General features: G+C 71.1%; 48 protein-coding genes and 1 tRNA gene (2 of these 49 cut by a window edge). 22 read left to right on the forward strand and 27 right to left on the reverse strand.

Annotated features, from left to right (window positions below; genetic code table 11):
- The 3 genes from AB0F29_RS32320 to AB0F29_RS32330 form a co-directional block, all read left to right on the forward strand.
- Nucleotides 1-174, forward strand: partial view of a tetratricopeptide repeat protein gene (locus AB0F29_RS32320; protein ID WP_361879644.1) — the 3' end only. The gene continues 2238 nt to the left of window position 1, outside the view; the window shows 174 of its 2412 coding nt (coding positions 2239-2412); its start codon lies off the left edge, out of view; the stop codon is at nt 172-174.
- Nucleotides 175-183: 9 nt separating this feature from the next.
- Entirely contained in the window at nt 184-801 is a 618-nt protein-coding gene (locus tag AB0F29_RS32325; RefSeq protein ID WP_361879647.1) for a hypothetical protein, read from the forward strand.
- 162 nt (nt 802-963) lie between these two features.
- Entirely contained in the window at nt 964-2079 is a 1116-nt protein-coding gene (locus tag AB0F29_RS32330) for an ADP-ribosylglycohydrolase family protein (RefSeq protein WP_361879650.1), read from the forward strand.
- A gap of 55 nt (nt 2080-2134) precedes the next feature.
- Here AB0F29_RS32330 and AB0F29_RS32335 read toward each other — a convergent pair whose 3' ends face one another.
- Entirely contained in the window at nt 2135-3715 is a 1581-nt protein-coding gene (locus AB0F29_RS32335) for a sodium:solute symporter family protein (RefSeq protein ID WP_361879653.1), read from the reverse strand.
- A 433-nt stretch (nt 3716-4148) separates the two neighbouring features.
- The gene (locus AB0F29_RS32340; protein ID WP_361879813.1) at nt 4149-4931 is read right to left on the reverse strand and encodes an SDR family oxidoreductase; all 783 of its coding nucleotides are present in this window, start codon (nt 4929-4931) and stop codon (nt 4149-4151) included.
- Nucleotides 4932-5039: 108 nt separating this feature from the next.
- On the opposite strand from AB0F29_RS32340, the gene AB0F29_RS32345 reads away from it, so the two are divergent.
- The gene (locus AB0F29_RS32345; RefSeq protein WP_361879656.1) at nt 5040-5933 is read left to right on the forward strand and encodes a hypothetical protein; all 894 of its coding nucleotides are present in this window, start codon (nt 5040-5042) and stop codon (nt 5931-5933) included.
- 138 nt (nt 5934-6071) lie between these two features.
- On the opposite strand, the gene AB0F29_RS32350 is transcribed toward AB0F29_RS32345, so the two are convergent.
- The 3 genes from AB0F29_RS32350 to AB0F29_RS32360 all read right to left on the reverse strand — a co-directional run bounded on the left by AB0F29_RS32350 (nt 6072) and on the right by AB0F29_RS32360 (nt 8327).
- Complete coding sequence (locus tag AB0F29_RS32350; RefSeq protein ID WP_215106619.1) at nt 6072-6278, reverse strand: DUF397 domain-containing protein; 207 nt, start codon at nt 6276-6278, stop codon at nt 6072-6074.
- A 216-nt stretch (nt 6279-6494) separates the two neighbouring features.
- A complete protein-coding gene (locus AB0F29_RS32355; RefSeq protein ID WP_026291139.1) occupies nt 6495-7352 on the reverse strand; it encodes a Scr1 family TA system antitoxin-like transcriptional regulator in 858 nt (285 codons plus the stop codon).
- A gap of 255 nt (nt 7353-7607) precedes the next feature.
- Complete coding sequence (locus AB0F29_RS32360) at nt 7608-8327, reverse strand: GPP34 family phosphoprotein (RefSeq protein WP_018961516.1); 720 nt, start codon at nt 8325-8327, stop codon at nt 7608-7610.
- 192 nt (nt 8328-8519) lie between these two features.
- Here AB0F29_RS32360 and AB0F29_RS32365 point away from each other — a divergent pair, with 192 nt between their 5' ends.
- Nucleotides 8520-11018, forward strand: coding sequence for a serine hydrolase (locus AB0F29_RS32365; protein WP_361879816.1), 2499 nt, complete (start codon nt 8520-8522; stop codon nt 11016-11018).
- A 163-nt stretch (nt 11019-11181) separates the two neighbouring features.
- Nucleotides 11182-13161, forward strand: a complete 1980-nt coding sequence (locus AB0F29_RS32370; RefSeq protein ID WP_361879660.1) for an MFS transporter — start codon at nt 11182-11184, stop codon at nt 13159-13161.
- 102 nt (nt 13162-13263) lie between these two features.
- On the opposite strand, the gene AB0F29_RS32375 is transcribed toward AB0F29_RS32370, so the two are convergent.
- Complete coding sequence (locus AB0F29_RS32375) at nt 13264-14127, reverse strand: ATP-grasp domain-containing protein (RefSeq protein ID WP_361879663.1); 864 nt, start codon at nt 14125-14127, stop codon at nt 13264-13266.
- 103 nt (nt 14128-14230) lie between these two features.
- Here AB0F29_RS32375 and AB0F29_RS32380 point away from each other — a divergent pair, with 103 nt between their 5' ends.
- Nucleotides 14231-15124 carry an aminoglycoside phosphotransferase family protein gene (locus AB0F29_RS32380; protein WP_361879666.1) on the forward strand — a complete coding sequence of 298 codons (894 nt, stop codon included), beginning with the start codon at nt 14231-14233 and terminating at the stop codon, nt 15122-15124.
- Here AB0F29_RS32380 and AB0F29_RS32385 read toward each other — a convergent pair.
- Nucleotides 15102-17345 (reverse strand): MMPL family transporter, encoded by a 2244-nt coding sequence (locus tag AB0F29_RS32385; RefSeq protein ID WP_361879669.1) that lies wholly within the window; start codon nt 17343-17345, stop codon nt 15102-15104. The genes AB0F29_RS32380 and AB0F29_RS32385 overlap by 23 nt on opposite strands.
- A 351-nt stretch (nt 17346-17696) precedes the next feature.
- Between AB0F29_RS32385 and AB0F29_RS32390 the strand changes: the two genes are divergently transcribed.
- The gene (locus AB0F29_RS32390; protein ID WP_361879672.1) at nt 17697-18446 is read left to right on the forward strand and encodes a TetR/AcrR family transcriptional regulator; all 750 of its coding nucleotides are present in this window, start codon (nt 17697-17699) and stop codon (nt 18444-18446) included.
- 235 nt (nt 18447-18681) lie between these two features.
- Here AB0F29_RS32390 and AB0F29_RS32395 read toward each other — a convergent pair.
- The 10 genes from AB0F29_RS32395 to AB0F29_RS32440 form a co-directional block, all read right to left on the reverse strand.
- Nucleotides 18682-18754 (reverse strand) — tRNA-Arg (locus AB0F29_RS32395).
- A 390-nt stretch (nt 18755-19144) separates the two neighbouring features.
- Nucleotides 19145-22774 (reverse strand): amino acid adenylation domain-containing protein, encoded by a 3630-nt coding sequence (locus AB0F29_RS32400; protein WP_361879675.1) that lies wholly within the window; start codon nt 22772-22774, stop codon nt 19145-19147.
- Nucleotides 22775-23171: 397 nt separating this feature from the next.
- Entirely contained in the window at nt 23172-24320 is a 1149-nt protein-coding gene (locus AB0F29_RS32405) for a GNAT family N-acetyltransferase (protein ID WP_361879678.1), read from the reverse strand.
- The gene (locus AB0F29_RS32410) at nt 24317-24889 is read right to left on the reverse strand and encodes a non-canonical purine NTP pyrophosphatase (RefSeq protein WP_361879681.1); all 573 of its coding nucleotides are present in this window, start codon (nt 24887-24889) and stop codon (nt 24317-24319) included. The genes AB0F29_RS32405 and AB0F29_RS32410 overlap by 4 nt, the downstream gene beginning before the upstream one ends.
- Nucleotides 24886-25698, reverse strand: coding sequence for an SAM-dependent methyltransferase (locus AB0F29_RS32415; RefSeq protein ID WP_361879684.1), 813 nt, complete (start codon nt 25696-25698; stop codon nt 24886-24888). Before AB0F29_RS32415 ends, AB0F29_RS32410 begins: the two co-directional genes overlap by 4 nt.
- Nucleotides 25685-26920, reverse strand: coding sequence for a hypothetical protein (locus AB0F29_RS32420; protein ID WP_361879687.1), 1236 nt, complete (start codon nt 26918-26920; stop codon nt 25685-25687). Before AB0F29_RS32420 ends, AB0F29_RS32415 begins: the two co-directional genes overlap by 14 nt.
- Nucleotides 26917-27549: a YqcI/YcgG family protein gene (locus AB0F29_RS32425; RefSeq protein ID WP_361879690.1), complete on the reverse strand. Its 633-nt coding sequence runs from the start codon at nt 27547-27549 to the stop codon at nt 26917-26919. Before AB0F29_RS32425 ends, AB0F29_RS32420 begins: the two co-directional genes overlap by 4 nt.
- A gap of 8 nt (nt 27550-27557) precedes the next feature.
- Nucleotides 27558-28205, reverse strand: coding sequence for a class I SAM-dependent methyltransferase (locus tag AB0F29_RS32430; protein WP_361879692.1), 648 nt, complete (start codon nt 28203-28205; stop codon nt 27558-27560).
- Nucleotides 28202-29422: an MFS transporter gene (locus AB0F29_RS32435; RefSeq protein WP_361879695.1), complete on the reverse strand. Its 1221-nt coding sequence runs from the start codon at nt 29420-29422 to the stop codon at nt 28202-28204. Before AB0F29_RS32435 ends, AB0F29_RS32430 begins: the two co-directional genes overlap by 4 nt.
- The gene (locus AB0F29_RS32440) at nt 29419-30342 is read right to left on the reverse strand and encodes a pyridoxal-phosphate dependent enzyme (protein WP_361879698.1); all 924 of its coding nucleotides are present in this window, start codon (nt 30340-30342) and stop codon (nt 29419-29421) included. Before AB0F29_RS32440 ends, AB0F29_RS32435 begins: the two co-directional genes overlap by 4 nt.
- A 766-nt stretch (nt 30343-31108) precedes the next feature.
- Between AB0F29_RS32440 and AB0F29_RS32445 the strand changes: the two genes are divergently transcribed.
- The 3 genes from AB0F29_RS32445 to AB0F29_RS32455 all read left to right on the forward strand — a co-directional run bounded on the left by AB0F29_RS32445 (nt 31109) and on the right by AB0F29_RS32455 (nt 35654).
- The gene (locus AB0F29_RS32445; RefSeq protein WP_361879819.1) at nt 31109-32065 is read left to right on the forward strand and encodes a pyridoxal-phosphate dependent enzyme; all 957 of its coding nucleotides are present in this window, start codon (nt 31109-31111) and stop codon (nt 32063-32065) included.
- 325 nt (nt 32066-32390) lie between these two features.
- The gene (locus tag AB0F29_RS32450) at nt 32391-32957 is read left to right on the forward strand and encodes a TIGR00730 family Rossman fold protein (RefSeq protein ID WP_361879701.1); all 567 of its coding nucleotides are present in this window, start codon (nt 32391-32393) and stop codon (nt 32955-32957) included.
- 801 nt (nt 32958-33758) lie between these two features.
- Nucleotides 33759-35654 carry a class I adenylate-forming enzyme family protein gene (locus tag AB0F29_RS32455; RefSeq protein ID WP_361879703.1) on the forward strand — a complete coding sequence of 632 codons (1896 nt, stop codon included), beginning with the start codon at nt 33759-33761 and terminating at the stop codon, nt 35652-35654.
- On the opposite strand, the gene AB0F29_RS32460 is transcribed toward AB0F29_RS32455, so the two are convergent.
- The gene (locus AB0F29_RS32460) at nt 35641-36918 is read right to left on the reverse strand and encodes a M6 family metalloprotease domain-containing protein (RefSeq protein WP_361879706.1); all 1278 of its coding nucleotides are present in this window, start codon (nt 36916-36918) and stop codon (nt 35641-35643) included. The two genes, AB0F29_RS32455 and AB0F29_RS32460, sit on opposite strands and share 14 nt — an antisense overlap.
- A gap of 271 nt (nt 36919-37189) precedes the next feature.
- Here AB0F29_RS32460 and AB0F29_RS32465 point away from each other — a divergent pair, with 271 nt between their 5' ends.
- On the forward strand, nt 37190-37894 hold the full coding sequence (locus AB0F29_RS32465; RefSeq protein WP_361879708.1) for a TetR/AcrR family transcriptional regulator: 705 nt from the start codon (nt 37190-37192) through the stop codon (nt 37892-37894).
- 218 nt (nt 37895-38112) lie between these two features.
- Entirely contained in the window at nt 38113-39636 is a 1524-nt protein-coding gene (locus AB0F29_RS32470) for an MFS transporter (RefSeq protein WP_361879711.1), read from the forward strand.
- Between the two features lie 115 nt (nt 39637-39751).
- Here AB0F29_RS32470 and AB0F29_RS32475 read toward each other — a convergent pair whose 3' ends face one another.
- Nucleotides 39752-40264 (reverse strand): MarR family transcriptional regulator, encoded by a 513-nt coding sequence (locus AB0F29_RS32475; RefSeq protein ID WP_018961131.1) that lies wholly within the window; start codon nt 40262-40264, stop codon nt 39752-39754.
- A 252-nt stretch (nt 40265-40516) separates the two neighbouring features.
- On the opposite strand from AB0F29_RS32475, the gene AB0F29_RS32480 reads away from it, so the two are divergent.
- Complete coding sequence (locus tag AB0F29_RS32480) at nt 40517-41296, forward strand: class III extradiol ring-cleavage dioxygenase (protein ID WP_361879714.1); 780 nt, start codon at nt 40517-40519, stop codon at nt 41294-41296.
- A gap of 162 nt (nt 41297-41458) precedes the next feature.
- Here the strand turns inward: AB0F29_RS32480 and AB0F29_RS32485 are convergent, their stop codons facing one another.
- The gene (locus AB0F29_RS32485) at nt 41459-42601 is read right to left on the reverse strand and encodes a questin oxidase family protein (RefSeq protein WP_361879717.1); all 1143 of its coding nucleotides are present in this window, start codon (nt 42599-42601) and stop codon (nt 41459-41461) included.
- A gap of 558 nt (nt 42602-43159) precedes the next feature.
- On the opposite strand from AB0F29_RS32485, the gene AB0F29_RS32490 reads away from it, so the two are divergent.
- On the forward strand, nt 43160-44161 hold the full coding sequence (locus AB0F29_RS32490; protein WP_361879720.1) for a sigma-70 family RNA polymerase sigma factor: 1002 nt from the start codon (nt 43160-43162) through the stop codon (nt 44159-44161).
- A 131-nt stretch (nt 44162-44292) separates the two neighbouring features.
- Here AB0F29_RS32490 and AB0F29_RS32495 read toward each other — a convergent pair whose 3' ends face one another.
- Nucleotides 44293-45348: a transcriptional regulator gene (locus AB0F29_RS32495; protein ID WP_361879723.1), complete on the reverse strand. Its 1056-nt coding sequence runs from the start codon at nt 45346-45348 to the stop codon at nt 44293-44295.
- 61 nt (nt 45349-45409) lie between these two features.
- Here AB0F29_RS32495 and AB0F29_RS32500 point away from each other — a divergent pair, with 61 nt between their 5' ends.
- Nucleotides 45410-47050 carry an MFS transporter gene (locus tag AB0F29_RS32500; RefSeq protein WP_361879726.1) on the forward strand — a complete coding sequence of 547 codons (1641 nt, stop codon included), beginning with the start codon at nt 45410-45412 and terminating at the stop codon, nt 47048-47050.
- Between the two features lie 113 nt (nt 47051-47163).
- On the opposite strand, the gene AB0F29_RS32505 is transcribed toward AB0F29_RS32500, so the two are convergent.
- Together AB0F29_RS32505 and AB0F29_RS32510 are read right to left on the reverse strand one after the other, a co-directional pair.
- Nucleotides 47164-47919 (reverse strand): DUF6227 family protein, encoded by a 756-nt coding sequence (locus AB0F29_RS32505; RefSeq protein WP_361879729.1) that lies wholly within the window; start codon nt 47917-47919, stop codon nt 47164-47166.
- A 257-nt stretch (nt 47920-48176) separates the two neighbouring features.
- Nucleotides 48177-49283 carry a P1 family peptidase gene (locus AB0F29_RS32510; RefSeq protein WP_361879732.1) on the reverse strand — a complete coding sequence of 369 codons (1107 nt, stop codon included), beginning with the start codon at nt 49281-49283 and terminating at the stop codon, nt 48177-48179.
- A gap of 197 nt (nt 49284-49480) precedes the next feature.
- Here AB0F29_RS32510 and AB0F29_RS32515 point away from each other — a divergent pair, with 197 nt between their 5' ends.
- The 6 genes from AB0F29_RS32515 (at nt 49481) to AB0F29_RS32540 (ending at nt 54906) form a co-directional block, all read left to right on the forward strand.
- Nucleotides 49481-50590, forward strand: coding sequence for an MFS transporter (locus tag AB0F29_RS32515; RefSeq protein ID WP_361879735.1), 1110 nt, complete (start codon nt 49481-49483; stop codon nt 50588-50590).
- Nucleotides 50587-52914, forward strand: a complete 2328-nt coding sequence (locus AB0F29_RS32520) for a molybdopterin oxidoreductase family protein (RefSeq protein ID WP_361879738.1) — start codon at nt 50587-50589, stop codon at nt 52912-52914. The genes AB0F29_RS32515 and AB0F29_RS32520 overlap by 4 nt, the downstream gene beginning before the upstream one ends.
- Nucleotides 52915-52920: 6 nt before the next feature.
- Nucleotides 52921-53523, forward strand: a complete 603-nt coding sequence (locus AB0F29_RS32525) for a 4Fe-4S dicluster domain-containing protein (RefSeq protein ID WP_003968479.1) — start codon at nt 52921-52923, stop codon at nt 53521-53523.
- Complete coding sequence (locus AB0F29_RS32530; protein ID WP_361879742.1) at nt 53520-54227, forward strand: Rieske (2Fe-2S) protein; 708 nt, start codon at nt 53520-53522, stop codon at nt 54225-54227. Before AB0F29_RS32525 ends, AB0F29_RS32530 begins: the two co-directional genes overlap by 4 nt.
- Complete coding sequence (locus AB0F29_RS32535; protein ID WP_018961119.1) at nt 54224-54619, forward strand: hypothetical protein; 396 nt, start codon at nt 54224-54226, stop codon at nt 54617-54619. Before AB0F29_RS32530 ends, AB0F29_RS32535 begins: the two co-directional genes overlap by 4 nt.
- Nucleotides 54620-54681: 62 nt before the next feature.
- Complete coding sequence (locus AB0F29_RS32540; RefSeq protein WP_018961118.1) at nt 54682-54906, forward strand: hypothetical protein; 225 nt, start codon at nt 54682-54684, stop codon at nt 54904-54906.
- Between the two features lie 16 nt (nt 54907-54922).
- On the opposite strand, the gene AB0F29_RS32545 is transcribed toward AB0F29_RS32540, so the two are convergent.
- The 4 genes from AB0F29_RS32545 to AB0F29_RS32560 form a co-directional block, all read right to left on the reverse strand.
- Entirely contained in the window at nt 54923-55465 is a 543-nt protein-coding gene (locus AB0F29_RS32545) for an MscL family protein (RefSeq protein ID WP_361879746.1), read from the reverse strand.
- A gap of 113 nt (nt 55466-55578) precedes the next feature.
- Entirely contained in the window at nt 55579-56070 is a 492-nt protein-coding gene (locus tag AB0F29_RS32550) for a hypothetical protein (RefSeq protein WP_361879822.1), read from the reverse strand.
- Between the two features lie 445 nt (nt 56071-56515).
- A complete protein-coding gene (locus AB0F29_RS32555) occupies nt 56516-57400 on the reverse strand; it encodes an S-methyl-5'-thioadenosine phosphorylase (protein WP_361879749.1) in 885 nt (294 codons plus the stop codon).
- 102 nt (nt 57401-57502) lie between these two features.
- Nucleotides 57503-57671, reverse strand: partial view of an FmdB family zinc ribbon protein gene (locus tag AB0F29_RS32560; protein WP_361879750.1) — the end only. The gene runs 185 nt beyond the window's last position; the window shows 169 of its 354 coding nt (coding positions 186-354); its start codon lies beyond the right edge, outside the window; it ends in the stop codon at nt 57503-57505.

The raw sequence follows: 57671 nt of genomic DNA on the forward strand, positions 1-57671 counted from the left end.
CTGGCCCTGGACCCCGACTACGCCTGGGCGCACGGCAGCAGGGCCCTCGCGCTGGAGGCCCTCGGCCGGACCCCGGAGGCGCTCGCGGACCTCGACCGGGCGCTGGAGCTGGACCCGGAGTACGCGTGGGCGCGGGCCCAGCGGGAGCGGCTGGGGGCGGTGGCCGGGTCGTAGGGTCGGGGGATGCGCGATGTGCGGGTGGTGCTGATCGGCGGGACCTCGAACACCGGGAAGTCGACGGTCGCCGAGGCGGTGGCGGAGCGGCTCGGTTTCGAGCACCGCTCCACGGACGGCCTGGCCCGGCACCCGGGACGGCCCTGGCGGACCCCGGAGCACGAGGTGCCGCCGCATGTCGCCGAGCATTACGGCACGTTGACCACCGACGAGCTCCTCGCCTCCGTCCTCGAACACTACGAACGGCTCCGTCCGCGTATCGAGGAGCTGATCACCGACCGTGCGCGGCCCGGGTCTCCCGGCCTGGTCCTGGAGGGCTCGGCGCTCTGGCCCGCGTGGGTCGCCCGGCTGACGGTTCCCCGTACGGCCGCCGTATGGCTCACCGCCGATGACACGGTCGTACGCGACCGGGTGCGGGCGGCGGGGCGCTACGAGGAGGCGACGGACGCGGAACGGCACCTCATGGACCGGTTCCTGGCCCGTACCGTCCGCTATCAGGCGCGGATGCTGGACGCCGTGGAGGCGCTGGGGCTGTCCCGGATCGACAGCGGCGACGGCCGGAAGGCAGCGCAACTGGCCGACGCCGTGCTCACCGCCGCGACGGCCCAGGCACGCCCCGGCCGCTGACCTCCGCACCGGGTCAAAAACGACCTGCGGGACGTCCGTCGTCATACCCGTACGTACCCGGGTCGCCCCCCTCTACCGCCCGTTCCCGTTCGATTACAGTGCTTGCGCGGTCGCCCGCAGAGGCCCGCGCGGGCGGGTACGTGGTGACGGGGAGGGTGCGGGGTGAGCACAGGGACCACGGCGGTCTGGGGCCGGGCCGAGCAGCAGGACTTCCGCAGCCGGGTCCGCGGGGCGCTGCTCGGCGGGGCCGTCGGGGACGCGCTCGGGGCCGGGGTCAGCGGGCTGGTGCTGGAGGAGATCCGCGCCGCCCACGGCGTCGAGGGGGTCGTCGACTACGTTCCCGCGCACGGCAGACGCGGTGCCGTCACCGCCCTCACCCAGCTCACCCTGTTCACCGTCGACGGGCTGATCCGCGCCCAGGTCCGCCGCGACACCGGGGCCTGGCACCCGCCCACCGATGTGCACCGGGCCCACCTGCGCTGGGCCGCCACCCAGCACGACTGGGGGCCCGACGAGCGGCGCGAGGACAACGGCTGGCTGGCCGCCGAGGAGTGGCTCTACGCCCGCCGCGAGCCGGCCCGGGAATGCCTGGGCGGCTTCGGCGACCCCGTCATGGGCACCCTCGACCGGCCGAAGAACCCCACCGCCCGGGACGCGGGCGCCCTCACCCGGTCCGCGCCGTTCGGGCTCCTCGTGGGCTGGGAGCCGGGGCTCGTGCTCCAGCTGGCCGTCGAGTGCGCGGCCCAGTCCCACGGGCACCCCGCCGCCCAGCTGGCCGCCGGCGCCTTCGCTCTGCTGGTGCACGGTCTCGCGCGCGGCGAGAGCCTGGACGGGGCCGTGCAGAACGTGCTGGCCCTGCTCGCCGAGCGCCCCGGCCACGAGCCGGTGACCGAGGCTCTGCGGCAGGCCCTCGGCTCCGTGCGGCAGGGCATCCCGGGTCCGGCCCTGATCGAGGCGCTGGGCGCGAGCGACGCCGCCGAGGAGGTCCTCGCCGTCGCCGTGTACTGCGCGCTGGTCAGCGAGGACGTCCGGCACGGGCTGCGACTCGCGGTGAACCACAGTGGCCCCTCCCGTGCCACCGGGTCGGTCTGCGGGGCACTGCTCGGGGTGTTGCACGGCGAGACCGCGCTGCCGCCGGCCTGGCTCGCGGAGCTGGAGGGGCGGGCCACGCTCCTCGAACTGGCCGACGACTTCGCGATGGAGATGACCCAGGGCCCCGCCCTGCACAGCCCGGCCGCCGTCGCCCCGGGCTGGCTGGCCCGCTACCCGCGCGGCTGAGGAGGCGGGGCAGGCCGCCGAGTACGGCGCGCGGCTGAGGCGCGGGGCCGGCCGACTACCCGTGCGGCCGAGGGGCGGGGGCAGGGCCTCCGTCCTGGGCGGGGATCACGGCGGCCGTCGCCGTACCGTCCCCGTCGTCGTCCCCGTCCCCCTCGTTGATCCGGGTCAGCAGCGCGTCGCGCTCCGGGGTGTCCTCCGGCTTCAGGTAGCCGATCAGGATGTAGAGCACGAGCGAGACGGCGAGCGGCACGGACACCTGGTACTGGAGCGGCACCCCGCCCTCGACGGCCCAGTGGACCGGGTAGTTGACCAGCCAGAAGGCGAACAGGCCCGAGGCCCAGCTGACCAGCGCCGCGGTCGGCCCGGACTTCCGGAACGGGCGCAGCAGACCCAGCATGAACGGGATCGCGATCGGGCCCATCAGCCCGGCGACCCACTTGATCACGACGGTGATGATGTCCTTGAACGCGGGGGAGTTGATCTGCGTCGCGATGGCCATCGACAGCGCGAGGAAGGCCACGGTGGTCCAGCGGGCCGCGATCAGCCCGGCACGCTCGTTCCAGCCGCGTGCCGCCTTCGAGAGCGTCGGGGCGATGTCCCGGGTGAAGACGGCCGCGATGGCATTGGCGTCGGAGGAGCACATGGCCATGGTGTGGGAGAAGAAGCCGACGATGACCAGGCCCAACAGGCCGTGGGGCAGGAGCTGTTCGGTCATCAGGGCGTAGCTGTCGGAGGCGTCCGGCTTCTGCGCGTCGACCAGCAGTGGGGCGACCCACATCGGGAAGAAGAGCACCAGCGGCCAGACGAACCACAGGATCGCCGACAGCCGGGCGGACCGGGTGGCGGAGGCGGCCGAGTCGGTCGCCATGTACCGCTGGGCCTGGTTCCACATGCCGCCGTTGTACTCGAACGTCTTGATGAACAGGAACGCCATCAGGAACGTCACCGTGTACGGGCCGGCGGTCGGGTCCGCGTGCCCTTCCGGGAGATCGTCCCAGACCGTCCACAGGGTGGCGAAACCGTCGAGCTCGCTCATCACGGCGAACAGCATCGCCAGCCCGGCGAACAACTGGATGATGAACTGGCCCAGTTCGGTGAGGGCGTCGGCCCACAACCCGCCGACGGTGCAGTAGATCCCGGTGACGACCCCGGTGATCAGGATGCCCTGGGTGATGGAGAGCCCGGTGAAGACGGACAACAGGGTGGCGATGGCCGCCCACTTGGCGCCGACGTCCACGATCTTCAGCAGCAGCCCCGACCAGGCGAGCGCCTGCTGGGTCTGGATGTTGTAGCGGTTCTTGAGGTACTCCAGCGGCGAGGCGACGTGGAGCCGCGAGCGCAGCCGGTTCAGCCGGGGCGCGAAGAGCTTCGCGCCGATGAAGATGCCGATGGCGATGGGCAGTGACCAGGTCACGAAGGACGTGATCCCGTACTGGTAAGCGATGCCGGCGTAGCCGGTGAACATCACCGCGCTGTAGCCGGACATGTGGTGCGAGATGCCCGACAGCCACCACGGCATCTTGCCGCCTGCCGTGAAGAAGTCGCTGACGTTGTCCACGCGCTTGTGCGACCAGAGTCCGATCGCGACCATCACGCCGAAGTAGCCGATGAGTACAGCCCAGTCGAGACTGTTCATGTCCCCCTCCAGGGGTCCGCCTTATGAACGGGAACGCACTTCGTCGGTACGGCCGTTCAGCGGCGTCCCCTTGCGGGAGCGGGGACTTCGGGGATTGAACCCCCTGTGAGGGCACTCGGTCAAGGCCGACAGGTGGTCATAGATGTGAACGCAAGTCAGTGAGGCGAACAATTTTACTCGTTCTTGACCTTGCGGGGCGTTGTCGCGAACATGACCGCTACCACACGATGGGCGGGCACTTCGTCAGGCTGTGCAGAGAAGATGCAGAGAAGGTCAGGGAGTACGCGGCGACGCGCGAAGGCCGCACGGGATGCGGGTCCCGTGCGGCCGAGAAGTCGAGAGGGAGGGTGCCTCGGGTGCGAGTGGCGCAAGCGGCGCGAGGGGGCGAGGGCGGGCGGCCGGGGGCGCCGGCGCGAGCTGGGCGGCGCGTGCGTCAGCGCATCAGCTCGCCCGCGTTGACCAGCAGCGACTGGCCGGTGATCGCCCGGGCCCGGTCGGAGACCAGGAAGGTGACCGCCTCCGCCACGTCCCCGTCCGTGGCCGGCTCCGGCAGCGCCATCCGTTCGGTGAGCCGGGCCAGGACCTCGGACTCGGGTACGCCCTCGGAGCCCGCGGTGAACCGGACGTACGCCTGTACCGGCGGCCCCCACATCCAGCCCGGCAGCACCGCGTTGACCCGGATCCGGTCCGGGCCCAGCTCCCGGGAGAGCGAGTACATCGCCGAGGTGAGCGCCCCCTTGGACGCCGCGTACGCCGCCTGCCACACCTGGGAGGGCGCGGCCACCGCGGACTGCGTGCCGATCACCACCACCGAGCCGCCCCGCTCCTTGAGAGCGGGCAGGCAGGCCCGGGTCATCCGTAGCGTGCCCAGGAGGTTCACGTCGATGACCGACTGCCACGTGGCGAAGTCCGCGTCCTCAAGTCCGCCGAAGTAGCTGTCCCGGGCGGCGACGTGAACCACCGCGTCGATCCCCCCGAACCGCTCCACCGCCAGGGCCGCCAGCGCCTCGCACCGCGCCTCGTCCGTGATGTCGGTCGCCAGGTGCGCCGTGTGCCGGCCCTCCGGGTCGATCTCCGCCGCCGACCTGGCCAGATTCGCCGCCGTACGCGCCCCGAGCACCGCGCGCCCACCGTCCCGGACGACGTTCGCAGCGACCTGGTGCCCGAGTCCTGGCCCGACGCCCGACACGATGACGGTCTTCCCCGCGAGCAACATCGGCGCCTCCCGGCCCTGGAAGTTCATCTGACGGACCGTCAGAGTAGGGGGAGGCGGGAGCCGATGGAAGAGGACGGAAGAGGACGGAAGAGGAAGGCGGGCAGGGTGATGGCCGATGGCGCCTGTACGGGGAGCAGCGGCAGGGGGAGGGTGGGCACGGGCAGCGGCGGGGGTACGGGGAGCGAGCGGTACGCGGAGCTGGCGGGGGCGGGGCCGTACGGGGTGCGCCCGGGGCACGCCCTGATCACCATGGTCGAACCGCATCCGGGCCATGAGTACGCGTACAACCGCTGGTACGAGGACGACCACTACTACGCGGGTGCGACGGCGATGCCGTGGATGTTCGCCGGGCGGCGCTGGGTGGCCACCAAGGACCTCCAGGAGCTGCGGTATCCGGAGGAGTCGGCGGTGGCCCGGCCGGTCGGCGCGGGGTGCTACCTGTCGACGTACTGGGTGACCGAGGGGCGCTACGACGACCACATGAAGTGGACCGTCGCCATCAACAAGCGGCTGAACCGGGACGGCCGGGTCTACCAGGACCGCACCCACGTGTTCACGGCCTTCCAGGACCACGAGGCCACCGTCTACCGCGACGGGGCCGCCGGCCCCCGGGACTTCCACGCGCTCGACCACCCGTACGCGGGCCTCGTCCTCCAGGTCGTCGACGCGGAGGGGCCCGAACAGCGGGCGGAGCTGCTGGAATGGCTGCGCTCGCGCCATCTCCCGAAGCGGCTGAAGGGGTCGCCCGCGGCCATGGTCACGGTCTTCCGGCCGACGCCCCTGCCCGGTGACCGGATGACGTACGTGAAGCAGGTCGAGGGGGTCGACATCCGGCTGACGCTGCTGTGGTTCCTCCAGGAGGATCCGCGGAGCCGCTGGGAGGAGTGCTTCACCGGCCTGGACGCGGCGGTCGCGGAGACGGGTCTCGGGCGGGTCGAGCTGGTCGCGCCGTTCGTGCCGACCGTGCCGGGGACGGACCGGTACGTCGACCGGCTGCGGTGACGCCGCGGGACGGCCCCGGATCGTGCCGAGCCCCCTCGGCCAGGACGGCGAACCGGTCGAGAGGGCTCCATCAGGTGGTGCGGTGGCGCGGGGTGGTGCGTGTGGTGCGGGGTGGGGCGTCGTGCGTGTGGTGCGAGGTCAGGCGTTGACCGTGCCCGTGGCGACGTCGCGCACGAACGCGTTCCACGCACCGGGGACGAAGGCGAGCGAGGGGCCCTCGGGGGCCTTCGAGTCACGTACGGCGATGGACAGCGCGACCGGGGACTTGACCTCGACGCACGCGCCGTTGCCCCCGGAGTACGACGACTTCGTCCACTGGTCCGTAGCACCCTGAAGAATTGCCATGTTCACTCCGGTTCAGAGAGTTGGGTGGGTCGCACCAACCTGATTCCGATTGGCGTGATCGACGCTACTCGCCAAGCCCCGTCCATGAGATGGCCGTTCACTCGACCGGGTGGTCTTTCCTCGGTAGGCCTGCTGTGAAGAGTGGGCGGCGGTGTATCATCCCGCCGCCCACTCATTCCCGGAAGGGCTCGCACCCGACGCGCCGGCTCCGACGCGTCAACTGGTGTACGACTTCGCGATCTTGCTGATGAACTCCCGGGTCTGCTCCACGTTCAGCGCCTGCGCCCGCAGGTGTTCGTACATCACGCTGTAGCGCTGCACGTCGTTCGCCTTCTCCAGGTAGAGGTCGCTCGTGACGCCCTCGATGTAGACGACGCTGGAGTCCGCGGCGTCCGGGAACTCCAGGATCGCGTACTGGCCGTTGATGCCCGGGTGCGCGCCCATGTCGAACGGCAGGACCTGCACGGTGACGTGCGGCAGGTGGGACTGCTCGACGAGGTGCTCCAGCTGCTCGATCATCACCTGCTTGTCGCCGACCACCCGGCGCAGAGCCGACTCGTCGATCACGGCCCACAGCCGCAGCGGGTTCTCCGGCGCGTTGACCCGGTCCTGCCGTCGCGACCGTACGTTGACCCGCTTCTCGATGTCCGACGGAGGGGCCTCGGGAAGCGCTCCGCTGATCAGCGCCTCGGCGTACGCCCGGGTCTGGAGCAGGCCCGGGACCATCTGGGGCTCGTAGACCCGCAGCGACTCCGCGTCGGTCTCCAGACCGATGTAGACGCTGTACGGGATGTCGCCGAAGGCGTGCCACCAGCCCTGCTGGCGGGAGTCCTTCGCCATCTGCATCAGCGAGTCGACGATGCGGTGGTCCTCGACCTCGTACACCCCGCAGAGGTCGCGTACATCGCGCTGGCTGATGGACCGGCGGCCGTTCTCCAGGCGGCTGATCTTCGACTGCGAGACCAGCAGCCGCTCCGCCACTTCTTCGGCCGTCATGCCTTTGAGTTCGCGCAGGCGGCGCAATTCCTGGCCCAGCCTGCGACGCCTGACAGTGGGATTGACGTTGGACGGCACGGAAACGGCACCTCCGGCTATGTAGCTGTGCGTATCTACTGCTCAGCAGATTGCCACCCCTTGCCCCGGCCGCGCTGGGAAACGGCCACACGCGGGGCGCGGGGGCGCACGCACCGGTGTGCGGGAGGGCGCGCAAGCGCACGGGGCAGCCGGTGGTGGTGACTACCGGCTGCCCCGTGCGTGGTGCGGCTCCCGGACCGGGTCCTGTGACGACGGACGACGGTACGGCGTTGTGCTGTTCTCAGGTCCGTGCGGTCAGCCGGCGGCGGTGTGCGCCATGCTGCCACGACGGGCCTGTGCTTGCTGCTGCAACGGGAGGCCCGCTGCCTGCTGCGTACGGCGCGGCTGGACGGCCACACCGTTCTGGACGTCCATCACGGCGTGCGCCACGAGTCCGCCCATCGGGTCGTGCCTGATCAGGTCCCGGAGCCGGGAGCGCGAAGAGCGCCCCTCGTTCCCGGGGTACAGATGCTTGCCGAGTCCGACCGCGTGGGCCAGTGCGGCGAGCGCCGCGGTCCGTGGGTCCGGCGGTACGCCGGTACGGATCGCGCTGTCCAGCCGGTTCCTTATGTCCCGGCTGATCGCCGTCTCCGTCGCTTGGTAGCGAGTCGTCGGCAGCACTCCGCACATCTGGCCCGCCACGGCATGAACCATGCCGCACCGCTCCAGATGAGCGAGATAGATCTGGCGCAGCCCCAGGCGGGGCCCGCCGATCCAGTGGACCGCCCGAACCGGGCTGCCACGACGGCGCAGCAGCTCCAGTGCGGAGTCCAGAGTCGGATCTCCGGTCGGCCGTGGCATCACCACGGCGATACGATCCCCGTCAGGGGCTATCCGTCCTGCCAGAGCCAGCTCCACTAGCTGTGCCCCGGCCAGGCCGAGGTCGAGCGACTGCGGCTGCGCTGTGGTACCCGTGGTCGGGTCCAGAGCGAGCAGCAAAAGCTCCTCCGGGATTGTTCTGCGGCTCCTGCCCATCCATGCCTCCCCGCGTGGATGTCTGACAGGGTGACCCCTCTCACATTGGTCTGTCGAGAGCGCCTGCCTGCTTTGCAAGGGAACCAGTAGGTATGTCGTTCTCGTCTAGCAGCTCGGCCAGGGGTTCACACAGGACACTGGTAGATGGTTCGGACAGCGCGGGGTGACCCCGCAGCGCACGAGGAGGCATCGGTGGCGGGCGAGTTCCCCGACAAAACGGAGCAGCAGAAGTCGTCGGGGACGGCTGCGGAGGAACGCGACCCGCGCTTCGCCGTGTTCCGTGACCCCGGCGCGGACCCGGACCCGGACGCGGATGCGGGCGGGAACGCGGATACGGGCGTGGGTTCGGGCGCCACGTCCGACACGGCTACCGCTGTCTTCCGTCCCCGGCTTCCGGAGGACGCCGCCCGGCGCGAGCCCGGGGAGGAGTCCCCTGCCGCGGTGCGTGAGCCGGAGACCGCGTCCGAGCCGGAGACCGCGTCCGAGCCGGACGTCGATTCCGAGGCCGGTTCGGGGGCCGCGTCCGACGCGGAGGCCGCCGCCGAGCCGGAGAGCGCGCCTGTGACGGCCTCCACGGCGCCTGGGGAGGCCGACGCGCCTTCGGAGGGCACGGGAGCCGCCGAGGGCGGCACGAGCCCGGACACGGGCGCGGAGGCGTCCGGCACGGAGGTGCCCGACGCGGAGGTGCCCGACGCGGAGGCGCCCGGCACAGAGGCGGTGGCCGATGCCGATGCCGGGGACGGTCGGCTGCGTGCCGCGGTGGCCGCGTGGGTCGATGCCGATGCCGAGGGCAAGCCCGCGGCGGACCCCGAGGACGACGCGGACTCCGGTGCCGCGTCCGCGTCCGTGTCCGACGCCGAGGACGCACCCTCCGCGAAAGACGAGCCGAAGGCGGAGCCCGAGGCGGACGGGGACGCGGCGGACGCGGAGCCGGAGCCGAAGGGCGAGCCCGACGACGAGCCGAAGGCCGGCCCCACGCCCGCCGGCCCGCCCGCATCCACGCCCACCGCCACGACCGAATCCGCGACCGACTCCACGCCCGTACCGAAGGCCGACGCCGAGCCGGACAGCGCGTCCGACGCCTCCGACCTGCGAGGAATCGATCAGCCCACCGCCATCTTCAAGGCGGTCAAGCCGGTCGGCGCGACCGACCGGGTCGACCAGGCGACGACCGCGCTGAAGCTCCCGCCGAGCGAGGCCCGCCCCGGGGGCAAGCCGGAGAGCAAGCCCGAGAGCGAGGCGGAGCGCACGAGCACGTTCGTGCCGCTGCGCTCCGACGACGTACGGTCCGCCCCCGCCCCCCGCGACCCGGAGTCGGGAGCCGGCCCCGAGGCAGGGTCCGGGGCGCCCGCCGCACCGTCCTGGGCGGCGGCCGAGCGGACCCGGCAGCAGCCGCTGCCGCCGAGACCGCCGCTCGACCTGCTCGCCGAGCTGACGAACACCCCGCCGCCGCCGGAGACGCCGGTCCGGACCGCCGTCCGGCGGGTCAAGATCTGGACCCCGCTGGTACTCCTCCTGCTGATCGTCTTTGCGATCGTGCAGGTGATGCGCCCGCTGCCGGAGCCCACGCTGGAGCTCACGGCGAAGCCGACGTACACCTTCGAAGGCGGTGAGACGAAGCTGTCCTGGCCGGGCCAGGGGCAGTCGGCCGTGATGATCGACGGCGTCGGATCGCTCGGTTCCGAGGGCGCGCAGAAGCCGGCCCCGATCGCCAGCGTCGCGAAGGTCATGACCGCCCACGTGATCCTCCAGGAACACCCCCTCAAGGGTGACGAGGAGGGCGAGACGATCACCGTCGACCAGAAGGCCGAGGACGAGTCCAAGCGGCCCGACGAGTCGACGGCCCCGCTGACCAAGGGGCAGAAGCTCAGTCAGCGGCAGATGCTCCAGCTGCTGATGATCCCCTCGGGGAACAACGCGGCGCGGCTGCTCGCCCGCTGGGACGCGGGTTCCGAGGACGCGTTCATCGACAAGATGAACGACGCGGCCAAGGAGCTCGGCATGACCGGGTCGACGTACACGGACCCGAGCGGGCTGGAGAAGACCACGGTCTCCACCGCCACCGACCAGCTGAAGCTGGCGCAGGCGGTCATGCGCAACGAGGTCTTCAGGAAGATCGTGGACATGCCCGAGATCGAGATCGAGGGCATAGACGGCAAGATCTACAACAACAACAACCTCCTGTTGCAGCCGGGCGTGAGCGGCATCAAGACCGGGTCCTCCACCCCGGCGGGCGGCAACCTGCTCTGGTCCGCGAACACCAAGGTCGACGGCAAGCTGCTGTGGATCTACGGAGCGGTCATGGGCCAGCAGGCCGGCACCGGCAGGGTCTACGACAGTCTGGAGCTGTCCCTCCAGAACAGCCTGAAGCTGATCAAGGACGCACAGGAGGCCCCGACCTCGGCGACGGTGGTGAAGAAGGGCGATGTCGTCGGGTACGTGGACAACGGATTCGGCGGACAGACCCCGGTGATCGCCACCAAGAACCTCAAGGCGGTCGGCTGGTCGGGCCTGGAGGTCGAGCTGAAGGTCACGGACAACGGCAAGGGCATCGACCACGCCGCGAAGGCCGGGAGCGAGGTCGGCATGGTGACCGTGGGCACCGGCACCGGAAAGGTCACGGCCCCGGTGGTGCTGCAGAGCGATCTGACCGAGCCGGCCTTCGGCGACAAGCTGGCCAGGATCGGCTGAGACACCGGAGCGGGGGAGGGGCGGGCGACGCTGTGGGCCGCCCCTCCCCGTATATGACAGAGATACGTGCAGGGGGTACGTGTTAGCGTCCCCGGACAACTCAGGGACGCTGGGACGCGTCCTTGAAGAGGTACGGGGCCGGCGGAGGACGGGGAGAGCCGTAATGACCACCGCGGAGCCGAAGCCCGGCCGCGAGACGGACGAGACCACGGGGGCCGGGGGCGACGCCCTGCACGTTCGCGTGCCGTCCCCCCGCGTCCCGGAGTTTCCGGCGTCGGAGTCCCCAAAGACTCCGACTCCCCTTGAGTCCTCCGGTTCCTCCGGTTCCTCCGACCCCTCCACGGTCGCAGGTGATTCCTCCACGGCCGCAGGGGCTCCCGGGCCCGCGGGCCCCGCAGAGGGCCCCGCGGGCCCTGAGCCGTCGTCAGCCAGGGCCCGTCGCCTGCTGCGGCACCCCGTCACCGTCGCGACGGCCGCCGCCGCCGTCGCCCACCTCCTCTGGTTCTTCTTCTTCGCCAACACGGGCGGCGACATCGCCGCGCAGGACGCCTGGGCCGAGTTCGTGGGCCGGCACCCCGGCACGGCGTACAACCTGGCCTGGTACGGGGGCATGCACCCCGTCTCGTACAGCGTGGTCTCGCCCTACCTGATGTCGCTGCTCGGCGTCCGTACGACGATGATGATCGTCGGCACGGTCTCCTCCACGCTGACCGCGCTGATCCTCGTGCGGGTCCCGGCCGTCCGCAATCCGCTGGCCTGCTCGCTCGCCGGGGTCTTCGCGTTCCTGTGCAACGCGCTGTCGGGCCGGGTGACCTTCGGGCTCGGCATGATGTTCGCCGTCGGCGCGGTGGCCGCTGTGTTCTGCTGGCCCTACCGCTGGCGGTACAAGCGGTGGGCCAAGGCAGGCGTCGCCGCCCCGCTCGCCGCGCTCGCCACCGCGTCCAGCCCCGTCGCCGGACTCTTCCTCGGCGTCGTCGCGGCGGCGCTGTTCCTCCACAAACGACGCCCCGGCGCGTACGCGATCGGGCTCGCACCGGTGGCCGTGGTGGGGCTGTCATCCTGGCTGTTCCCGTTCTCCGGTACGCAGCCGATGTCGCTCGGGACGCTGTCGCTGCCGTTCATCTTCGCGGTCCTCGTGTACGTCCTCGTACCGCGCGACTGGAGCACGGTCCGCACCGCCGCCGCCGTCTACGGGATCGGCACGCTGCTCACGTACGTCATCGACTCGCAGATCGGGTCGAACATCACGCGCATGGCGATGCTGTTCGCCGGGGTGGCGCTGCTCGCGGCCCTGCCGTACGCGGTGCCGCGCAGCCGCCGCTGGTACGCCCTGGTCCTGGCCTTCGTGGGCCTCAACTTCTGGATCGGGTTCAAGGGCGTCGACGACATCGTCCGGACCGCGCCCGCCGCGTCCTGGAACCGGGAACTGGCCCCGCTGCTCAACCAGCTCCAGCAGGTGGAGGCGGAGCGCGGCCGGGTCGAGGTGGTGCCCGCGAGCAGTCACCGCGAGTCATCGGCGCTCGCCCCGTACGTCAACCTGGCGCGCGGCTGGAACCGCCAGGCGGACATGAAGCGCAACCCCCTCTTCTACGACGACACGCTCGACCCGGTGAACTACCGGGAGTGGCTGGACCGCTGGGCCGTGCACTACGTGGTGCTGCCCAAGGACCGGCCGGACAACGGGGCGATCCAGGAGGCGGAGCTGGTCGAGCAGGGGCAGCCGTACCTGCGCCAGATCTGGGGCGACGCCAACTGGAAGCTCTTCCGGGTCCTGGACCCGGTGCCGCTCGCCGACCCGCCCGCGACGGTGGAACGGGCGGGCGCGGATGAGCTGACGATCACCGTGAAGTCGGCGGGCCGGGTGCTGATCCGCATCCCGTACACGCGCTGGCTCGCCCTCGTCGACGAGGAGGGCAAGAGCGTGGAGCGCCCGTCGGAGACCGAGGAGTCGAAGGCGCGGTCGGAGGCGGACGAGACCGCGCCGAAGACCTATCTCAACACCAACGGCTGCCTGAACAAGGTCGAGGAGGGCCCGTACGGCGACGAGTGGACCGAACTCCTCGCGCCGCGACCGGGCGTGTACCGGCTGGCGGCCCCCTACCAGCTCCAGCCGGGCACGCCCTGCCCCGAGGAACTGAGCTGACCCCCTGGTGTTCCGTTCGGTGTCCCGCCCGGTGTCCTGCCATGACCAGCTGACACTGCGGCGGCGGACGCCGAGGCGCGCTGTCCGGAAGGGGCTGCCCGGCTACCGCACGAAGCCGCGGTCGCGCGGCGACAGGCCCGTGGCGGGTCCGGCGGCGCGGAGGACCGTGTCGAGGGCCCGGTCCGGGTCGGCCGAGTAACACCCGCTCGCCCAGGCGGCATTGGCTTCGATCACGGCCCATCGGCCCTCGTCGTCCCGGCCGGCGTCGACGACGATCGCGGACGGCAGGGTCTCCCCGGCGGCCGCGAGGACCTCCCGCCCGAAGGCGAGCGCGTCGCCGTCCGCCGGCCCGAGCCGGAGCCGGCCGGACTCGGCGTACTGCCCGGCCGCGTGGACGGCCCCGTCGAGCAGGTGGAGCCGGTACTCGACGGCGAACGTCATCACGTCGCTCACCAGCACGACGGTCGCCGGGTCCACGGCATCCGGTCCGGGCAGCCGGGACCCGTCCGCGTACACGAGCGCCGGAATGCTCTTGTCGTTGGGCGACTTGACGAAGGCGGGGCGTCGCAGCCGGTACGCCTCGTCGATCGGCATCGCCCGGATCTCCCGCCGGGTGAGCGCCCAAGGGAGCCGCGCGAGCCAGTCGGCGGGTGCCTCCAGGAGGGCGATCCCGAGCGCGGGCGCCACGACGTCGGCGAAGGAGGGCCCGGCGTGCAGATGCACGGCGGGCCCTCCTTCGCCCTCAGTGCCGACGGCGCCCCCAGTGCGGGCGGCGGACGCTGTCGGCCCCGCACCCTCCGGCCCCTCCGGCCACCCCGCCCACCCGGGGCCGCCCAGCCCCTCCGGTACGGCGGAGGCCGTCGCCTCCACGATGCGCAGCCCGCGCCGCAGCGCGGCGGCACGCAGCGTCCGGGCGGAGGCGGTGAGCCGGGGCGGGAGGACGAGGGTGCGCGGCGGGCGGGTCATGGCCGCAGATCCTCTCGTACGGGGACGCCGCGCCGCACCGGCTTTTCTCCGGTACGGCGGGGAACCCGTTGTGTGCGCCGGGGCCACCTGGTTCGATCAGCGCATGATCACTGAACCGTCGCTCGTACGCGGCCTGATCGCCGCCCAGTTCCCGCACTGGGCGGACCTGCCCGTGGAGGCGGCCGGCGCGAGCGGGACCGCGAACGCGATCTACCGCCTGGGCGCCGACAAGGCCGTACGGCTGCCCCGCACCGAGGGCAGTGCGGCGGATGTGGCGACGGAGCACCGGTGGCTGCCCCTGCTGGCATCGCGGCTGCCGTTCCCCGTACCGCTCCCGCTGGCCCAGGGGGTTCCGGACGAGGCCTTCCCCCGGCCCTGGTCGGTCTGCACCTGGCTGGACGGGACGAACCCGGGGCCCGGTGACGGCTCTTCGGCCTCCGAACTGCTCGCGGCCGATCTCGCGGAGTTCGTGCTGGCGCTGCGCGGGATCGACCCGGCGGACGCCCCGCCCGCCTGCCGCGGCGAACCTCTGGCCTCCCGCGATACGGAGACGACTGAGACGCTCGCGGCCCTGGGCGGGGTCCTGGACCGGGCGAGCGCCACCGCCGCCTGGAACGAGGCGCTGGCCGCGGAACCCTTCACGGACCGGCCCGTCTGGGTGCACGGGGACCTCCAGCCGGGCAACGTGCTGGTCGCGGAGGGCCGCCTCACCGCGGTCATCGACTTCGGCTGCACCGGTCTCGCCGATCCCGCCGTCGACCTGATCGCGGCCTGGTACCTGCTGACGGACGGGGCCAGGGAGACGTTCCGTACGGCGGTCGCGGCCGACGACGCCACCTGGTCACGGGGGCGGGGCTGGGCGCTGTCCATCGCCCTGATGGAGCTCGCGCACTACCGGGACACGAACCCGGTGATGGCGAGGATCGCGGCGCACGTGATCGCCGAGATCCTCACCGACCACTCCGGTGCGCGGGTCAGACCCCCGTCGAGTCCTTGACGCGCGGCGCGTTCACGGCGGGTGCGGGCGCGGGCGCCGGAACCGCCCCGGGCGCGCTCTCACTGAGCCCGAACCGGTCGTGGAACCTGCGCAGGGGGCCGGGCGCGTACCAGGCGGACCGGCCGAGCAGCCGCATCGCGGCGGGGACGAGCACACCGCGTACGGCTATGGCATCGATGAGGATGGCCAGCCCGCTGCCCAGGCCGAACATCTGCATGAAGCTGATCTCGGCCGTGCCGAAGGCGAAGAAGCTCACCGCGAGCAGGAGCGCCGCCGCGCTGACGATGCGCCCGGTGCGGCCGAGGCCGTGGGTCACGGCGGACTCGTTGTCCTCGCCGAGATCGTGGAGTTCCTTGATCCGGCTGGTGACGAACACCTCGTAGTCCATGGAGAGACCGAAGGCGATGCAGAACATCAGGACGGTCATCGACATCTCCATCGGCTGGGCCGTGAAGCCGAGCAGGGAGGAGAAGGCGCCGTCCTGGAAGATCCAGGTCATCACGCCGAGGGTCGCCGCGAGACTGACGACATTGAGGACCAGGGCCCGCAGGGGCTGCACGACGCTGCCGGTGAAGAGGAAGAGCAGGACGAAGGTGGTGACGACGATCAGGGCCACGGCGATGGGCAGCCGGTCGCCGATGGAGGTCCTGGAGTCGACCAGCTGGGCGTCGGTACCGCCCACCAGCGGACTCGCCCCGGCGGGCGGATCGGTCGCACGCACCTCCTTCACCAGGCTCTGCGCCGCGTCCGACTTCGGTTCCAGAGCGCTCACCACGGTGATCCGCTGCGCGTCGGGCCGGCCGAGGGCGGGGTTCCCGGGGCCGGTGGCGGTGGACTCTCCCCCGGCATAGCTTCCCGAACCGGTCTCGACGCGTACGACGCCGTCGAGCCCGGACAGTCCGGCCGCGTACGACGCCAACGGGGCCTCGGCCACCGGCTGGTCGATGACGACATGCAGGGCCGATTCCTCGCTGCCGTCGAAGTTCTCCCGCAGCGCCGTGGCGACCTGGCGGCTCTCGGCGCCCTCGGGCAGCACGCGCTCGTCCGGGGTGCCGAAGGCGATGCCGAGCAGCGGGCTCGCCGCCAGCAGCAGCACGGCGAGCACGGGCAGGGCGGTGATCGCGGGCCGGCGCATGACGGTGCGGGCCAGCCGCCCCCACAGGGGGGTCCGCTCATCGACGTGCCCCCGCTTCGCCCACGGCAGCCGGCCGCTGTTGACGCGGTGCCCCAGGACGACGAACAGGGCCGGCATCACGAACAGCGTGCTGACGGCGGCGACGGCGACGACACCGACTCCCGCGAAGCCGAACGAGCGGAGGAAGTACTGGGGGAACACCAGCAGTGACCCGAGGGCCGCCGCCACGGTCGCGGCGGAGAACGCGACGGTGCGGCCCGCGGTGCTCACCGTAGACCGGACGGCGTCGTCCACGCTCGCGCCGGCCGACAGCTGCTCCCGGAAGCGGCTGACCATCAACAGGGCGTAGTCGATGCCGAGTCCGAGGCCCAGGGCGGTGGTGAGGTTGGTCGCGGTGTTGGCGACATCGGTGACGCTGCCGAGCAGGGAGAGCTGGGCGAACGAGCCGAGGATGGCGATGACGGCGATGACCAGCGGCAGCAGGGCCGCGACCACGCTGCCGAAGACGAACAGGAGCAGGACGAGGGTGAGCGGTATGGCGATGGCCTCGGCCAGGATCAGATCGTCGACGACCTGAGTCGACAGATCGCTGCCCACGGCCGCACCGCCTCCGGCCCGGACCGTGAGGCCACCGTCCTGCGCGCCGGTGTAGACGTCGATGACCTGCTGGGCGTTCTCCTGCCGCGTCGTCTCGTCGCCCGTCACATGGGCGAGCACCATGGCTTCGCGGCCGTCCTCGGAACGGAGGTCCGGGCTGCCGGTGTCCCAGTACGAGACGACATTGGCCAGCCCCTTCTCCTCCTTGAGGCCGGCGACCAGGCGCTCCCCGCTCCGCCGTACGGCGGGGGAGTCGACGGAGCCGTCGTCGGCACTGACCAGCAGCACCAGGTTCGTCTCTCCCCCGAACTTCTCGTCGATGACCACCGCGGCCCGGGAGGACGGGGACGACGGGTCGTCGAAGCCCCCGCCGAGCAACTTGCCGAACGCGCCCGCGCCGACCGCGCCCATGAGCACCAAGGCCACAGCGGCCACGACGAGTACCGACCGGGAACGGCGAATCGCCAGTTCGGCCAAGCGTTCAAACACGCCACATCTCCTTTGCCTCCAACGGTGAGAACGACGTGTGTCTGCCCGGTGCACAGGGGAGCCGGGGCAGTGCCCCGCGGAGCCTTCTCCACCAGGGAGGGGTGCGGTGTCGCACGCTTCGTCGCCGTGAACGACGTTAGTGAGGACAGGAGTTGTTGAGCAGTGCGAGATTTACCTGACACTGTCAGTTTTTTCGGGCGGCCCGGAGGATTCCCGGCCGGTCGGCAGAATTCCCGCCGGTCGACAGGCTTCCCGGGCAGGCGGCAGGCTTCCCGGGCAGGCGGCAGGCTTCTCGGGCAGGCGGTCGCCGAGGCCTCCCGGTACGGCCGGGTCCGCCGTAGGCTCGGGCGCGTGCCCGCAGACGAACACCCGTCGGCTCCGCCCTCCCTGCGACAGCGACGCCGGGCCGTCGCCACCCAGGAGATCGTGAATGCCGCCGAGCTCCACATCACCGAACACGGCTCCGCCGCCCTGTCCCTGCGCGCGGTGGCCCGGAGCCTCGGCATGAGCGTGCAGGCGCTCTACCACTACTTCCCCGACCGGAACGCCCTGGTCACGGTGCTCATAGCCAAGGCGTACGAGGACCTGGCCACCGCCGTACAGACCGCCGCCGACGCCACCCCGCCCGACCCGTCCGTACCAGGCTTCGTGATCGCGGCCGAGGGCTACCGCCAGTGGGCCGTCTCCCACCCCGAGCGGTTCCAACTCCTGTACGGGACACCCTTGCGGAGCTATGCGGCACCCGTCGGCGGCCCGACCACCCGGGCGATGCAGCAGATGAGCGCGGCCTTTCAACGCGTCCTGTTCGGCGACTTCACCCCGGAGCAACTGGCCGCAGCGGACACGCTCACGCTGTCGCCCCCGTTCCGCGCCCATCTGGAACAGCTGTCACCGGACGGCCTGGCGGCCCTGCCACCGCAGGCGACCGCGCTCCTCCTCAGCGGATGGGGCCACATGCACGGCCTCGTCGTCCTGGAGGTGTTCGGGCACACCTCGTTCCTGGGCGACCACCAGGCCGAGATCTTCCACCTGGCGATGCGCGACCTGCTGACGGACATCCACCGCCGCATCCCGGCGGCAGACGCGAACGTCCCCGGATGAGGGTGCTGGGACGGGAGCCACTCACGGTGGCGGCCGGTGGAAGGGGCGGGCCGGAGTCAGCCGCCGCAGACGGGCGAGTACGCGAACCACTCGGCCGACCGGAGAGCCGTCCGTCATGTGGTGATCGGTGTCGCGTCGCCGGTCGCGGCGTGGTCCGATGAGCCTGGACCTGGTGGATGGGCCCGGTGTATGTCAAAGGCCACCTGGGAACGTTCCCAGGTGGCCTTTTCGCTTGTGCCCCCGGCAGGATTCGAACCTGCGACACCCGCTTTAGGAGAGCGGTGCTCTATCCCCTGAGCTACGAAGGCCGGGCTCTGTGGGAAAACGTGTGGGAAATTGCCGTGGTGTCCGCAAGGTCCCATACGATCTTCCGTCGGAGCTGTGGCAGCACGCTGCCCGTGGGAGGCTGCGCACCGCCGCCAGTGTAGCGGGTGAGCCCTGTCGGCGGGCTGAGGGTGCCGCAGGCTGAGGGTCGGCTCAGGGGCTGCCCGTCGTGGCCGGGGCGATCGAGTTGTTCACCCAGGCGTAGCCGAGGAGTGCTCTTCGCGGAAGCCCAGGAGTCGGTCACCGTGGTGCGTACCCGGGGGGACGCCGGCATCATGATCGACGCGGTGGTCTCGTCGCTCTCCGGTTTTCTCGTCGTCTGTGGCCCCTCCCACGCCGCGCGCCCCGAACCGGGTCAGCTCACACCTCGTTCCTCACGCGCCACTCGTCGAACTCTGCCAGTCGCTGAGTCGTCCGATGAGCCAGACGAACGGCTGTGTATGGCCGGTGAGCACGCAGGTGCCCGCGATCACGCTCTCCAGCAGACTCTCCACGTTCCGTGAGCACAGTGCGACTGCTGCCTCATCGTCGGTGAGGTGAAGCGAACAGGAAGACGTCGCGACGGTGCTGTCGGGTTCTCGGGTGACCCCGTGTTCGTTGATCCGGACTGCAAGATCCTCTTTGGCCCCTGGCAGTACGATCGTGACCACGAGATGTGGTGCCGGTGCGGGAAGCTCGACCAGGACTGATTCCAGGTAGGTCGTCAACGCGTCAGCCCAGTTCGCCACGTCGCATCGTATGGACTCCTCGTCCCTCTCCTCCCGCGGCTCCGTGTCACCGTGCCACGTGGGAACTGTCGCGGCTTCCGTCTCGGCGTCGTTCAGGGCCCGCAGCGTCTCGTCGACGTCCGCTCGGGTATGGGACGCCGAGCAGATGAACCTCAGGCGGCCCCGCCCGCGCTCGACAATCGGGTAGCTCACGGCAGCGGCATGGACGCCCCGACGGAACAGCCCTCGGGCTATCGCATGCAGCTTCGCGCCGTCGGAGAAGAAGGGGGTGACGATAAGCCCGTCCCCCGTGCCGAGTTCGTAGCCGGCGTCCGAGAAGCGCTTCCGCATGTAGTGCGCGGTATCCCATAGCCTCGCCCGCAGCGCGTCGCCCGTCGCGACCCTGCGCAGGGCGGCAAGAGCCGCCGCCACGTCGGCAGGTGAGATGTTCGCCTGGAAGACATACGACCTCGCCGACGCCCTGAGCAAGGCAATGTGCTGCTCCCGGGCGGCGACCACACCGCCGATGCTCCCGAGGGCCTTGCTCAGGGTCGTGAGGACGAAGTCAACCTGTTCGGTGACGCCTTCCGCAGCGCACAGTCCGGCCCCCCGCACTCCGTAAAGCCCGAACGAGTGCGCCTCGTCCACCAGAACGAGCGCGCCGGACTCCTTCGCGGCGGACACGAGCTCCCGCAGCGGCGCTACCCCCTCGCCCATGCTGTACACGCTCTCGAGCACCACCAGCGTCGTCCGGTAGGGCGAGGACTCCGCTGTGAGGACCGCCCGCAGGTCGGCCGCGTCGTTGTGCCGGAAGGTCCGCACCGTCGCGCCGCTCAGGCGGGCCCCGTCCACCAGGGAGGCGTGGCAGAGCTGGTCCATGACCACGACGTCCTGATCGCCCATGATTCCGGCGACGACGCCGAGGCTCGCGGTGAACCCGGTGGGGAACAGGCAGGCGGCCGGCTTGCCCACCATGGCGGCGAATTCCTGCTCGAAGTCCGTGTGGAGGCCGGTCTGCCCCGAGCCCGCCGCTGATATCCCCATCCCGGTACCGAACCGGCCCAGCGCACTGCGTGCCTCCTCGATGACCTCCTTGTCGCGGTTGAGTCCGAGGTAGAGGTTGGTGGTCCAGATGAGCGACTGGTGTTCCTCGCCCGTCACCGGGTCGGCGACGACGCCCCGCTCGGCACTTCCGGTGCGGACGACCTTTCCGTACGGGTCCAGTCCCGAGCGCGCCAGGAGGCCCCGGAGGTGCTGTACGAGAGCGCCCCGGTCGGTCGCCGACCAGGCCGGCACCTTGGCGGCGAAGGCCGGCGGGTACCCGGACCGGACCTGGTCCTGGAACACATCGAGCCGATCCGCGGCCCCGACACCCTGCGGGCGCCCGCGCGCCCCGCCGCCGCGGGAAGCACGGCCCAGCACCGCCAGCAGCCCGTCGACGGCCTCCTTGGGAGTCATCTGCTCCACCAGGGTGGATGAAGGCAGGTCAGTAACCAGCCTCCGCGACAGGCGCACCGTGAGCTCCGCGATGTCCAGCGAATCGACCCCCAGCGCGGCCAGTGGCTCGTCCGGCCGGACCGCATCGGGGCCGGGGGCGCCGAGGAGCAGCGCCGCCTCCTCCGTCACCATGGCGAGCAGTACCGAGGGCCGCTGCTCGTGGGGCGAGGGCAGCGGGCCGGGTCCGGTCCGCGAGGCGGCCGGGCCGCCGCCGCACGCCTTCTCTTCGGGAGCCGCCTCGTCGCCGTGGTGCGCGGGGGCGGGGGCGGGGAGCCGAAGCCGGTCGACCTTGCCGTTGGGCAGTTTCGGCAGCTCGGCCGAGAGCATGACGTGGTGCGGGATCATGTACTTCGGCAGGCGGTCGGCCAGCTGGGAGCGCACGGTCGATGCGGTCACCGACTCCTGCCGGCTCACCGCGTACGCCGTCAGAAGGCTCTTGCCTTCGCCTGTGGTGGCGACGACCGCGGCCTCGTCCACTCCGGGCATCGAGGCCAGCACGGCCTCGATCTCGTCGAGTTCGATGCGATGGCCCCGGATCTTGACCTGCCGGTCGGCGCGGCCGAGGAACTCGAGCTCCCCTGTCTCCGTCCACCGGCACAGGTCGCCGGTCCGATAGATCCGCTGCTCCGGGACCGGGCCGTCCGGCGCGAGGGCCGGGAAGCTCTGCCGGGTGCGCTCGTCGTCATGGAGGTACCCTCTGGCCAGCTGGTCGCCGGCGAGAGCCAGCTCTCCCGCCGTGCCGGCCGGCACCGGCCGCAGGGACTCGTCCAGCACGTACGCCCGCGCGTCCAGGACCGGGCCGCCGATGGTGATCGGCCCGCTTCCCGCTTCGACGGCGGTGATGAACACGGTGGCCTCGGTCGGGCCGTAGACGTTCACGACCCGCGGCGCACAAGGATCAGCGTGCACCCGCTCCACCAGAGAACGGGACAGGACCTCACCCCCCAGCACCACACACCGCAACCCGCCGGGCAGCGGCCCGGCCGCGAGCAGCGCCTTCATCGCGGACGGCACCATGATGGCCGTGCGTACGCGGTGCGCTGCGGGCAGCTCGCGCAGGGCGAGCACGTTCTCGGACAGGACGACCGTGCCGCCGAGGACGAGCGTCCCCAGAATCTCCATCACCGAGGGGTCGAAGCAGACCGAGGCCGCGGCCAGGACGCCCGTCAGGTCCTCGTCGTCCAGCAGCCGGCGCATCGACGCGGCCATCGCCACCACGCTGCGGTGCTCCACCGCCACGCCCTTGGGCTTCCCGGTCGACCCCGAGGTGTAGATGACGTACGCGAGATCACCGGCCGAGCAGGCCGCAGGCGATGCCGCCGGGCGGTCCGGCACCGCGTCGAGGTGCACGCGATCGGGGGCCGCCGAGCACAGCGCCGCCGTACCGGCGTCGACGACCACCGACGCCGCCCGGGAATGCTCGATCATGTAGCGCACCCGTTCGGCCGGGTAGGCGGGGTCCATGGGCACATAGGCGCAGCCTGCCCGCAGTACTCCCAGCAGGGTTGCGACCAGCTCCCACGTCCGGCCGAGGCACACGCCGACGAGCGCCCCCGGCGCCACGCCCCGAGCTGCCAGCTCCCCGGCGATCACCTCGGCCCGGGCCCGCAGCCGCGCGTAGTCGATGTCGACCGCCCCGTCCACGACGGCGATCCGACTCCCCTGGCGCGCCGCCCGGGCCTCGAACAGCCCCCAGACGGTCTCGTCCGGACCGCGGCCCGCAGCGGGTGCGCGCGCGTCACTGCGGCGGTCCGGGGCGCCCGCGCTCCCGCGAGCGGCCCCGTGTTCGGCGTGATGCATCTCCTGCTCCCAACAAATAGAGATGGTGATGCTTCGTCGAGCATCCTGGGGAAACGCTGAGACCTGTGAGCTCCTGCCGGGTGATGTGCAAGGTCGGTCAACGAGCCCCCCTCGCCTCCTCGCGCAGCGCGTTCCCGGTTTCCCGGGCACCGGCGTCGCGCACGCACACCAGCCGGTCCCGGTATCGCCGCCGCGGTCGCGCCACGGCGATACCGGGGTCGACTACCGTCCCTCGACGTACACCTCACCCACGGGTCGCTGACGAGCCACGGCCCAGAAGCCGATCGGGGCAGATTGCCGGTACTCGTGAAGGGAAAGGTTCGTCCTCTCCGACGCCCGCCAGGCCCGGCCCCCGCTGAGAGCCGGGACCGGCGGTCCTGAAAGCGTCTCCACGTCCCTACCCGGCCACCGCGCCCATCTCGCGCCGGTAGGCCGCGTCGAGCAGCGAAGCGAGACGGGCGACCGTGGCTCCCCAGCGGTCGGGGACCCGGACGTAGCTCGTCAGCGGCCGCACGGTACATCCACGCTGCCGCTTCGCCTGGTAGGTGCCCGGCCCGAAGTGGATCCGTGACAGCCCTGCCTCGACGGCCCGCCTGATCGGCTCGTAGTAGATGAGGTTGAAGTACCCGTAAGGCGTCTCAGGCGATATTCCGAGCATGCTGGCGAACAGCTCGCCGCCCCACTCGTAGGCCACGAGGAACCCGTCGACGGTGCCGTTGCGGACGATCTCGAGGACGAGCGGCCGGCCCGCGGGCCATTGCTGGATGGCCGAGATCAGCTGACGTGACGAGGCCCCGGTGGCGTCGTGCCCGTAGCGGCGCAGATGTGCCGCGTGGAGCTCCGCGTGCCGAGCCCCGAGCGCCGCGACATCTACCTCGCGGATCGTGGCTCCCGAGGCGCGAAACGCGTCGACTTCCCGCCGGACCCGCTTGCCCCGCCTCCTCTCGACTGCCGCGTAGTCCTGGAGACCTCCCCACGCCGGGTCGATTTCCAGCACGCTGTTCCCGGCCGCGGTCATGCCGACGTACCCGCGCTCCTGGAGGAGGGCGACTGTGCGGTCATCCCCTTCGTCGACGTGCATGACGGCGGTCGTGGGATCCCTGTCCTTCTCGAGATCGTCGAGCAGGAGAGGGACATCGTGTGCGGAGCCCACGACGAGACCGGGGCGGTACCCGCTGGGGAGGACGCTGATACGAGCCGGGTACAGCTCGTGCGCCGCTTGTTCCACCACGGCGGCCAGCTCGGCGACTTCGGCCGCCTCGGCCTTGTCGACATGGCCCTCCAGCTCCGCCGCGCCGAGGCGGAGAAGGGCGACCGGGTCGTTGTAGACCCACATCTCCCCGCCGCTTCGCCAGGTCACCTGCGCCGAACTGGGCCGGCCCTCCCGCTGGACGATGCTGTAGCGGGCCGGTGTGCCTCCGAGGACCTCTCCCGTACGTAACCAGTTCGTGGAGGAGAACAGGCTGTGCGGAAGCTCCTCCCAGTACGGGCCCGCCGCGTCCAGGCCGTCCGCCCGTACGACATGTGCGGTTTCGGGCATCGTCATGCGCCGACCGTGGTGGACACCTGGTCCAGCCATTCCCGCGCCTCCAGCAAGGGGGCACGCCTCATGGTGACGTGGTGACGCGTCTCCCGGGACATCTCCGCGAGCGTTTGGCCGGTCCCGGCCACCTCGAAAATCGACGTCCACCCCGCGGCCGGGCCGCGAGGCGCCACGAGGAGGCCCTCGGTGGAGTCGGACCAGGTGGCCTGCCGGCCGCGGTGGACGATCCCGACCGCGCTCACCGCGACAGCGCGGCGGTCCTGGGCCGCGGCGACGAGGTCCCAGATTCCCTCCGGCCCGAGCTTCTCGACGAACCAGGCGATGAGTGCGCCGGGCAGCCCGTTCCAGGAGTGGAAGCTCAGAGCCGTGTCCTCGACGATGACCGGATGGTCCAGTTCGAGCGCGGCGACCTGGTCCAGCTTGTGCTGGACGACGACGCGGGGATCGGTGTCCTGGATCTCCGTGAGGTCGAGGCTGAGCCGGACGACTTCAGGGAATACTCCCTGGGTCTCGTCGAACTTGATGGCGTTGCGGCTGGCGAGTCGCACAGCGGGGTGTTGGCTGGTGCTCATGTCACAGTCCAAAGTCGGCCGGAGTCGGCGGTGAACCGTTCTCCGGGAATGCACAGGACGGAAGTATCGGATACTTCGCCCCACACCGAGTTCAGGTCGAGGAGGGAGGTCGTCACCAGGCGCGGCCGTTCGTTGTCGAGATCCGAGACGATCACCGCAGGTGTGTCTCCGGGGCGGGCCGCGAGGAAGGCGTCGCGCACCATCGTGAAGCGGCGTAGGGCTATGCCGACCGCGGGCTCGTCAGTCGGGAAGAGCTCGGGGTGGGCCTCACCATTGTGTCGCAGCATGTACAGGCACGTTCCCAGTCCGCTGTCGGCCGCACTCCGTATCCGGCGCGCGACGTCGGCGTCGGACTCGCCGTGGAGGCAGAGAGGGAACGTGATGAGGCCGCCGTTGAACGGGGCCCCGAGTATCGCCGACGCGTACTGCCACGCCGACAGGCCGGGGACGATCTCCACGTCCTCGATGCCGACTTGGCCCCGCAGTGCCGACAGGGTGGGCCCCGCCATCCCGAGAAGGCCCGGGTCGCCTGCCGTCACGATGACGGCTCGCCGCCCTGAGTCGAGCGCCTCGGAGGCCAGACGGGCGCGCAGCGCGAAGACGTCCTGGCCCGGTTCCGCGTCGGCGACGACGTCCGTCGTCGTGGTATCGGGCTTCAGCAGATGGGCCACTTGCTCGATGAAGTCGGGATGGCCGACGACGAGGTCGGCGCGGCCCAGCAGATCCGCGGCGCGGGCCGTGACGTCTCCTCCGTAGCCGATGCCCACGATGGACAGGGCGTTGTCGCGTGTGATGTCAGTCCCGGTCATCGGTCATCCAGTCGTTAGCCGGAACGATGTGTCGTGCGGCCGCGTGTGCGTGGAGGAGTGCCGTCTCCGCGTCGTCCCCGACGGCCGATACCGTGCCGAAGGCGGCCCCTTGATGCGTAAGGTCCGACACGATGTAGTCGGGCAGCCGCACAGGGTGCCATCGCGGTTGGCCGGGGAAGCCCTCGAGGATGTCCTCGCCGAGGATGGAGCCGAGCGGGCCGGTACGCGACGCGTACTTGTCGACCTGGGCGTATCCGCCGACGGCAGGCGCTCCGCTCTCCTGTGTGAACACCTTCTCCGTCGAGTTCCCGAGGGCGTTGTGGATGAGGAGAGCGTAGACATCGACGCCGGTGGCCTCCACGATTCCGGCGCCGCCCAGGCCGCCTCCGAGCCGGGGGTTCACCTCGACGAGTTCGAAGCCGTGTCCGGTGTCGATGAATTCGACGTGTGACGGTCCGGGTCCTCGTCCGACGGCCTCCAGCACTCTCGAGACCCAGATGTGTACGTCCCGTTCCCAGTCACTGCCGGGGCGGATCGGGTAAGTCGAGTCCATTTCCTTCCAGTTCGGCATCGGCGAGATGGTCCGACTGCTCACACCCAGCAGGTGCGTTCGCTCGTCGGTGGTCCAGGTCTCGGCACTGAACATCGGCCCCGTCGCGTAGGTCTCGACGGTGCACCGGCTCGCGGGCACCCCGCGGGACTCCAACTCCTTGATCCGCCGCAGCACACCTCGGGGGGTGGTGGCGAAGAGGACGTCCTTGCTGCCGGAGCCACGCGAGTCCTTCACGATGACCGGCCGGGTGGCGACGTCGAGGACCTCTCCGCCGAGGCTCAGTGCCTCGGTGCCGGCCACGGCCCGGCTCTGCGCGAGCCCAGCCTCGTGGAGCCGTTGCCGCGTCGATGTCTTGTCGAGCAGCTCTCCGGTGTTCCGCTGCACTCCCGGGAGGCCGAACCGTTCGGCCAGCGCCTCCGCCGTCGGTGCCCAGCGGTCCGTGTTGCTGATGAGCGCCGTGATGTCGTGCTCGGAGAGGAAACGGGCGACGTCGTCGACGGAGGACGTGTCCATCGAGTGGCAGAGGATTCCGGGCGCCGCCCTGAGTTCCTGGGCGTAATACGGCTGGTCGAACGTGAGCAGGTGCAGCTGGACTCCGAGCCTGGCGGCCGCGGCGTCGAAGAACCGCAGACCATGGTTGAGAGCCTCCAGCATGGCTACACGCGTCATCGGTAGACCTCCTTCAAGCCGCACTCCCACCATGCCGCCGGGTCCTCGTCGCCACGTGGCGGGAGGAAGCGCTCGGCCTCGGGGCGAGTGGTGTCGTACGCTCGTCCGGCTCTGGCGAAGCGGCGCCGGATCGACCTCCGTACTCGGCTGGAGTCGTCGGGCAGCCGGTGATGGAACGAGGAGTCGGGCTGGAGCACGATGTACACCTTGCCGGTGTCCGGCGTGTACCTGGCGTGCCGCTTGTCGAAATCCGGTGTGAACACGGCCACGAAGACATCGCTGCCCGCCACTTTGAGACGCCAGCGCGTGTGAACCGTATCCGGTAAGTACGCCGAGTCCTCGTCGGCCATCTCCCTGATCCACGCGCCGAGGACCGGCGCGAGCTCATGGGGCCTTCTGCCGACGCGCTCGACGGGTAACTCGGTCACCACCGCATCGGTGCCGTCGGCTTCCGCATGGCCGACGCAGCGGCGGATCTCGGGAGCGATACGCCGGAAGTACGCGTCGACCGGCTCGTCACCGAGGGGCGGCAGAACCTGGACGACGGCCTTCCGCGCGTACGGACACAGTGTGGATTCGATGATCTCCTCGAATCCGGGCGGGTGTTGCTGGGACGAGTTGACATGCATGGCCGATCTCATTCGGACCGCCGCACCAGGAGGTGCCCCCACTGGTGGTAGTGATCGACCGGGAACTCGATGTGCGCTTTGTCGAGAACCGGCGGGAGAACGCGGTGGTGCAGTACCTGGAAGTCCGAGCGGCCGGCGAAGTGGTCCTTCCACCACTGGGCCTCCGGACAGTTCTCGCGACCTTTGTATTTCTTCTCCAGCGGCAGCATGTAGTCGAAGTAGACGAGGCCGCCCACCCGGACGAGGTCACAGACCGCGTCGACCATGCCGGCGAGTCGATGCCCGCTGTTGAACGAGTACTGCAGAGCCCCGCTCGTGAACACGGCGTCGAACTGTCCCGGCCGGGGGAAGTCCATGAAGTCACCGCAGGTGACCTCGACACGGTCCGAGAGGTTCTCCTGCTTGACCCGGCTCACCAGGCCCGGTACCGACACCTCACCCGAGGCGTCCTCTTTGACTCCGCCGTTGACAGCGATGTCGTCGACATCCACGGCCCAGACGTCAAAGCCCTTGCGGGCGGCCGGGAGCACGTATTTGCCGTCGGCGCATCCGATGACTGCCAGGGTGGGCGCCTTCGTCGCCTCCGCCGCCTCGATCCGTGCGAGGTAGGAGTAATAGCGCGACTGCGGCTGGCCCCAGAGGCTGCTTGTCTTCATTCCTTGTTCCTTTCGGTTGCTTGTTCGTGCCTGGCCTCGGCGCCGGGACCGGCCCGGTGGCGAGGCAGAACGGTGGCGAGTGCTCCGGCGGCCAGGAAGCCGGCCGCCAGCACCCAGAGCGAGTTGGCGAAGACGGCGCCCGTCCCCGTCGTTCTCGCGACGAGCCAGGACGAGACGGTGGCGCCGCACAGACCGCCGAGACCGTCGCCCAGGCTCAGGTATCCGTAGGCGGTCGCCGGGGACGGCAGATGCCGCACCTGGTCATCGAGCCACAGCACGACGAGGACCTCGGCTACGGCGATGGCCACAGCGCCGCCGACCCAGAGCGCGACGTGGGAGGTCGCCAGGCTGAAGGGCAGGACGCCCAGCGCCATGGCGGCGCCGGCCACGGGAAGGGCCATTTGTCCACCTCGGCCCACGACCCACAGCGCGAACGGCTGGAGCAGGATGACGGCAATGCTGTTGGCCAGGAAGACAAAGGTCAGCGCGGAGTTGCTGCCACCTCCGGCCACCACCTGCGGCAGCGAACTCTCCAGGAGAATCGCCGCCGTACCGTCGACCACCGCGATCACGAGAAGGGGTCGCAGCAGCCTCAGCGTCGGCCTCGCACCGTCTGGGGCAGGAGGAGCGATGGCCCGGGCTCCGCCCATCGTGAGCTGGGACAGCGTCAGGGCCAGGAACACCCCGGCCGCGGCGAAGAACATCAACCTCGGGTCGTAGTGGAGGGCCAGGAGGCCGGCGAGCGGCCCGAGCGCGGCACCCAGGTTGGCAGCCCCGTTGCGCACGGCCAAGGAGCGCAACTGCCGTTCCTCGGGCACTACACGGAGAAGAAGTTCCTTTGCCGCCGGGAAGTACAACCCCGCGCCCGCCCCCGTCAGCACCAGCGCCACGACGGTCGAAGGAGCGTCGTCGCGGAGCAGCAGGAGATAGCCGATGATCCGAAGCACGTTCCCCGAGTGCATGACAGTCAGCGCCGGGACACGTCGGCACAGCCATCCGGACGCCAGTCCCGCTGCCCGGGTGAAGCAGAAGCTGAGGCCGATGGCGAAGCCGGCGGCGGTGTTGCTCCACCCGAGGTCGCGGGTGAGGTAGACAGCGAGATACGGCGCGACGAGCAGGACACCGACACTCGAGAGGAAGGCGCCCGCGTGCAGCAGGACCTCCTCCCGGCCCATGCCACCCAGGCGGGGGGCCGAGTCCTGGGCCGTCCCGCTCACGGTGCGGTGAATCCCTGTCCGGTGCTCTGCCAGGGGGTCCAGCACCATGGCGGCACCAACTCGGAAGAGGACGAGACGGCCCGCGGCGCATCGGCCTGTCCGAGTTCGGGGACGGAGTCGGCTCCGGCGAAGACCGTCGACAGGTACCGGTGGCCGGGGTCCGGGCTGATGAAGACGACCGGCCGGTCGGTCGAGTGACGGTGCCAGTTCGCGACCGCGTAGGCCGCACCGCTCGACAGTCCCGCGAACAACCCGTGTCGCCGCAGAACGGTGATCGCTCCACGCCGTGCCGTGGCGTAGTCGATCCAGTGGATCTCGCGGTAGATCGAGTAGTCGATGTTGCCGAAGGCGATGCCGCTGCCGAGCCCGGATATGAGGAACTCGGGGTCCTCGACGTGCTGGCTTCCGAAAGAGACGCTGCCGAACGGCTGGACTCCGACGACAGTGGGGCTGATACCGCGATCGGCCAGGCCCTGCCCGATCCCCGCGGTCGACACACCGGTGCCCACTCCGCCGACGAGCACGGCCTCGTCGGACCCGAGTGAGGCGGCGATGGTCTGCGCCATGGACCGGTAGCCGTCGTAGTGCCGGGTGTCGTGGTATTGGCGCATCCAGTAGGCCCCGGGGAGGCCGGCCACGACCTCCTGGACACGCTGGACCCGTGCCCCTTGGTCGAACGTGGCGTCGCCCGTGCCGGAGGGCTGCTCCACGGTGGCGCCGAGGGACGTGAGCTGGACCATCAGAGCCGGGTCGACGGCAGGGCTGGCGACGATATGACATCGCAGGTCGTACTTCGAACACGCCAGCGCGAGCGCGAGTGCGTAGAGCCCACTTGAGCTGTCAACGAGGGTGTCGCCCTTCTCCACAACTCCGTCCTGAATCAGGGACTCGACGACGCCGAGGGCTGATGCGACCTTCATACATTCGAATCGGATGACGAACAGGCCGGGATCCAGTTGCACGAGTGCTGGCTGCGCGAGCATGTCTGCGATGTGCGTGTACACGAGAACAACTCTCCACGGATCGTGTAAAGGTCGATTCCAAGGTCGGCGATCAGGCCGGTGCCGGCTCTGCACGCGGCAGATCGACAGAAGTCCCCGGGATGCGGATCCCGGCCGGGTGGGCTCGTCCGTGTTCACGGAGAGGAACGCCGACGCCAACAGGATCGAGTGAGGAATCTCAAGCGCATCGAGTGAGGAAGCTCAAGCGAGGGGGCGCCGGAGGCGGCGGGCCGGCTCGGACGGGCTCGACGGCTCAGTCAGTAAGTGATCCACATCGTCGCGGGATCACTCGCATTCGGGGCGAGAAGGCCGACGCACGCGTCGGTCGCGAAGCTCCGGCGGAGAATCCGGCCACCGGACTTCATCTCTCGGCGGCCCCTTGAGTGGCGCACGCACATGCCGATCCATGAACTCCCCCGTCATAGATTGAGTTACGTCAAGACCACCGTGATACTGCTTGATGAACATACAAGATCACCATCGGATTTTGAAGGGAAGATTGATTTTGGCCAACCACAGTGACCTATGGGGCCTGAGATGCCCAAGTTGCCTGTGGGAGGGCGGGATATCCCACGAAGTGCGGGCTTGTCCGCGCTGTCGGGGTCGGGGTGTGCACATGGCCGTGGAGTTGCATCGTGAAGGCGGCAGACCGCAGCGGCCCGACCACGTGCAGGGCGACACCTCGATGTGGAAGTGGCGCGCATTCTTCCCTCCCCTGCCGAACCCGGTCTCTCTTGGGGAGGGCAATACTCCACTTGTCCCCCTGCGGCATATGACAGGAGTCTGGATCAAGGACGAACGGGCCAATCCGACCGGATCATTCAAGGACCGGATGGCGAGTCTGGCCGTGTCGTGGGCGCAGGCCCAGGGATTCAGGACGGTCGCGGTCGCCTCGACCGGAAACGCGGCGGTCTCCACGGCCGCCTATGCCGCTGCCGCGGGCCTGCGCTGCGTGATCCTCGCCAAGCAGGGCGGAATGGCGTCGTCCGACATGGAGTGTTCGCTGCGAGCCATGGGGGCCGAGATCCGTTTCACCGAAACCTGGCATGCCCGGTGGACCGAACTCGAACGCGGGGTCCGCGAGCAGGACTGGTACCCCATCAGCAACTACCGGATCCCGCCGGTGAGCAGTCAGCCCGTCGGAGTTCGCGCGTACCGCTCACTGGCCTACGAGATCGCTGAACAGCGATCCTGGTCGCCCCCCGACTGGATCGCCGTACCGGTCTCCCGCGCTGATGCCCTCTGCGCGATGGTGGCAGGGTTCGACGAACTCCGCAGGCTCGGCTGGATCTCCCGGGTCCCCCGAATGCTCGCGGTGGTGCGCTTCCCCAGCCTCCAGGAGGCGGTCCGGAGCGGTCGAGAGCAGCCGCTGCCAAGCGAGTACCCCGACCGGGTGGCAGCATTGTCGATCAGCGACCCCCAGGCAACGGCCGCTGCTGTACGGGCAGTTCGCCACAGCGGCGGCGATGTCCTGGTCCTCGACGACGACGACCTGGCCAGGGCGCAGGCTGAAGCTGCCTCCCATGGCTGGCTGGTCGAACTCTCCTCCGCCGCAGCAATGGCCGGCGCGGCCGAGCTCCTGCGGCAGGGGAGTGGGGGCGATATCGTCGCCCTGGTCACGGCGGCGGGTCAGCCTCGATGACCCACCGGCTCGTCGATCAGTGGTCGTCCACGGACTTCGATGGCACCGCCTCGGACGGCTCGACGGCCTCGGTCACGTTGTTGCTGGTCATCGATGCGTCGCATTGATGCGTCTTTCATGATCGGGATTTACACCGAACGTCTTGCGGTCCCCCTCCGTGCAGCCTTGTGGTGCCCTCCAGCGCCGACTGACTATCAACGAACTATGGCTGGTTCATGTCGCCGGAATGCCCCAATTCGGGCCCTCGCCCCGCTCGCGTCGCTACGCTCGAAACGGCGAGCGCAATTGGTTGATCTTGCGTCACCATGCTCCTTAGGATGCCAGGATGCGGATCACAGTCTTCTTGTCCTCGAACCCTGTCCCCGATCGCTATCAACGAGCGGCTGAGCTCCTCGGGCGCCTCCTCGGCGAAGCCGGTCATACCGTCGTCTGGGGCGGAACGGACCTGGGCCTCATGAAGGTTCTGGTCGATGCCGCCGAAGAGGCCGGCGGGAAGTCCGAAGGTATTTCCGTCGGCTTCTTGGAGCGATACATCAGACCCGGATCGACGATGATCATTGCTCGGAACCTCGCCGACCGGAAGGAGCAACTTCTTGCCGACACAGATGCAGTCGTGGTGGTCGCCGGTGGCACCGGCACGCTTGACGAAGCCACGGACGCAATCGAACTGCGACGCCACGGCATGACGTCGGCCCCACTGATCTTCCTGAGCACCGATGGATTCTATAGTCCGCTGCAGGAGCTTCTGAACCGAATGCACGAAGAGGACTTCCTGAACGTGTCACTCGCCGACGTGGCCACTTTTGTGGAAACGCCTGAGGAAGTCATGGCAGCCATCCACGCGATATCGGGATCGGGATCGACGAAAGCGCTCATGACTATGGAGCCGTAATCTGCCTGACCCGCACGAAACTCCCCGAGGAGGCTATTTCGCTCCCGTCGGGGCGCCACCTGCACCAGGTCCGGGCCCGAAGAACCGCTGCTACCTGCGGCGACGCGGAACCGAGCACACCATCCCCGAACGTCTCGACCAGCAGAGACACCGGAAGAACCGAGGTTACGAGGCGGACGGCCCACCGGTGTCCACAGCGAGCGCTGAACAAGAAACGGGACACTGTCGAACGCACCATCAACCGCCTCAAAGGCTTTCGCGCCGTCGCGGCCCGCGACCCGCGGCGAGAAGCGCGCCTACATCGCCCTCGGTACCGTCACGCTCGCAGCCCTCGCCAGCAGCCCTCGCCATCCGGCTCCGCACATGATCCGGCAAACATGCCCCAGCGGACAGGGATTGCAGAGGTCGCCCCCGTTGCCGCTGTGCGCAGCAATACCTTCGCGCCGCGGCTCGGCACGGTATTGGGGTGCGGGCCCGACCTCGAAACGCCCGAGGGCGGCACCCTTTCCGGGATGCCGCCCCTTCGGCGCGTACGGTCGCGCGGGGGCGCGTCCGTGTCGGAGCGAGCCGACCGGGCTCCGCTCCTGCGGTGTGGCGTCCTGGTCCGACGCGCCCCAGCATTCCACCTCGCCGCCGGGACCGGGAGCGGGACCTGGCGCGGGAGCGGGACCTGACCCTCCGCCCGTCCGCCCGTCCGCGTCCGTGCGCGCGCCCTGCTCGTCCGGCCTTGGCGCCGCGCCCCCGTCCGCATAGCGTCTCGCCTAGCAGCCAGCGTCAGCGTCAGCGCGAGAGAGGCCGTCCGTGCCGCACACCCACCCGTCCACGTCCACGTCCCCGGCCCCCGAAGACGCCGGGGCCCCCGCGGAACGCGCCCGGCGCGCCGCGCGCATTGAGGCATCCCTCACCGCGCCCGGCGCGCCCTTCGCCGTGGTCATCGGCGAGCAGGGGACGCCGGAGTACGCCGACGGGCCCCGTACGCTCCGGGAGTTCGTGGAGACCACCTGGGCCTACCGGGACGCGCCGTTCCTCGTCGCCGGCGAACAGCGTTACTCCTACGCCGAGTTCTTCGCCGCCGCCTCCGCCCTCGCCGTACGCCTGCGGGAGCGGTACGGGCTGCGCTCCGGCGACCGGGCCGTGATCGCGATGCGGAACCATCCCGAGTGGCAGATCGCCTTCTGGGCCGCCCAGTTGGCCGGTCTCGTCGCCGTACCGCTCAACGCCTGGTGGACCGAGGACGAGTTCGTGCACGCCCTGGAGGACTGCGAACCCGGGGTGCTCCTCGTGGACGGGGAGCGGCTGGGGAGGGTCTCCGGCTGGGCCCGAGGGACCGGGACGCGCGTCGTCCTCTTCCACGGGCCGGACGGCGAGGGGCAGGCGGCGGCCGGGCTGCGCGTCGAGCGGTACGAGGAGTTCCCCGCGCCCGACCCGCTGGCCGCGCCGCCCGACGTGGAGCCCCGGCCCGAGGACGACGCCACGATTCTCTACACCTCCGGCACCACCGGCCGCCCCAAGGGCGCGGTCGCCACCCATCTCGCCCAGGCCGGGGCCGCGCTCAACCCCCGCTACCACGCGGCGGTCTCCGCGCTGGCGCGCGGCGTCATCCCGGGGCAGGGGCCCGCCCCGGTCTCCCTGATGACGTTCCCGTTCTTCCACGTCGCCGCGTTCACCGGCTTCTACGGTGCGATGGCGGTCGGCGGCACCCTCGTCCTGATGCGCAAGTGGGACGCGGACGAGGCGCTGCGGCTGATCCGGGCGCACCGCGTCACGCACTTCGCCGGGGTGCCCACCACCGGGCTCCAGCTGCTGGAGGCCGCGGAGCGGACCGGGGACGGGCTGGAGAGCCTCACGCTGTTCAGCACCGGGGGAGCCCCCGCCCCGCCCGCCCTGGTCGCCCGCCTCACCGCCCGGTACGGGGAACGTGTCGAGCCCCGCAACGGCTACGGCCTCACCGAGACCAGCGGCGGGGTCCTCGCGCACTTCGGGGACGCGTACCGGGCGGAGCCGGGCGGCGCGGGAGGGCCCACCCCGGTCACGGAGGTGAGGGTCGCCGGGCCGTCGGGGGAGGAGCTGCCCGACGGGGAGGCGGGGGAGCTGTGGCTGCGCGGCCAGTCGCTGTTCCGCGGCTACTGGCGCGACGCGGCGGCGACCGAGGAGGCCTTCGGTGACGGCGGCTGGTTCCGTACGGGGGACCTCGCCGTACGCCGCGAGGGGCGGGTATCCATCGTGGACCGGCTCAAGGACGTGGTGATCCGGGGCGGCGAGAACGTGTACTGCGTCGAGGTCGAGGGCGTCCTGCACGACCACCCCGACGTGGCCGACGCCGCCGTCCTCGGCATCCCGCACCCGGTGCTGGGGGAGGAAGTGGCGGCCGTCGTCCGGCCGCGCCCCGGGGCCGGGGTCACCGCCGGGGGCCTGCGCGAGCACGTCGGCGCGAGGCTCGCCGCCTTCAAGGTGCCCGCCCGGGTGCTGTTCACCGACGAGGAGCTTCCGCGCAACGCCACCGGGAAGCTCCTCAAGCACCGCCTCCGCGCCTTCGCGGAGGGTGGCACCGCGGGGGGCGGCACCGCGGAGGGCGGCACCGAGGAGGGCGCCGGGAGGAGTGCCGAGAGGAGCGCCGAGAGGAGCGCCGGGGAGGGCACCCCGGCGTGCGGTCCGTCGTGCGCCGCGGAGGCCGAGCCCCCGCTCACGGGCGCGTGACCCGCACCCGGTAGTTGCCGTCGTCGTCCTCGTCCAGCACGGATATCCGTACGCCGTTGGCCCGGTCGACGAAGGTCTGGCCGGGGCGGAACGGAGCGTCGGACAGTTCCGCGTGCACGTTGGGGCGCCGGGTGCAGCCGCCGCTGTCCTCGGTGGCGTCGGCGACGGAGACCGGGCCCTGGCCGGTGTCCACGTCGGAGCTGACCTTGTAGATCAGGACCCCCGGCCGGCAGACCGCCTCGTCGTTGCCCGCCGCCGTACGGACCTCCACGGCGTAGCCGGACCGGTCGCTCAGCGGGACGAAGGCGAGCTTGGTGCCGCCCTCGGCGGCCAGCGGGCCGAGGGTGTGCTCGCTGACGCCGGCCCGCGACGCGCAGCTGATCTGCTCGTTGTCGAGCCAGCCGAGCTTCCACTTGTGCCAGGCCAGGAAGTCGTTGTTGGCGCCCCAGTCCTCGGACATGATGTCCCAGTGCCCGACCGAGCCGCCGCCCTCCATCGTGTAGAGGTCGGGCAGCCCGAAGACGTGGCCGTTCTCGTGCGGCAGGACGCGGTAGCCGGTCTCGGCGTACGACCCCGATCCGTCGTCCTGGCGGCTGTAGACGAACGACGTGTTGGAGAGCGGGACGCCGTCCGCCGTCGGGGCCTCGTCGTTGCCGGAGAAGGTGACCGAGAGCACGGTGTCCAGCGCGGAGGGGCCGGCGTTCGGGCTGACCAGGACGTTGACCAGGTCGTACGCGGAGAAGTCGACCCGGGGGTCGGCGGCCGCGACGATGTCCTTCACCAGCTGGCGGTAGCCCGGCTCGAAGGGGGAGCCGCGCTCTATCCCGTACTCCGTGAAGGGCATCGGCATTCGCAGCCAGTCCTTGACGGGGGCCTCGGGCCGGTAGACGAGCCGGCCGTAGGAGCTGGCCCTGAACCACTCGGAGGTCTGCGGGAAGAACTCCGCGTACCGGTCCGTCGCGGGTTCCGTTCCCTCCGCGTCCGGGAAGTCGATCATCAGGTTGAGCGCCTTGATCTCGCCGGTCGACCGGGCGTAGCCGGGCGGAGTCGGCAACCCCTCGGACATCTGTACGCCCATGGTGGCGGAGATCCGGCACGGGGCGAGCGCGGAGTCCTGGCTGGTGGCCGCCGGCCCCGCCGAGGCGCGGCCGGCGCTCGGAAGGGTGGTGCTGGCCGAGGCCACGGCCGCTATGACCAGCGCGGTCGCTCCGGCCAGGGCGACCGGGCGGTGGTGTCTGCGTATCCGGTGGCGGGGCTGCTGCATAGAGGCGCCTTCGGGGTCCGCGGCAGTCGGCCGACCCCTGACTGCGCTCTGGCGATCAGCCTGTGCCGGGTGGTCCGGGGCCGCTCGCTGGGTGCGCCGATCGGAGGGTTTTCTCCCCGAAGGGGCGTGGTGCAGGTCACATGGGAGGGGGAAATAAGCGGGGAGCCTCTCCCCGTTTGCATACGTGTCCCCCGCTAAACGGGGAAGCGGTCCCCGGTTACCGATGGGGGCCGGCCGACTACCCAGAGGGAAGAAGGGGAGGAGCGTCGTCGTGGAGACCACCGCCGGGGCCACCAGGACCGCCGCGAAGGGCACCGTGCCGGCAGCCGTCGGCGGCCCCGCACCCGCGGCACCGTGCCGGGCGCCGCGCCCGCGGGCCGACGCGCTGCGCAACCGCGAGCGGATCATCGCGGCCGCGCGCGAGCTGTTCGTCGAGTTCGGGCCGGACGTGGCGCTGGACGACGTCGCACGGCGAGCGGGCGTGGGCAACGCCACGCTCTACCGGAACTTCCCCGACCGGGCCGCCCTCACCCATGAGGTCGTCCTCGCGGTCACCTCCCGCACCACGCTCCGGGCCGAAGAGGCCATCGCGGCGGAGTCCGACCCGTTCGCCGCGCTCAGCCGCTTCGTACACGCGGCCGCCGACGAGCGGATCGGCGCCCTGTGCCCGATGCTCTCCGGCGTCTTCGACAAGGACCACCCCGAACTGCTCGCCGAGCGCCGACGCCTGGAAGAGGCCGTCGAAGGGCTCGTGGCGCGCGCCATGTCCGCGGGGCGGCTGCGCACCGACATCGCCGTCGGTGACGTACTCGTCGCCCTCTCCCAGCTCACCCGGCCGCTCCCCGGCATCGCCTGCCAGGGCATCGACCGGTTCACCCACCGTCATCTGCAGTTGTTCCTGGACGGACTGGAGTCCCCGGCCCGCTCCGAACTGCCCGGATCGGCGGCGACCCTGGAGGACCTGCGGCGCCCCTAGGACCTGTTGTCGAACCGCCCTGGCCCCGCACCGGCCTGAACCTTCCGGCCGTGCCCTGAGGGGCCCGGCCCACCGCCTCACATCACTCGCCTCACATCACTCGCCTCACACCACTCGCCTCGCCTCACCGCACCCCGTCGCGCGTACACGAGCACGTACCGCCGACGCCCACTTCGCGACGCCTCGGCGCCCTCGCACGTCCTTAGGTGGATACACCCATGCCAAAAACGGCTGACACAGCCCTTCCCGATCCGAGTCGCTGGAAGGCCCTGGCCTTCATCGCGCTCGCCCAGCTGATGGTCGTCCTCGACGCGACCATCGTGAACATCGCTCTGCCCTCCGCCCAGACCGACCTCGGCATATCCGACGGCAACAAGCAGTGGGTCATCACCGCCTACGCCCTCGCCTTCGGCGGGCTCCTCCTCTTCGGCGGCCGGATCGCCGACCTCTGGGGACGCAAGCGCACCTTCGTCGTCGGTCTGATCGGCTTCGCGCTGGCCTCCGCGCTCGGCGGGGCCGCCCAGAACGAGGCGATGATGTTCGGCTCCCGGGCCCTCCAGGGTGTCTTCGGCGCCCTGCTCGCCCCGGCCGCCCTCTCCCTGCTCGCCGTGATGTTCACCGACGCCAAGGAGCGCGCCAAGGCCTTCGGCATCTACGGGGCCATCGCCGGTGGCGGTGGCGCGGTCGGGCTGATCCTCGGCGGCCTGCTCACCGAGTACCTGAACTGGCGCTGGACGTTCTACGTCAACATCCCGTTCGCCATCGTCGCCGCCGCCGGCGCGTACTTCGTCATCCGTGAGCCCTCCGGCGCCCGCAACCGCGCACCGCTGGACATCCCCGGCGTCGTGCTCTCCACGCTCGGCCTGGTCGCCCTGGTGTACGGCTTCACCCGCGCCGAGTCGGCCGGCTGGTCGGACACGCTGACCGTCTCGATGTTCGTCGCCGCCGTCGTGCTGCTGGTCGCCTTCGTCGTGACCGAGGCGCGCGTGAAGTCGCCGCTGCTGCCGCTGCGCGTCCTCACCGAGCGCAACCGCGGCGGGGTCTACCTCTCGCTGGGGCTCGCCATCATCGCGATGTTCGGGCTGTTCCTCTTCCTGACCTACTACCTCCAGGTCGTGAAGGGCTACTCCCCGGTGAAGACCGGCTTCGCGTTCATGCCCATGATCGTCGGCATGATCACCGGCTCCACCCAGATCGGCACCCGGCTGATGACCCGGGTCCCGCCGCGCCTGCTGATGGGCCCCGGCTTCCTGGTCGCCGCGGTCGGCATGCTGCTCCTGACCCAGCTGGACCTGAACACCAGCTACGCGGCCGTCATCCTGCCCGGCATGCTGCTGCTCGGCCTCGGTATGGGTACGGCGTTCATGCCGGCGATGTCCCTGGCCACGCACGGCATCGAGCCGCGTGACGCGGGCGTGGCCTCCGCGATGGTCAACACCTCGCAGCAGGTCGGCGGCGCCATCGGCACCGCGCTGCTGAACACCATCGCCGCGAGCGCCACCACCGCGTACGTCGCCGATCACGCGGCCCGCGCCACGGACCCGCGGCTCCTGGAGCTCCAGGCCATGGTCACCGGTTTCGCCGCCGCGATCTGGTGGGCCGTCGGCATCCTCGTCGCCGCCGCCGCCATCGCGATAGCCCTCATCAACACCGGCCGCCCCGGAATGGGGTCCGGTGGGACGACCGGCGCGTCCGACGCGGACGCCGAGGAGGAGTTCAGGATTCCGGTCGTCGCCCACTGACGACGACGGCAGCGGTTCCTGCCCCGCCCCGGCAGCGTCCCTGCCCGTGATTCCCCGGCCCCGACTCTCCTGCCCGTGGCTTCTCTGCCCTGGTTTCCGCTCAGCGATCGCTCGCTCAGCGGAGCCAGGGCAGATCCGCGTCCGTGCCCTCCGGCTCCAGGCCGGTCGCGAGCACCCGCATGATCTCCCCGAGGCTGCTCACCTGCTCGGGCGTGAGCCGGTCGAACATCGCCTGCCGTACGGCCTCGACGTGCCCCGGGGCCGAGCGGCGGAGCATCGCGTAGCCGTCGTCCGTGAGCACCGCGTTCTGGCCGCGCTTGTCGGAGGGGCAGTCCTCGCGGCGCACCCAGCCGTTCTTCTCCAGCCGGGCGATGGCGTGCGAGAGCCGGGAACGGGTGATCTTCGCGTTCCGGGCCAGCTCCGTCATCCGCATCCGGCGGCGGGGCGCCTGCGAGAGCTGGACGAGCAGTCCGTAATAGGTGTGCGGCATGCCGGCATCGCGCTGCAACTGGCGATCGAGGTGATCCTCCAGCAGCGTGGTGGCGTGCAGATAAGCGCGCCAGGCGTGCTGCTCCTCGTCGGTGAGCCAGCGCGGCGCGCTGGTGGATGCCGTGGTCATGTACTCCACTGTACGACCTTTTCTTGAAAGTTTAACTAGATAGGGCTAAGGTCTCCGGAGGTAGGAGCTTGAAGTTTCAAGAAACCTGCCCCGAGAGATCCCCGCAGGGGATCCGAAGGAGTTTCGCAGGACCCCTGAACAACGATCCCCCGGATGACCTCGGGGAACTCCTGCTCGGACGAGTTCGTGACCGGATCCCGTGTCCGGGTGCCCCGTGCGGCACCCGTCTCCCTGGGGCCGTGTCCAGTGGATGGGAGCGCCATGACAGCCACCCCGGAGCGGATGCCCGCCCTCTACCTCTCGCACGGCGCACCGCCGCTGGCCGACGATCCCGTCTGGCCCGGCGAGCTCGCCGCCTGGTCCGCGGGGCTGCCCCGCCCCCGCGCGATCCTGATGGTCTCCGCCCACTGGGAGGAGGCCCCGCTCGCGCTGGGCGCCACCGAGACAGTGCCGCTCGTGTACGACTTCTGGGGCTTCCCCGAGCACTACTACGGGGTGCGTTACGGGGCCCCGGGCGCGCCCGAGCTGGCCGACAGCGTCCGCAAGCTGCTGCGTGGCGCCGGGGCGCCGGTCCAGGACATCCCGGACCGCGGCCTCGACCACGGGGCGTACGTACCGCTGGTGGAGATGTTCCCGGACGCCGACGTCCCCGTACTCCAGATCTCCCTGCCGACCCTCGACCCGCGGAAGCTGATGGACATCGGGCGCAAACTCGCCCCCCTGCGCGACGAGGGCGTGCTCATCGTCGGCAGCGGCTTCTTCACCCACAACCTGGCCGCTCTGCGCCACCCGGGCGGCGTTCCCGGCTGGTCGGCGGAGTTCGACGACTGGGGCGACCGCGCGCTGCGGGCCCAGGACATCGACGCGCTGATCGACTTCGAGCACACCTCCCCGGCCGGGAAGCTGGCCCACCCGCGCACCGAGCACTTCGCGCCGCTGTTCGTGACGCTGGGCGCTGCCGAGGACGAGCTGGACCGGGGGCGCAGCGTTATCGACGGCTTCTGGATGGGGCTGGCGAAGCGCTCGGTGCAGTTCGGCTGAGGGATCGGGGCGCTCGGGGTTCGGCTGAGGGGCCCAGGCGCTCGGGGTTCGGCTGAGGGGCTCGGGCACTCGGGTTCAGCTGGGCTCCGGGTTCGGCCGAGGGCTTCGGGGGCCAAAGACCGCCCGAGCCCCCCGAGCCCTTGGAGGCCACCCCCGAACGCTCTAGAAGACCGGCGGGTTCAACTCGATCGCGCGCCGGGCGGCGGAGAACGCGAGCGCGTCGCCCACGTCCAGTGCCGTGTCGGTGAACTTGATCGTGTGGTCGTCGCCGTGCGCCGCCGCCCGGGCGAACAGCTCCCCGGCGTCCGGGGCGCCGGACGCGGACGCCGCGACCGGGGCCGCGTCACGGGGCGCGTAGGCGGCGGTGACCGCCGCGCTCGCCGCCCAGGCGGCCCGCAGACTCGGCGCCCACAGCTCGCCGGGCAGGGCCGGCAGGGTGCGCAGCACCGCGTTGGGCGCGGTCGCCGCGTGGACCAGCATGATCGGCTCGCCGTGCGCGTGGGTCGCGTACCGGTGGGTCGAGGCCCGCACCAGCTCCCGGAGCGCGGCCCGTGCCTCCTCCGGCCCTGCGGGTGCCGGCCCCTGGCCGGAGCCCGGTCCTCGCCCAGGGCCGACGCGCTGTTCCCGCCTCGGGCCGGAGCCCTGTTCCCGCCCTGGGTCCACGCCCTGTTCCCACCCCGGACCGGTGCCCTGCCCCGGCCCCGGCCAGTCCGGGAACCCGGTCAGTTGCGCGAACCGGTCCCGGATGCCGCCGCTCCGGTCGGGCACCAGCGGAACCCGGTCCAGTGCCGCCGCAGCGCTCGGGGCCGGGCCGAGCGGCGTCAGGGCGGGCAGGGGCTGGTGCCGGGCGGCCCAGTAGCCGAGGGCGTGGGCCAGCTCCCGGACGCGCGGGGCGCTCTCCTCGCCCGCCAGCAGGGTCCGTACGGAATGGCCCACCCGGATCGCCGGATGCGTCGCGCCCGCGGCGATGCCCGGCAGCAGCCGGGGCCACCACGCGGCGAGCACGTCGCGCCAGGGGATCTCGGCCGTCTCCCGCTCGAAGTACGCCGTCCAGTCGGCGATGCGGCGCGGGTCGCCCAGCGCCTCGTGCCAGTTCCGCGCGGTCACGGGGGAGCCGACGTCCGGCATCTCCTCCAGCTTCGGGCCGTACCGGTCCAGCCAGCGGTGCACGGCCGACGCCTGACCGTGCCGCACGAGGGCCTCCACGGCCATCGGCGCGTGATTGCTGAGCCAGCCGTCGCGCTCCGGCCCCGAGAGGTGGATGCGCTCCAGCGCCTCGTCGAGGGTGCCTGTGGTGTCGTCCATGCCGATCACGCTAGGCACGCGCGGGCCGGAGCGGATCGGGCCGCGGTCCCGGTCGGTCTCGGACCGGGGTCCCAGGCACTCCGGTCCTCGGTTACCCGCCGGATCGGTCGGCGGACGTACGCCCCGCGGCCCGGGCCCTTCCGGTCCGGCGCGTCGCGACCACCCTGAGCAACCGGTCCGGCGCGTCGAGGCCACCCTGAGCAACCCGAACGCCGCCCGATCCGTCCTTCGGGGTGGGAGCACGGCTCCCCGGGCGCCGGGCGGCGGCCGGGCGAGAGGCCGTGGGACGTGCGTGTGAGTGCGGTCTCATGCACGAGCCGATTCCGGGTACCCGGCCGGAGAGCCGCAAAAGGGCCTGTCCGGCCCCGCCACCGGCTCTGACCTGCGCGTCCGGCGGAAACCGGAAGCGGAATCCAGCGTTCGGCGCCGGACAGGGTACTGCATGATCGCGAAAGTGAATGTGTGGCATGGGAATTCTGTCCGGATTCCAGTCGTTGTTTCCATCGGATGCAGGGCACCTCGAAAGGGTGTCGCGACCTACTCAGCAAGGGAGCACGCATGGCAACCCGTGCCGTCGCCCGTCGTACGTCCACCTCCTCCGGTGGGTCCGGCCGGGCAGGCAGTGTTCGCGCCGTGGGCGGGGAAATCGCCGATCGCGACCTGGTCGGCATGTACCTGGACGAGATCGCCCGCACACCGCTGCTCGACGCCGCCAAGGAAGTCGACCTCTCCCAGACCATCGAGGCGGGCGTCTTCGCCCAGCAGATCCTCGACGGCGGGGTGGAGAGCGCCGCCGGTGACGCGAAGCGTGAGGAGCTGGAGGCGCTGGTCGCCGAGGGCGAGCGCGCCAAGGACATATTCATCCGTTCCAACCTCCGGCTCGTCGTCGCCGTGGCCCGCCGCTACCCGCGCGCGGGGCTCCCTCTGCTCGACCTGATCCAGGAGGGCAACGCGGGCCTGGTGCGCGCGGTCGAGAAGTTCGACTACGCCAAGGGCTTCAAGTTCTCCACGTACGCCACCTGGTGGATCCGGCAGGCCATCACCCGGTCCATCGCCGACCAGTCCCGCACGATCCGGCTCCCCGTCCACCTGGTGGAGGAGCTCGGCCGGATCCGCCGGGTCCAGCGCGAGTTCAACCGCGAGCACGGGCGCGACCCGGAGCACGCGGAGATCGCCGCCGAGCTCGACTCCAACACCGAGCGCGTCGGCAACGTCCTGGACTGGGCCCGCGATCCGGTCAGCCTCAACATGTCCGTGGACGACGACGGCGACACCCAGTTCGGCGACCTGCTGGAGGACACCTCCGCCGTCTCGCCCGAGCAGTCCGTGATGACCCTGCTCCGCAGCGAGGAGCTGGAGGACCTGATCGGCAAGCTCGACAACCGGACCGCCTCGATCATCAAGATGCGGTACGGCATCGAGGACGGGCGGGAGCGGACGCTGACCGAAGTGGGCAAGCAGCACGGCCTCACGCGGGAGCGGATCCGCCAGATAGAGAAGCACGCACTGCTCGAATTGAAGCGAATGGCTCACGACACGGGCTTTGACGCTGCGGCGTGAGCCAATAACCCGTAATCTCCCCATCAAGCCGGTTCGCACCGGCCGACCGACCGGGTCATTCCGGTCACCCGACCGGTTTTCACCGGTCCCTGAGCTGAGCCCCGGCGCCCACCCCCCCCCGGCGTCGGGGCTCACCCCTGTTCCGGATCTGCCAGCGGCTCGGCCGGGCGCCGGGCGGCGCGGGTCAGCCGGGCGCCGAGGCCCTCCAGGTACTCCACCAGCTGCGGCGGCCCCTGCGCGGAGAACTCGCAGTCCACCAGCGCCAGCCGCAGCGCCACCCACTCCAGCGAATCGGCGCACGAGGCCCGCAGCCGGCAACCGCCCTCCCCGTCCGGCTCCGGCGCCCCGAAGTGCGCGGGCAGCCGCGCCGCCACGAACTCCGCCGGCGCCCCGAACCACACATCGAGGCACAGCTCCGGCTTCATCCGCCGCATCGACCGGGTGAGGTACTTCGCCGCTTCCCCGCTCTCCGCGTCGCTCCGCGCCTCGCCGCCCGCGTCGCCCCCGTCGCTCCCCGCGCCCTCGACGGGCAGCGGCCTCGGCGCGAACCGCGCCCCCGTCGCGTACGGCTCGCCGACCCGGTCCACCCGGAACGTACGCCAGTCCTCCCGGCCCAGGTCGTAGGCCACCAGGTACCAGCGCTGCCCGGTGCTCACCAGCCGGTACGGCTCGACCTCCCGCTTCGTCCGGGTGCCGTCGCCGCTGCGGTACGCGAACCTCAGCCGCTCCCGCCCGGTGGCCGCCGAGGCCAGCGTCGTCAGGGTCCGCGGGTCGATGGTGGCGCCGTCGCCCCGGGTCAGCGGCACCGTGGCGTTCTGGAGCGCGGAGACCCGGTGCCGCAGCCGGGAGGGAAGCACCTGTTCCAGCTTGGCCAGCGCCCGTACGGAGGCCTCGTCGACGCCCTCGATCGCGTGCCCCGCACCGGCCCGCAGCCCCACCGCGATGGCCACGGCCTCCTCGTCGTCCAGCAGGAGGGGCGGCATGGCGGCACCCGCCACCAGGCGATAGCCGCCGACGGAGCCGCGTGAGGCCTCGACCGGGTAGCCCAGGTCGCGCAGCCGGTCGACATCGCGGCGGATCGTGCGCGGACTGACGGCGAGCCGCTCGGCCAGCTCGCCGCCGGGCCACTCGCGGGGGGTCTGGAGGAGCGACAGCAGTTTCAGCAGTCGTGCTGGAGTGTCGGACATGGCTTCAGGATGGCGGACCATCAGGCCATGATCTGACCTAATGGATGCCTAGGTTCTTCCCATGCCTTCTTCCGCACCCCCGCCGCCCACGGCGCCGCACCTCGCTCCGCCCGCTCCGCCCGCTCCGCCCGCTCCGTCCACGTTGCCCGCGCCGCCCGCGACGGTGAAGACACCGGTGGCACCCGTGCCCGCCCCGGCCGACCGGCGGCGCTGGTTCGCGCTGGCCATCGTGATGACCGCCGCCTTCATGGACCTGGTCGACGTCACGATCGTCAACATCGCGATCCCCAGCATCCAGCGCGAGACCGGGGCCTCGGTCTCCGCGATCCAGTGGATCACCGCCGGTTACGCCCTCGCGTTCGCGGCCGGACTGATCACGGGCGGCCGCCTCGGCGACATCTACGGGCGCAAGAGGCTCTTCCTCGTCGGCATCGGCGGATTCACGCTCGCCTCCGCCCTGTGCGGCTTCGCGGGCAGCCCCGAGATACTGGTCGCGGCCCGGATCCTCCAGGGTGCGACGGCGGCGCTGATGGTGCCCCAGGTCCTCTCGATCGTGCACGCCACCTTCCCGGCCCACGAGCGCGGCAAGGTCTTCGGCCTCTTCGGCGCGGTCGTCGGACTCGGCGCGGTCTCCGGTCCGCTGCTGGGCGCCCTGCTCACCGAGTGGGACCTCTTCGGGCTCGGCTGGCGGCCGATCTTCCTGATCAACCTGCCCGTCGGGATCGCCGGACTGATCCTCGGCGCGAAGTTCATCACCGAGTCGAAGGCCCCCCGGGCGGTCCGTCTCGATCTTCCCGGCGTCGCCCTGATCACCCTGGCGATGCTGATGCTCATCTACCCGCTCACCCGGGGGCACGAGCTGGGCTGGCCGCTCTGGGGCCATCTCTCGATGGTGGGCAGCCTGTTCGTCCTCGGGGCGCTGGTCGCCTACCAACGGCAGAAGGCGCTGCGCGACGGCTCGCCGCTGATCGAACTGTCCCTGTTCCGGGTCAAGAGCTTCGCCGCCGGCATCGCCGTGCAGCTGACCTTCGGCGTCGGCCTCGGCATCTTCTTCCTGGTCTGGACGATGTACATGCAGATGGGTCTCGGCTGGAGCGTGCTGCGCGCCGGCACGACGGGCATCCCGTTCTCCGTCGCCGTCTCGGTGGCCGCCGGGGTCTCCGTGCAGAAGCTGGTGCCCCGCTTCGGCCGCAAGGTCCTCCAGGCCGGCGCGCTCCTCATGATCGCCGGACTGCTGATCTACCTCTGGGAGAGCGAGCAGTACGGGATGGGCATCACGTCCTTGCAGATGGCCGTCCCGCTGGTGGTCATGGGTGTGGGGATGGGGCTGATCGTGGCTCCGCTGACCGACGCCGTGCTCTCCGAAGTGCCCAAGGAGCACGCCGGTTCGGCGTCAGGGCTGATCAACACCGTCCAGCAGATGGGGACGGCGCTCGGTCTGGGCCTGGTGTCCGTCGTCTTCTTCGGGGCGATCGGCGACCGACTGGCCCCCGACGAGGTCGGCCCGGCGTTCGTCGACGCGTTCCAGCAGTCGCTGTGGTGGGTGACCGGGGTGCTCTCGGTGATCTTCCTGGTGATGTTCGCGCTGCCCGCCCGGCCGCGCGCCCACGTCGAGGACGAGGCCCACGTCGAGGACGAGGCCCACGCGGGGGGCGCCGCGAACGTGGAGGGTGTCGCGAACCTGGGGGACGGCGCGCGCTGATCCGTGTGGGCGGCGTGACCCGGCCGCGCGTGGGCGGCGCGGCCGGCCCGGCTCTGCCCCCCAGTGACCGGCCTCGGCGGTCATCCGCCGGGCCGGTCCTGATGGTGTCCGGCTCAGCAGATCCGGGTGCGGCTCTCCATCGCCGCCCGGGCGGTGTGCTCGTCCTCGTACACCTCGCACATGTGACGGCCGTCGGGCGTCGCCGTGTGCTCGACCTCCCACAGGCTCGTCTCGCTGCCGTCGAGCAGCAGGAACGCGTGCTCGTAGAGCGTGAAACCGGCCGGGCGGCCGTCGACGCGACACTGACGCCCGAAGATCTGGGTGATGTGGTGGGCGAACGCCGACCGGAGCAGCCGTGTCTTCTGCTCGCCCGGCCGGTCGGCGTTCTCCGCGCGGCGCAGCACCCGGCGGGCGTGGTCCGCGGAATTGTCGGGGGCGTACGTCCGGGGGAGCGGGGCCGGCGGGGCGGACATCAGGACCGTCAGCATCTCCAGTTCGCCCTGGCCCTCCTGCACCCCTTCGTCACCGAAGGCCGGGGAGTCGGAGAGGCTTCCCGCGAGCCGGGACGCGGCGATACGGGCGTCGCCCTCGTCGTCGTACAGCTCGTGCCGACGCGGTATCCGCACGTCCCGGCCTCCGCTGTGCACCAGCTCCCACAGAGTGAGGGCGGAGCCGTCGGTGAGGAGATACGTGTGACGGTAGGTCTCGCGGTGCAGCACGGAACTGTGGTGCGACGAGTGCAGCGAACTGCTGTGGGCGAGCGCGCTGCCGAGGCGGTCGACCGTGCTGTCGGGAAGGTCGAAGGAGTTGAGGGCGCGTCGCAGGAGTCGGTCGAGGTGGTGCTCGGTTGTCTCGTACGGATCGCTCAAGGTGGTGTCTCCAGGCCGTCGCCGCGTGTTACTTGATGCGTGCTTAACGTAGTCCCTGGGTCCGGCATCGTGACCGGGGTTCGTGAAAACGTAGGGCACACGCAGAAAGTTCCCCGCGTATTCCTGGTGCATTACGGGCGCTTGGGGCGAACTCCCTTACGCGGATGGCGAGTCGGCCGCCCGCACGCCCCTCGCTCACACCGCGCGCCCCAAGGTTCCGCCGACCGGACCGGCCACCGACCGCCGTGGGACAGCCCTTAGCCGCCGTACAGCTCTGTGTACGAGAGGAGCCTGCCGCCCGGCCCCGCCGTGCTCCGGGCCGCGCGCACAGCCTTGACGATGGCCCGCGCCAGGACGTCGGCGCCCGCCGCCAGGATCTCGTTGACGGCGGCCGGGTCCCCGGGTGGCACCCGCACCTGCCCGGTGGCCAGGGTGAACACGGTGTCCCCGTCGGTCAGCAGATGGACCGGACGCACCGCGCGGGCCAGCCCGTCGTGTGCGGTGCCCGCCAGCTTCTGGGCCTGCGCCCGGGTCAGGTCCGCGTCCGTGGCGACGACGGCGATCGTCGTGTTGAACGGCGGGGCCCCGCCTCCGGCCGCCTCCGTCGCCTTCCGCTCCCGTGCGAGACGCCGCCCCGCCGCCGCGTGGACCTCGGCCGGAGGGTGGGCCGGCGGCTCCCCGGCCCCGTACTCCCCGAACAGCACCCCGGTCCGGGGGTCGACCACCGAGCCCGCCGCGTTCACCGCGACGAGAGCGGCCACCGTGACCCCGGAGGCGAGGCGGGTGCTCGCCGTGCCGACGCCGCCCTTGAGCTGCCCGGCCACCGCGCCGGTGCCGGCGCCGACGCCGCCCTCGGCCACGGGCTCCCCGGCCCCGGTGGCTGCCGCGGCCTCCACCGCGGCGCGGCCGGTCGACGCGTCGGGGCGGGCCCGCCAGTCGCCGCCCCGGCCGAGGTCGAAGAGGGCGGCGGCCGGAACGACCGGCACCACGTGGGTGGGCCCGGGGCCGACCCGGACGCCCCGGCCCCGCTCCTCCAGCCAGGCCATCACGCCGGACGCGGCGTCGAGCCCGTACGCGCTGCCGCCCGTGAGGACGACGGCGTCGACACGCTGCACCAGATTGCGCGGGTCCAACGCGTCCGTCTCCCGGGTGCCCGGCCCGCCGCCCCGTACGTCCACGGCGGCCACGGCCCCGCCCTCGGGCGCCAGGACGACGGTCGTTCCGCTCAACGCGCCCGCCCCGGCGACCTCGGCGTGGCCGACGCGGATCCCGGCCACATCGGTCAGCGCGTCCAGCGGGATCGGGTACTCGGCGGCCCCGGCCCCGGGGCCCTCGGCGTCCTCCTCCGGGTTCACGGGGATCATCGTGCGGCTCCTCCGGTCGGGGTCGGGGCCCGCGGGGGTGCGAGCCGATGTGCTGCGAACGTACGGGCGAGCGGGGCGCGGTGCGCCCGAAGCGCCCCGCCCGGGCAAGGCGACCCTTGCGACTGTCCGGGCGACCCTCTCACTCTCTCACCCACCAAAACGGGTCCAATCAACCCAAATAGTCCTACGGTGGCCGGGTGACCGAGCCCTCAGAAGCCACCGCAGCAGCCGAGCCCGACGTCCCTGACGGCTCCTCGGCCACGTCTCTCTCCGCTACCGGCCCCCAGTCCGTCACCACCCGGGCGACGCTCGTCGGCGTGGCTGTCTCCGCCGGGCTGATCCTCGCGATCGTGCTCGGCAGCCGTATGCTGCGCAACTTCGACTCGGCCCTCCTCCCCTACGCCGTGGCCACGGTCTTCCTCGCTTTCGGCGTCGCCTACCGGTACACCGTCTGGATCTCCGCCCCCGGTGCCCGACGCCTCTTCAAACAGGGCTGGCGCAGCCTCTTCTCCCTGGACAACTTCCGCAGGGCGCCCACCGCCCTGCCGAAGATGATCGCCACCTATCTGGGCTTCCAGAAGTTCCTCGGCGCCCGCTCCCACGCCCGCTGGGCCGCCCACCAGCTGATCTTCTGGGGCTGCGTCCTCGCCGCCCTGATCACCTTCCCGCTCACCTGGGGCTGGTTCACCTTCACGTCCGGCAGCGGATCGGGACCCGGCTACGAGATGCGGATCTGGGGCTTCAAGATCCTCGGATTCGACTCGCTCAACGTCCTCGGCTGGCTGATGTTCCACGGCCTGGACATCGCCGCCGTCCTCGTCATCCCCGGCGCCTCGTACTTCCTGTGGCGCCGCATGAAGGACCGCGGCGCCGCCACCGGCCAGCGCTTCGCCTACGACCTGGTGCCGCTGATCGCGCTCATCGTCATCTCCGTCACGGGGCTGCTGCTCACCTTCTCCTCGATCTTCCTGCACGGCGGCGGCTACCAGTTCCTCGCGATCCTGCACATGGTGTCGGTCGTCTTCACGCTCATCTACATCCCGTTCGGCAAGTTCTTCCACATCGTCCAGCGACCGGCCGCGGTCGGCATGCAGCTGTTCAAGTACACCGGCCGCAAGGACGACGAGGTGTTCGCCTGCCGCCGCTGCGAGGAGCCCATCGACACCGGCCCCTACGTCGAGAACCTGCGCGGCACCATGCGCGACCTCCGGCTCGACTTCGACTCCTGGGCCGAGTACTGCCCGCGCTGCAAGCGGGTGCTGCGCGGCAGCGCCTACCTCACCCATGTGAAGAAGGGCTTCAAATGACCGCGGACCCGCGACCCGCTGCCGACCGCCGCACCTTCATCCCCCTGGACCCCTCCCTCGCCCCTCCCGGCACCCGCGCCTTCCGGGACGCGGGCGGCATCCCGGCCGACCAGTGGCACGCCGACCAGAACGGCGAGACTCTCGTGCCGACCCACTGCTGCTTCTGCGGTGTCCAGTGCGGGATGTACCTGCGCGTGGACCGCGGCGGCAAGGTCTTCGGTGTCGAACCCCGCAACCACGACATCAACCGGATGCGGCTCTGCCCCAAGGGCATCAACGCCTACCAGCAGGTCAACCACCCCGACCGGCTGACCGCCCCGCTGATGCGCCGCTCCCGCGACGAGGAGTTCCGCGAGGTCTCCTGGGAGGAGGCGCTCGACTTCACCGTCTCCGAGATCAAGCGCATCCAGCAGACCCACGGCAACGACGCCTTCGGGCTCCTCGGCGGGGCCAGCCTGTTCTCCGAGAAGACCTATCTGGTGGGCAAGTTCGGCCGGGTCGCGCTCAAGACCCGGCACGTCGACTACAACGGCCGCCTCTGCATGGTCAGCGCGGCGGGCGCCAACAAGCTGGCCTTCGGCATCGACCGGGCCGGCAACCCCTTCTCCGACATCCTGCTCACCGACTGCCTGCTCATCGCGGGCTCCAACGTCGGCGAGTGCTTCCCCGTGATGACCCAGTACGTCTGGGGGGCCCGGGACCGAGGGGCCAGCCTCATCGTCATCGACCCGCGCGAGACCGCCATCGCCCGGACCGCCGACATCCACGTCGCCCTCAAGCCCGGCACCGACTCCGCCTTCTTCACCTCCGTCCTGCACGTCGTCATCGAGGAAGGGCTCACCGACGAGAACTACCTCGCCGCCCACGCCACCGGCTGGGAGGAGGTCAAGGCCAAGGCCGCCGAGTACCCGCCCTCCCGCGCCGCCGCGATCTGCGGGATCCCCGCCGAGCAGATCGTCCAGGTCGCCCGGACCTTCGCCCGCGCCCCCAGGGCCATGGCCTGGCACGCCCGGGGCATCGAGCACCACTCGCAGGGCGTCGAGAACTGCCTCACCGTGATCAACCTCTGCACCGCCACCGGCCACATCGGCAGACCCGGCGCCGGCTACGGCACCATCACCGGCCAGGGCAACGGGCAGGGCGGCCGCGAGCACGGCCAGAAGGCGGACCTCCTCCCCGGCGGACGCTCCATCATGAACGAGGAGCACCGCCGCCAGATCTGCGAGATCTGGGGCATCGAGGAGTCCGACCTCCCGCCCGCCGGGACCTCCATGATGGAAATGGTCTGGCAGATGCAGCGCCGCGAGATCCGCGGCCTCATCGGCATCTGCAACAACCCCTTCGTCTCCCTGCCCAACTACCGGGTGGTCAAGGAGGGGTACGACGCCACCGAGTTCCACGCGCAATTCGACTTCTTCCTCTCCGAGACCGCGGCCAACGCCCATGTCGTCTTCCCCGTCACCACCTGGGCCGAGGACGAAGGAGTGATGGCCAACGCGGAAGCCCGCGTGGTCAAGCACAACAAGGCCCAGGACCCGCCGCCCGGCGTCCGCACCGACACCTGGGCCATGTGCGAACTCGCCCGACGGCTCGGCGTCGGCGACAAATTCGACTTCCCCGACTCCCGGTCGGTCTTCGACGAGCTGCGCGTCGCCTCCGCCGGCACCGTCAACGACTACTACGGCATCACCTACGAACGCCTGGAGGAGACCGGCGGCATCGCCTGGCCCTGCCCGACCACCGACCATCCCGGCACCCCGCGCCTCTTCGAGGACGGGAAGACCTACCACCCCGACGGCAAGATCCACCTCCAGGCCGTCGAATGGCACCCGCCGATGGACCCGTACGACGACGAGCACCCCATGTCGCTCACCACCGGCCGCACCGTCGCCCACTTCCTCTCCGGCAACCAGACCCGCAGGCTCGGCGCCCTCGTCGAACAGACCCCGCGACCCTGGGCCGAGATCCACCCCTCGCACGGCTTCCGCAACGGCGAGCCCGTCCGCGTCGTCACCCGGCGCGGCAGCGAGGTCTTCCCCGCCCTGGTCACCGAGGCGATCCGCCCCGACACGGTGTTCATCCCGTACCACTGGCCCGTCCCCACCGCGGCCAACGCCCTCACCATCGACGCCCTCGACCCCCGGTCCAAGATCCCCGAGTACAAGGTGTGCGCCTGCCGTATCGAGCACGCCGAGCGGATCGACGAGGTGCCCGCCCCGCCGGTCGCTCCCGGCCATGTCGCCTACCCGGAGACCCAGGTCTCCCGTACCGACCCGCTGCCTCCCACGGCCCCCCAGGGCCGCGGCACCTCGGAGAGGAGCTGAAGCCCCATGATGGGCAGAACGATCTTCATCGACCCGGGGCGTTGCATCGGCTGCCAGGCCTGTGTCTCCGCCTGCCGCGAGTGCGACTCGCACCGCGGCACATCGATGATCCACCTCGACTACACCGACGAGGGTCACTCAGTCGCCTCCCTCCCCACCGTCTGCATGCACTGCGAGGACCCGGTCGCCCCGTGCGCCGAGGTCTGTCCCGCCGACGCGATCCTGGTGACCGCGGACGGCGTGGTGCAGCAGGCCGACACCACCCGCTGCATCGGCTGCTCCAACTGCGTCAACGCCTGCCCCTTCGGCGTACCGAAGATCGACCTCCAGGCGAAGCTGCAGATGAAGTGCAACCTCTGCTACGACCGCACCGCCTACGGTCTCGCCCCGATGTGCGCCACCGTCTGCCCGACCGGAGCTCTCTTCTACGGAACCGTCGAGGAGCTCCAGGCGGAGCGCCCCGGCGTCCAGGTCGCCGACACCTTCGTCTTCGGCGAGACCGAGGTCCGCACCGGTGTGGCCATGGTCGTCCCCGCCGAACGGGTCCAGTGGCCGGTACCCGGCGGGCTTCCCGTCGTGGAGATCAACGGGAAGGACGTCCGCCGATGAGCGTCACCGATCAGCAGCCGGGCGGAGAACACCCTGCCGGAGGAGACCCGCGCGAGGCCCTCCAGGACCGCATCGCCGCCGACTCCCTCACCACCCGACGCGACTACCTCCGGATCGTCACCACCGTCTCCGGCGGTCTCGCCGTCGGCGGCATCGGGGTGGCCGCGGGCATGCTCCACCGCCACGGGGACGGCGAGGAGGGCAAGGCACCCGAGGCGAAGCGCATCGCCGGGCGACTCCTGCCCGGCGAGTCGATCACCTTCCGCTACCCGGACGAGGAGGACCGGGCCGTCGCCGTCCGCCTCGACGACGGCACCCTCGTCGGCTACTCCGCCGTCTGCACCCACCTCGCCTGCGCCGTGCTCTGGCGCAAGGACCGGGGGAGCGAGGGCGAGCTGTACTGCCCGTGCCACGAAGGAGTCTTCGACGCCCGGTCCGGAGAGGTCACGGCGGGGCCGCCACCACGCGGGCTGCCCAAGGTCGTGGTCATCGAGCAGGACGACGGCAGCGTCTGGGCCGTGGGGACCACCCGCTCCGGTGAGAGCGTCGAGGGAGGCCTCTGCCGCCAGCTCGGCGGCGACCGCCCCGACCTCGCCTCCCGCATCGGCTGCCCCGACATCGGCGGCGGAGCCGAATCCCCGCCCCGGGCCGCCGGCGCGCGCGAGCCCTCCGCCACCGCCGAGAACCCGGGCAGGCGGGCATGAGCGACGCCCCGCACCCCGAACAGCCGCTGCCGCCCCCCGGCAGCCACTACCCCACGTACCACCCCGGCAGCGCCGATCCCGAACTGAACCGGCCCGTCCACGAGCGGTATCCGCAGATCCGCCCCACCAGCGGATACGGGGACCCCCGCGTCCGGCACACCGGCCCCGGGCCCGGAGCGGGCACCGACCAGGACCCCGAGCGCTCCTCGAAGCTGACCGCCCGGCTCACCCTGGCCATGACCGTCGTCATCGGCCAGCTCTGGGGACTCACGGTCCTGATCGACGAGTGGATGGAGGGCAACACCGGCACGGCCTGGTGGGGGGCCGGCTTCCTCTGCCTGTCGTTCCTCGTCGTGCTCGGGCTGTGGCTCATCGACCCGAAGGACCGCTGACACCCCCCCGCCCGGCTCCACGGCGGCTCACACCTCGTGGTGGGCCGCCGTACCCTGGAGACATGAGCGCCGCCCCCGCCCCCAGCCCGCGCGATGCGAAGCAGCAGCAGCCACAGGAACAGCCGCACAGGGAACCGAAGCCCAAGCCGGTTCTGGACTTCGACGATCCGCTGGACCGGCAGTCCGCGGACGATACGGACCAGGGGTGGGGCGAGCGGCCTCTCTCCGGCGGCAGCGCCGCCGACCTCGCCCGCTTCCTGGACGAGAAGCCGCCCCACCACATCTGAGCGATGGCCCTGAGGACTACCGGTCCTCGCGCGGACCCGCGGCTGTCCCGCTCGTTCCGCCCGGGCCTTCGCCCGAGTCCGGTCCGGGGGAGCCGGGAGCGCCACCGGTGCGCTGCGCCACGAGGGCGTCGCGGATCTCCTTCAGCACCTCCAGCTCGCTCACCTCCATCGTCTCCTGCACGCCTTCCTTGGCGGCCTGCATGGCCGCCCGCCTGGCCAGGTACTTGGCCATCGGCAGCACCATCAGGAAGTACACGACGGCGGCGGTGATCAGGAAGCTGAGGGCGGCGCTGAGCACCGAGCCCCACAGGATCTCGATCCCGTCCATCTCTCCGGTCTTCGGGTCCGTGGTGCAGGGGCCCTCGAGGCAGGAGCTGTAGCTGTCCAGGTCCTGGGTGCCGAACGCGCCGACCAGGGGGTTGATCACGCCCTTGACGACAGCGTTCACGATGTTGGTGAACGCTGCGCCGATGACGACAGCCACCGCGAGGTCGATCACATTGCCGCGCGTCAGGAAGACCTTGAAGCCCTCCAGCAGACTGACCTTCTTCTCGTTCACGGGTGAGCCTTCCTTCGCATGGGCGGTGAGGGGAGCAAACTGCTCCGCCACCCAAGGCGGGAGAAGGCAGCACTGTCCAACCCATTGGGCCTCCTGGGTGACTTGAGAGGACGTCAGTTCGCATCGGCCACCGCCACGGCCAGCCGGCCCGAAACGCCCGCGCCCAACAGCGCGGTGGCCGTCGACCGCTCCACGGACAACACCACCAGCGCCCCGGCCTCCGCCCCGGCCTCCGCCCCGGCGCCGGAAACGTCCGCCGCGAGACCGCCGGATCCCGCGGCCGCGTGCGGCACCTTCGCCACGCGCACCCCTCGCGCCACCACGCGCGCTTCGTCGCCGGTATCTCCGACCGCGATCACATCGACCCGGTCCCCGGGGCGCAGCAGCCGTACGGTCTCCGGGTCCGCGATCCTGACCGGCGCGGAGACCAGCCGCACGGACGACCTGCCGGCCGCCGGCGGAGCCTCCGGTGGGCCGGCCTCTCCGTCGGCACCGCTCAGACCGGTGGTGGCCAGCGCGGCACCCGCCAGCGCGAGCCCCGCAGCTGCCGCCCGCCGCTGTCGGCGCAGCATCCGGCGCAGCCGGTCCGCGCCACCGCCCCGCACGCGCACGGGCCCGAACGGCCCCACCCCGCACGGCGCGGGCACCGGCGCCGGAGGCGGAGGCGGAGACGGGCACCGGGACGGGGACCGAGACGCCGAAGGGGACCGAGACGGGAAAGGAGGCATGGACGTGGGAGCCGGAGCGGGAGCGGATACGGATGTGAGCGTGGACGGGGGCGTGAACAGGGACGGAGACGGGGGCGTGCACGGGGATGTGCACGGGGACGTGGACATGGCACCACCTCGATTCGGGCGGACGAGGGCAAGGGAAAGGGAACGCGAAAGGGAACGCGAAAGGGGAGTTCGGACCGGTTGATCCGGCCGAACTCCCCTCACTTTCCCCCGCCCACGCAGATCCCGCTGAGGCCTGTGGACAGTCCTCGCACTGGGGATAACTCCGTCACCCGTTCCGGCGCGGTCCGCCCTGCCCGAGCGGCGGCGATGCCCGCTACGGCAGAGCGATCCCCGTGTCGATCCCGTCCAGGGCGTGGGCGCACGTGCAGTTGCGGTTCTCGTTCCCCGGCAGTCCGGCCACCGCGTCGAACAGCACCGAGCGCAGCCGGTCCACGTTGGCCGCGAACACCTGGAGCACCTCCTCGTGCGAGACGCCCTCGCCCGCCTCGGCCCCCGCGTCCAGGTCGGTCACCAGGGTCATCGTCGTGTAGCAGAGGCCCAGCTCACGGGCGAGGACCGCTTCGGGGTGTCCGGTCATGCCCACGACCGACCAGCCCATCGCCGCGTGCCAGCGCGATTCCGCACGGGTCGAGAAGCGGGGCCCCTCGACGACCACCAGGGTGCCGCCGTCCACCGGCTCCCAGTCGCGTCCGCGGGCCGCGGCGAGTGCGGCCCTGCGGCCCTCGGGGCAGTACGGGTCGGCGAAGCCCAGGTGGACGACGTTCGGCACGGTTCCGTCGGCCCGGGTCTCACCGTCGTAAAAGGTCTGTACGCGGGCCTTGGTGCGGTCCACCAGCTGGTCGGGCACGAGCAGGGTGCCCGGCCCGTACTCCGGCCGCAGCCCGCCCACCGCGCACGGGCCGAGCACCTGCCGGACCCCGACGGAGCGCAGCGCCCAGAGGTTGGCCCGGTAGTTGATGCGGTGCGGCGGCAGGTGGTGGCCCCGTCCGTGGCGGGGCAGGAAGGCCACCCGCCGGCCGCCGAGCTCGCCGAGGAAGACCGAGTCGCTCGGCTTCCCGTAAGGGGTGTCCACGGAGACCTCGGTGACGTCCTCCAGGAAGGAGTAGAAGCCCGAGCCGCCGATGACACCGATCTCCGCGGAGCTCCCGGTACCCGTCGTACCCGTACCGGAGCTCGTTTCGTCAAGTGGGTTCGCCATGCGGTCACCGTATCCGGAGGGGCGATGGGCGGGACGAACGCCCGGACCCCGCCGAGTGGCCTCGGCGGGGTCCGGTGAAAAGCAGTTGAGGCGTACGCGGGCTCAGGCGGCCGGCGTACCGCTCGACGAGGCCGGCGCGGAGGCCGACGACGAGGAGGAGCCGGACGAAGAGGACGACGACGCTGTCGCGCTCGCCTTCGTGTCCGAACCCGACGTCGAGGACGACGCGGAGTCGGACGACTTCGAGCCCGCCGACGCCGGCGTGCTGCTC

It is taken from the genome of Streptomyces sp. NPDC026589 (genome assembly GCF_040638385.1).
Classification (GTDB): domain Bacteria; phylum Actinomycetota; class Actinomycetes; order Streptomycetales; family Streptomycetaceae; genus Streptomyces.

Bases quoted from the DNA above. Each gene is read 5' to 3' on its own strand.
- AB0F29_RS32540 (WP_018961118.1), top strand. From the start codon at position 54,682: ATGAGCGCCGCCCCCGCCCCCAGCCCGCGCGATGCGAAGCAGCAGCAG.
- AB0F29_RS32440 (WP_361879698.1), bottom strand. From the start codon at position 30,342: ATGAAGGTCGCATCAGCCCTCGGCGTCGTCGAGTCCCTGATTCAGGAC.
- AB0F29_RS32490 (WP_361879720.1), top strand. From the start codon at position 43,160: ATGGCAACCCGTGCCGTCGCCCGTCGTACGTCCACCTCCTCCGGTGGG.
- AB0F29_RS32380 (WP_361879666.1), top strand. From the start codon at position 14,231: ATGATCACTGAACCGTCGCTCGTACGCGGCCTGATCGCCGCCCAGTTC.
- AB0F29_RS32375 (WP_361879663.1), bottom strand. From the start codon at position 14,127: ATGACCCGCCCGCCGCGCACCCTCGTCCTCCCGCCCCGGCTCACCGCC.
- AB0F29_RS32410 (WP_361879681.1), bottom strand. From the start codon at position 24,889: ATGAGCACCAGCCAACACCCCGCTGTGCGACTCGCCAGCCGCAACGCC.
- AB0F29_RS32520 (WP_361879738.1), top strand. From the start codon at position 50,587: ATGACCGCGGACCCGCGACCCGCTGCCGACCGCCGCACCTTCATCCCC.
- AB0F29_RS32405 (WP_361879678.1), bottom strand. From the start codon at position 24,320: ATGACGATGCCCGAAACCGCACATGTCGTACGGGCGGACGGCCTGGAC.
- AB0F29_RS32420 (WP_361879687.1), bottom strand. From the start codon at position 26,920: ATGACGCGTGTAGCCATGCTGGAGGCTCTCAACCATGGTCTGCGGTTC.
- AB0F29_RS32450 (WP_361879701.1), top strand. From the start codon at position 32,391: ATGCGGATCACAGTCTTCTTGTCCTCGAACCCTGTCCCCGATCGCTAT.
- AB0F29_RS32510 (WP_361879732.1), bottom strand. From the start codon at position 49,283: ATGATCCCCGTGAACCCGGAGGAGGACGCCGAGGGCCCCGGGGCCGGG.
- AB0F29_RS32525 (WP_003968479.1), top strand. From the start codon at position 52,921: ATGATGGGCAGAACGATCTTCATCGACCCGGGGCGTTGCATCGGCTGC.
- AB0F29_RS32340 (WP_361879813.1), bottom strand. From the start codon at position 4,931: ATGTTGCTCGCGGGGAAGACCGTCATCGTGTCGGGCGTCGGGCCAGGA.
- AB0F29_RS32370 (WP_361879660.1), top strand. From the start codon at position 11,182: ATGACCACCGCGGAGCCGAAGCCCGGCCGCGAGACGGACGAGACCACG.
- AB0F29_RS32485 (WP_361879717.1), bottom strand. From the start codon at position 42,601: ATGGACGACACCACAGGCACCCTCGACGAGGCGCTGGAGCGCATCCAC.
- AB0F29_RS32535 (WP_018961119.1), top strand. From the start codon at position 54,224: ATGAGCGACGCCCCGCACCCCGAACAGCCGCTGCCGCCCCCCGGCAGC.
- AB0F29_RS32345 (WP_361879656.1), top strand. From the start codon at position 5,040: ATGGCCGATGGCGCCTGTACGGGGAGCAGCGGCAGGGGGAGGGTGGGC.
- AB0F29_RS32530 (WP_361879742.1), top strand. From the start codon at position 53,520: ATGAGCGTCACCGATCAGCAGCCGGGCGGAGAACACCCTGCCGGAGGA.
- AB0F29_RS32415 (WP_361879684.1), bottom strand. From the start codon at position 25,698: ATGACCGGGACTGACATCACACGCGACAACGCCCTGTCCATCGTGGGC.
- AB0F29_RS32480 (WP_361879714.1), top strand. From the start codon at position 40,517: ATGACAGCCACCCCGGAGCGGATGCCCGCCCTCTACCTCTCGCACGGC.
- AB0F29_RS32460 (WP_361879706.1), bottom strand. From the start codon at position 36,918: ATGCAGCAGCCCCGCCACCGGATACGCAGACACCACCGCCCGGTCGCC.
- AB0F29_RS32400 (WP_361879675.1), bottom strand. From the start codon at position 22,774: ATGCATCACGCCGAACACGGGGCCGCTCGCGGGAGCGCGGGCGCCCCG.
- AB0F29_RS32325 (WP_361879647.1), top strand. From the start codon at position 184: ATGCGCGATGTGCGGGTGGTGCTGATCGGCGGGACCTCGAACACCGGG.
- AB0F29_RS32445 (WP_361879819.1), top strand. From the start codon at position 31,109: ATGTGGAAGTGGCGCGCATTCTTCCCTCCCCTGCCGAACCCGGTCTCT.
- AB0F29_RS32495 (WP_361879723.1), bottom strand. From the start codon at position 45,348: ATGTCCGACACTCCAGCACGACTGCTGAAACTGCTGTCGCTCCTCCAG.
- AB0F29_RS32555 (WP_361879749.1), bottom strand. From the start codon at position 57,400: ATGGCGAACCCACTTGACGAAACGAGCTCCGGTACGGGTACGACGGGT.
- AB0F29_RS32350 (WP_215106619.1), bottom strand. From the start codon at position 6,278: ATGGCAATTCTTCAGGGTGCTACGGACCAGTGGACGAAGTCGTCGTAC.
- AB0F29_RS32500 (WP_361879726.1), top strand. From the start codon at position 45,410: ATGCCTTCTTCCGCACCCCCGCCGCCCACGGCGCCGCACCTCGCTCCG.
- AB0F29_RS32335 (WP_361879653.1), bottom strand. From the start codon at position 3,715: ATGAACAGTCTCGACTGGGCTGTACTCATCGGCTACTTCGGCGTGATG.
- AB0F29_RS32360 (WP_018961516.1), bottom strand. From the start codon at position 8,327: ATGGGCAGGAGCCGCAGAACAATCCCGGAGGAGCTTTTGCTGCTCGCT.
- AB0F29_RS32425 (WP_361879690.1), bottom strand. From the start codon at position 27,549: ATGCATGTCAACTCGTCCCAGCAACACCCGCCCGGATTCGAGGAGATC.
- AB0F29_RS32470 (WP_361879711.1), top strand. From the start codon at position 38,113: ATGCCAAAAACGGCTGACACAGCCCTTCCCGATCCGAGTCGCTGGAAG.
- AB0F29_RS32430 (WP_361879692.1), bottom strand. From the start codon at position 28,205: ATGAAGACAAGCAGCCTCTGGGGCCAGCCGCAGTCGCGCTATTACTCC.